Source organism: Geovibrio sp. ADMFC3, assembly GCF_054687035.1.
On record NZ_BAAFZG010000002.1, the window covers coordinates 2988887 to 3045361 of the forward strand.

Below are 56475 nucleotides of genomic sequence, written 5' to 3' on the forward strand. Positions count from 1 at the left end.
TTCCTTAGGTGTCGATTATGCCGTAAAACAGTGCGAATGCCTGTGGAAAAGTGGTGTAAGAGGTCTGCACTTCTATACTCTCAACCGCTCCGGAGCAACCGAAGAGGTGCTGAAAAGGTTGTTTTAATGCCTATGCCCCGCCACACAGAACCCCTTTACAGACCGCCCAGCGAGGCGGATTCGCTGATTTTCCAGATAACGGAAGGATGTTCATATAATAAGTGCGCCTTCTGCGGAATGTATATTGATAAACCTTTCCGTATCAAACCCTTAAACGATATTCTTGTCGAAATTAACGGCATTCCCGAACACTATGCCATACGTGTTCACCGTGTTTTTCTTGCAGACGGTGACGGTGTAATCTACCCCACTGATGATCTGGCTATTATTCTTGATGCTATCAGGTTCAAGTTTCCCGCTTTGCGGAGAATAAGCAGCTACGCCGGACCTCAGGCGCTTATGAAAAAAAGTGCTGGTGAATGGAGGCTTCTTCGTGAAAAAGGGTTGAAGCTCCTTTATTTCGGGCTGGAAAGCGGGAATAACGAAGTGCTGGCTCTGATGAACAAGGGTATGAAAGCGGACAAGATTCTCCCGAAAGTTCAGGAGATTAGGGCGCAAGGCATAGATTTTTCGGTCATGGTGATTCTTGGCGGAGGCGGAAGAAAACTCAGCCATGCACATATGCAGGACAGCACGGCGTGGCTGAACGCCACAAAGCCTAAGTATGTGTCGCTCCTGACTCTTTTCCTACGCCGGAAACGTGATTATTTTGACAGCATAGAAAAACCCTGCATAGGCGATCTGACAGACGAAATCAGAAGATTTCTGACCGGAATGAATGAGGGGAATATGATTTTCCGCTCCAACCATGTCTCAAATTTTGTGCCTCTTGAAGGAGTTTTGCCTAAAGATAAGGAAAAACTTCTGAAAAAGGTCAATGAAGCAGAGCAGATTCTCGCATCAAGGGGTATGCTTGAACAATACCCTGATTTTTATGAGGAGTTTTAATGCTGCTGCTCTTTCCGACTGTTAATGAACTCTATGGCTCACTGGGGAAAATGCCTTTATCTGAATGGAAATACGGAATCGTCTGCGGTGAGTGGAAGGGTATGAAAGCTTTTGTCACAGGTGTTACGAAGACAAATGCATCCTTTGCCTCTGCTTTAATATTTTCAGAACTCCGCCCCAAGCAGGCGCTTTTAGCAGGGATATGCGGTGCTTACAGGCAAAGCGGGCTTAAAACAGGCGATGTTGTGAGCATTGTTAAAGACTGGTTTGTTGATGAATCAGTCTTTGACGGCACTGAAATAAGGTTCTTGGGTGAAGAAGGTTTTCCTGTATGCGAAAATAATTTTACTTATTTTGAAAAAATCACCTCTCTGCCTGCTGCTGACTCCAATACTGTTTCGCTGCTCAGTTCCTGTGATATGCTTGCAAATATCTATTATAACAAAACAAATTCTTCTGTTGAGAATATGGAAGGCGCATCAGTGGGGCTTTCAGCACATCGTTCCGGTGTGAATGCAATGCAAGTGCGTAGTGTTTCAAATTATTGTGGTGAAAGAAAAAATCAGGAATGGGATATCAAGTCTGCATTCCGCTCTTTAAGCTCCTTTTTTCAAAGCTCATTCTAAAAGTATTGTCCGGTATCCAAACCCTCTTATTCAATAACTCCTGTGTTATTTTTTAAATCGTACAAATCATTTCCGATTATCATTATTTTCTTTTTTTCGGGTGTTAAAAAACCATAATAACAATTTAACTAATCTCTTTTCATAATATTGTTATGAATGTTTCTGTTCTATAAGTAACTAGTAAATAAGCAAAGAAAAAGTGTTCTGTTTTATTATAAATCATTATATTGCCAGTTGACACATATAATAAATTATGTTTTTATATTTGAGCCATATAAGAAAAAAATGGGGGACTTTATGAAAGAGAAGATCAAAAAGTTCCAGGAGCTGAACAGTATTGCAGAACTGGGAGGCGGTCTGGAGAGAATCAAGAAACAGCACGAGCAAGGCAAGCTCAGCGCCCGCGAAAGGATTGACAAACTTCTTGATAAAGGTACTTTCGTTGAGCTTGATAAGTTCGTAGTTCACAGATGTACCAACTTCGGTATGGAAAAGAATAAAGTTTTCGGCGACGGTGTTGTCACAGGCTACGGAAAAATCAACGGAAGAACTGTTTTCGTTTTTTCTCAGGACTTTACTGTTTTGGGTGGTTCTCTTTCCGAAATGTTCGCCAAGAAAATCTGCAAAATTATGGACAAGGCAATCGAACTCGGCTGCCCTGTTATAGGTCTTAATGACTCAGGCGGAGCAAGGATTCACGAAGGCGTTATGTCCCTTGCCGGATACGCCGATATTTTCCTCAGAAACACTCTCTCATCGGGTGTTGTTCCGCAGATAAGCGCTATAATGGGACCCTGCGCCGGAGGTGCGGTATATTCACCTGCACTTACCGACTTCACGTTCATGGTTAAAGACACCAGCTATATGTTTATCACCGGTCCTGAAGTTGTTAAAACCGTTACAAGCGAGGATGTTACAAAAGAGCAGCTTGGCGGGGCAATGACTCATAACTCCAAAAGCGGTGTTGCCCATTTCGCCACGGAAAACGATGAGGACTGCCTCCTTAAAATCAGAGAGCTTTTCAGCTTTATTCCGTCAAACAACATGGAGGAAGCTCCGGTTGTTGCCTCAAAGGATGACCCCAACAGGTCGGACACTTCAATACACGATATTATACCCGTTGACGCAAACAAACCTTACGATATGCACGATGTTATCACAAGGGTTGTGGATGACGGCAACTTCTTTGAAATACAGGAACATTTCGCAAAGAACATTATCATCGGTTTCTGCCGCCTGAACGGCAGAACAGTGGGTATTGTTGCAAACCAGCCGGCGATAATGGCAGGCGCACTTGATATTGACTCATCAGTAAAAGCTGCAAGGTTCGTACGCTTCTGCGATGCTTTCAATATCCCCCTTCTTACACTTGTGGATGTTCCCGGCTTCATGCCCGGCGTAGCGCAGGAATACGGCGGAATCATACGCCACGGAGCAAAGCTTCTTTATGCTTACTGCGAATCCACTGTGCCTAAGGTAACTGTAATTACCAGAAAGGCATACGGCGGTGCTTATGACGTTCTCAGCTCCAAGCATGTTAGAGGAGACATTAACTATGCCTTCCCCACTGCTGAAATTGCTGTTATGGGACCGGATGGAGCCGCTCAGATTCTCTATAAAAAAGAGATCACAAGTGCCAGCGATCCTGCTACCCTTCAGAAACAGAAAGTTGACGAATACAGGGAGACTTTTGCCAATCCTTACAGAGCGGCGGAACTTGGCTTCATTGATGAAATAATCCTGCCGGAATTAACCAGACCGAAAATAATTCAGGCTTTTGAGCTTCTTGCTAACAAAAGGCAGTCCAACCCGCCCAAGAAGCATGACAACCTGCCGCTTTAAGAGGAGGACAAAATGCCTGATATTATTAAAAAGATACTCGTCGCCAACAGAGGCGAAATAGCTATAAGGGTTTTCAGAACCTGCCGCAGACTGGGCATTAAAACAGTCGCTATCTACACCCATGCGGACAGAACGGCGCCCCATGTGAGATACGCTGATGAGGCTTACTGCATATCCGACACCGAAACGGATACAAGCTACCTGAAAGCCGATAAGATTATAGAAATAGCGAAAAAGACCGGAGCCGCCATTCATCCCGGATACGGCTTCTATTCAGAAAACCCCACATTTGTTCAACGTCTTGAGGAAGAGGGCATAATCTTCATCGGACCGTCCGCAGAGCATATCAAGCTCATGGGTTCTAAAACAGGGGCTAGAAACGCAATGGTTGAGGCGGGCGTTCCTGTTGTTCCTGGAACAAAAAACGCCATCCGTGACGTTGAAGATGCAAAGAAAACCGCAAGGGAAGTGGGGTATCCCATCATGCTCAAGGCTGTCCACGGCGGCGGCGGAAAGGGTATGAGGCTTGTTAACTCCGAAGAGGATTTCGACTCCGCTTTCCGTATGGCTTCTTCAGAGGCGGCTAACGCCTTCGGCAACGGAGACATGTATATCGAAAAATTCATTGTTGGTCCTCATCATGTTGAAATCCAGATTCTTGGTGACAAACACGGCAACGCTCTGCACCTGTTTGAGCGTGAATGTTCCATTCAGCGCCGCCATCAGAAAGTTATAGAAGAGGCTCCGTCTCCCTTTATCAATGATGAAACAAGGGCGAAGATGTATGAGGTCGCTGTTAAGGCTGTTAAGGCAATAGGCTACCACAGCGCCGGAACACTTGAGTTTATCGTTGGTTCGGATCAAAATTTCTATTTTCTTGAAATGAACACAAGGCTTCAGGTTGAGCATCCCATAACAGAGATGATCACCGGTGTGGATATAGTTACTGAAATGATCAGAGTTGCAGAAGGCAAAACCCTGACATATAAACAGGAAGAGATTTTCAGAAACGGATTCGCCATAGAGTGCAGAATATACGCAGAAGACCCCAGCAACAACTTTGCTCCTTCTCCCGGGCTGATCACTGTCTATGAAACTCCCGGCGGCCCGAACGTGAGGGTTGAAAGCGGAGCCTTTGCAGGTTATGAAGTTCCCCTTTACTATGACCCTATGATAGCAAAAGTATGCTCCTTCGGTAAAACCAGAGAGGGTGCTATCATTGCCATGAAAAGGATACTTACTGAGTACAAGGTATCAGGAATCAAAACATCCATACCGTTCCACCAGAGAGTGCTTAAAAACGAAACTTTCCTTGCCGGAAACTATGACACAAGCTTCATAGACACCAAATTCGACATGGAAGACCTTCAGCGCAAAGAGCAGAAAGATCCTTCCGTGGCTCTTATTGCCGCAGCGATCAAACAGCTCATAAGCGAGAAGATTTCGGCGCAGCGTTCCGTAACCAGAAGGGATGTGGGCGAAAGCAACTGGAAGCGTTTCGGCAGGCTGACAAGCCTCGGAAACAGGCTCGGATAAGGGGTGGATGATGATAACTAAAAGACAGTATTTTGCCACAGTTGATAAAGGTGAGCAGGAATATACTATTGATATAGTTGAAGAAACATCTAATGTTTTTACTGTAAGTATAGACGGAAAAACAAGCACTGTTGACTTTGCCCGCATGGGTGACAACCTGTACTCAATTATCATTGACGGACGTTCCTATGATATTGATATAACAGAAAAAGGCGATATTTTCTCAGTTCTCATGGGCGGAGACCATTTTGATGTGGAAGTTCTGGACGAGATGAAACGTCTGATGAAGCTCCGCACATCCGCCGGATTGGAAGGACGTCAGGTTATTGAGGCACAAATGCCCGGAATGATCTGGAAAGTTCTTGTTGAACCGGGACAGGAAGTCGAGGCCGGACAGCCGCTTATGATTCTTGTTGCCATGAAGATGGAAAACGAGATAAAGGCTCCCAAAGCGGGAGTTGTTCAGGAGCTTTTTGTTAAGCCTGATCAGACAGTGGGTGCCGGAGATAAACTCGCAGTTGTGGAATAATAATCAGGCTGTTATATTTTTAAATAAGTGTCCTCACCCCCGGTAACGGGGGTGTGCCGTTCATAGTGAAGCCTTGTTTATAACTGCGCTGATGATTTTGTCCGGATCTCAGGACGCAGATCCGGCGACAGCAAATCGGAGAATAATCATGTCAGGTTTTGAAAAGAAAACCATTCAGGATTGGGAAAAACTCGCCGCAAAAGAGATAAAGAAGGATGACACTTCGTCACTTATGTGGGAAACCCCTGAGGGAATACGGGTTAAACCCCTTTATACGCTTGAAGATCTTGAAAAGTTAGAAAATATAAATACCATACCGGGCTTTGCCCCGTTTATGAGAGGACCGAAGGCAACCATGTACGCCGGACGTCCTTGGACGGTTCGCCAGTACGCAGGTTTTTCCACAGCGGAAGAGTCCAACGCATTTTACCGCCGCAATCTCGCCGCAGGTCAGCAGGGGCTTTCTGTTGCGTTTGACCTTGCCACTCACAGAGGCTATGACTCAGACCACCCAAGAGTTGTGGGAGATGTGGGCAAGGCGGGAGTTGCCATAGACTCTATCCTTGATATGGAGATCCTTTTCAAGGATATTCCCCTTGGGGATGTTTCGGTGTCTATGACGATGAACGGCGCTGTTCTGCCGATTATGTCTCTTTACATAATAGCCGCTGAAGAGCAGGGCGTAAGTCAGGATAAGCTCTCCGGAACTATCCAGAACGATATTCTCAAAGAGTTCATGGTACGTAACACTTATATTTATCCGCCTGAACCCTCTATGAATATCATTTCTGATATCATAGAATACACCAGTAAATACATGCCGAAGTTTAACTCCATATCAATCAGCGGATACCACATTCAGGAAGCCGGAGCGAATAATGTTCAGGAGCTTGCCTTTACCCTTGCTGACGGTGTTGAATACGTTAAAGCGGCAATCGCCAAAGGGCTTGAGGTTGATCAGTTCGCCCCAAGGCTTTCCTTCTTCTTTGCCATAGGTATGAACTTCTTTATGGAGATTTCAAAGCTTCGTGCAGCAAGGTTTCTCTGGGCAGAGCTTATGAGTCAGTTTAACCCTCAGAAGCCTCTTTCATCCGCACTGCGTACTCACTGCCAGACATCCGGCTGGAGCCTCACAGAGCAGGATCCCTACAATAACGTTATCCGAACCACAATAGAGGCTATGGCGGCTGTTCTCGGCGGAACTCAGTCTCTCCATACAAATGCTCTGGATGAGGCGATAGCTCTTCCCACTGATCATTCTGCACGAATAGCCAGAAACACTCAGCTTGTTATTCAGGAAGAGACAGGCATTTGCAATGTTGTTGATCCTCTGGGCGGTTCGTACTATGTTGAGTCACTTACAGCCTCGCTCATAAACGAAGCCCGCAAGCTGATAAAAGAGATTGATTCTCTCGGCGGAATGACAAAAGCTATAGAATCAGGCATGCCCAAGCTGAAAATAGAGGAATCCGCCGCCAGAAAACAGGCTAAGATAGACATTGGCGAGGATGTCATTGTCGGTGTTAATAAATACAAACTGGCGAAGGAAAACCCTATTGAAGTTCTTGATATTGACAATACGGCGGTTCGTGAGGCACAGATAAAAAGGCTTCAGAAGCTCCGTGCCGAACGTAATGATGCTGAGTGCCGTGCGGCACTTGAAGAAATAACAAGAGTGGCTGAGACAGGGCAGGGCAACCTGCTTGAGGCTTGTGTGAATGCCGCCAGAAAGCGTGCTTCTGTCGGTGAAATGTCTGATGCTATGGAAAAAGTTTTTGGCAGGCATAAGGCTGAGATTAAGCTTGTATCCGGAGTTTACGGAAAAGTGTTTGAAGACAGCGAAGATTTCTCACAAATTAAAAAAGATATAGACGCATTCAGCGAGGAAGAGGGGCGCAGACCCAGAATCCTTGTTGCGAAAATGGGTCAGGACGGACATGACAGAGGAGCTAAGGTTGTTGCTACTGCCTTTGCCGATGCCGGATTCGATGTGGATGTGGGACCCCTGTTCCAAACCCCCGCTGAAACGGCAAAAATGGCTGTGGAGAACGATGTCCACGCCATAGGTGTGTCGAGCCTCGCCGCAGGTCACAAAACCCTTGTGCCGCAGCTTGCTGAAGAGCTTCGCAAGCTTGGTGCGGATGACATAATTATAGTCTGCGGCGGTGTAATTCCCCGTCAGGATTATGATGCCCTGTACACAGCAGGTGCTTCCTGTATCTTTGGACCCGGCACTCCGATAACAAAATCAGCCAGAGAAACTCTGGAAGCCATAAGGAAAAAGAAAGTCTCATAATGGATTTGGACTTACTCGTCAGTGACATTCTGAAAGGCGGGATCAGGGCTATGGGAAAAGGCATAACCCTGATCGAAAGCCGGAAGCCGGAGCACGGAGAACAGGCGGCGAAGCTTCTTGACAAGCTTCTGCCCCATACAGGAAACTCTCTCCGTATAGGTATTACAGGTGTCCCCGGAGTAGGGAAAAGCACATTTATCGAATCATTCGGCAGGCATCTCACCTCTTTGGGACACAAAGTTGCGGTGCTTGCCGTTGACCCTTCATCTCAAATCACAGGCGGCAGCATCCTCGGCGATAAAACACGCATGGAGGAGCTTTCCAGAGACCCTAACGCATTCATACGTCCGTCTCCGGCAGGTGACACCCTCGGCGGCGTTGCAAGGCGCACAAGAGAGACGATGCTTCTTTGCGAGGCTGCTGGGTATGACATAATTATAGTTGAGACAGTTGGCGTTGGGCAGTCGGAAACCACAGTTGCTTCTATGGTTGACTTCTTTATGCTTTTACAGCTTGCCACAGCGGGTGATGAGCTTCAGGGGATTAAAAAAGGGGTCATGGAGCTTGCTGATGCTGTCGTGATCAACAAGGCGGATATTGACCCTGTTAAGACAGATCTTGCCAAATCCCAATATATCAATGCTCTGCATATCCTCCGACCCAAAAGCCGCAACTGGTCTGTTCCGGTGCTTACGGTAAGTGCTTTGAAGAACGAAGGCATGGAAAGTGTGCGCTCTATGCTGACAGATTTTCGTGAGGCTATGGAAAAATCCGGCGAGTTTGAGGGAAAACGCCGCAGTCAGTCCGTTGACTGGATGTGGAGTCTGCTAATGGATGATCTTAAGGGGCTTTTTCTTAATAACAAAAATGTTAAAGGTATATTTCCGCAGGTTCAGGAGGCTGTCGCAAAGGGAATAACAACGCCTTCTGCCGCATCTAAGCGTCTTCTGGACGCCTTCAGGAAGTATTAGCCGCACCTCTTTAGTTTCCTTCCTATATCTTCTTTTGTTAAAATTCCTTAAATCTGCTATATTGCTGATTATTTTATCTATAAGAGGATTAAGACATGTCAGATTTACCTGTTACCCCTGCGATACGTGTGTTAAGGGCGGCAAAGGTTCCCTTTGAAGGGCATTTATATAAATATGTGGAGAAGGGCGGAACGGCGCAGTCGGCAAAAGAGCTCGGAGTCGATGAGCATATAGTTGTTAAAACAATCATAGTCGAGGATGAAAACAGAAAACCTGCTGTTGTTCTTATGCATGGGGATATGGAAATCTCCCTGAAAAATCTTGCGAGATTCATCGGTGTCAAAAACCTTGTTCCATGTGATCCGAATACTGCAAACAAGCACACCGGATACATGGTAGGCGGAACATCTCCGTTCGGCACAAAGAAACAGATGACAGTTTACGCTGAAGAAACTATCTTTGAACTCGATAAAATATTGATAAATGGGGGAAAAAGAGGGTTTCTTGTTATTCTTGATCCTAAGGATATGGAAAGAGTTCTGAAGCCTGTAAGGGTAAGCGTTGGGATTGAATAGGTAAGAATCAGACAATAACCCCGACTCTAAAAGCCGGGGTTTATATTATCTGAAACTTAACCCATTGCGTTAAGACGGACTGCGAGTCTGGAAACTCTTCTGGAAGCCTGATTTTTGTGAATCACGCCCTTAGTGGAGACTCTCCTGATGGTTACCTCTGCGTTTTTAAAAGCTGTTGCTGCCGCATCTTTGTCACCGCTTTCTACAGCTGTGAGGAATTTTTTAACGGCTGTTCTCATTTTTGATTTATTAGCTTTGTTTGCAAGAGCTTTCTTTTTGTCCTGTCTGATTCTTTTGTTAGCACAAAGTGTGTGGGCCACTTTTCACCTCTAGTATTTTTGTAAGAGGTGATGTATATCAAAAGAAACCTCTTTAGTCAAGGGGTTTAAACATGTTTTAGGGCTTAATTTTAAAATATTTTGATCACGGGGTGTCTTCTTATGAACAGAATCAGTTATCTTATTTGTGCATGTGTTTTTTTGGCGGCTTGCGGTGCCAAGGAGCCTAAGGTCGAAACGGGGCAGGCTATCCTTGCGGGTTTTTCCTCCGCCGGAGAAACTGAAAATTCAAAGCGTCTGGGAGAACTTGCCACAGACCTTAATGAAGTCAAACAGAACATAGAAATTATTAACCGCAGGAACGTGGCTATTGAAGATAAGTATAAGCAGATTATAGACCTTTTCGTTGCATACAGAGAAACTCTTACCGCTTTGAATTCTAAAGTAGATAATTTTACTCTGCAAAAAAATTTGGCTTATTCAAATAAAGGTGTATCATTGTATGGGAACCGAAACTTAACCGGCGAACCTGTGACGAACATTTCACAAAATTTTCTGGTTGAGGTTCTTGAAGGCGAAGCAGGAGTACAGGGCGTTGTGGCTGTTCGTTCGGCTGATGTTTTCGGATATGCCAACGGAACATCCTTTACCAAACTTGCTAAGTAGTTTCAATAGGTTGCATTTTTCTCCCGCTGAGAGGGAATGGAGGTGTTAATGAAAAGGTCAGCGTTTTACCTATTATGTGTTTTTCTGTTTGCATCCATCAGCGCATGGGCAGCAGCAGGGGGCGACACTGCGGAAAGGACTGCTAAAACGTGCGCAGGCTGTCACGGAACTTACGGCGCTTCACCGGGTGAATTTATACCTGTTATCGGCGGTCAGCACGCAGAATATCTTAAAAAAGTTCTTCTTGAGCTTAAAGGCAAAAAACGACCCCACAGCATCGAAATGACGCTGATGGCATCCGGTTATACTGATGAACAGCTTGAGGCTATCTCTGAGTGGTATGCCGATAAGAAATGGGCTGATTCAAAAGTTAAGGTCAATGAATACAATATGAGCGCCACTGTTTCTCTTATCGAAAATTACTCATGTTTCGGCTGCCATGTGGACAACGGCAAAGGGGAAGGTGAAACACCCGCAATAACCGGACAGGCGCCCGGATACCTTAAAAACGTGCTTATGAAATACAAGGCAGGACTTATCCCTTCAGACGAAATGGCTTTTCTTAAAGATGTCAGTGAGGTTGAGATTGATGCAATGGTATCTTATCTCACAGAGCTGGGGAGGAACAGATGAGCGGAATATCCAGAAGGAACTTTGTAAAAGCTTCAGCCGTTGTAGTTGCTGCGGCAGGAGTTTCAGGCTGTACCGGCAGTCTTGGTCTTAATCTGAATAAACAGCAGGATCAGGTTATTCTGCCGAAATCAGGTAAAAGAGTTGTCGTTCTCGGCGGAGGCTGGGGCGGAACCACGGCGGCTAAGTACGTTAAGCTTGGTGATCCATCCATAGAAGTAATTCTTGTGGAAAGACTCGATAATTTTGTTTCATGCCCCGCAAGCAACTGGGTCATAGCCGGGTTCAAGTCTTTGCAGGAAATAACATTTACTTATGATGCCCTCACAAAGAATTACGGTATTAAAATGTTAAAAACCGAAGCAACAGGGCTTGATCCTGCTGCTAAACAGCTTATTACTGCCGCAGGGCGTATAGAATATGATAAACTCATAGTTTCTCCCGGCGTTGAGTTTATGTATGACAAAATTGAAGGCTGGTCAAAGTCTGCTGAAGATATCTTTCCCCACGCATACAAAGCCGGCAGGCAGACAGCAATTCTCCGTGAGCAGCTGGTAAATCTTAAAAACGGTGAAAATGTTATTATGACTGTTCCCTCCGCTCCTTACAGATGCCCTCCCGGACCCTATGAAAGAGCGTGCCTTATAGCTTTTTACCTCAAAAATAATAAAAAAGGCTCAAAGCTTATCGTCCTTGATGCCAATGATGACATAGCTTCCAAGGGCAAACTTTTTCATGCTGCATGGGACGACTATTATAAGGACATAATAGAGTACGTGCCTGAAACTGTTGTGAAAGGCGTTGATGTTAAGAGCAGGGTAATTAAAACCGATAAAGGCGATTTTAAAGGCGGAGCGGCAAATATTATTCCGAATATGAAAGCAGGTTCGTTTGCTTATAAAGCCGGACTTCTGCCCGAAAGCGAGCGCTGGGTGCGTGTAAACTCGTTTACTCTTGAGTCTCAGGCGTTTAAAAATGTATTTGTCCTTGGTGATTCAACCCATGCCGGTACAGTTGGCCCTGTGCCGAAGTCCGGTTTTGTTGCCAACTCTATGGGCAAGGTTGCTGCTGCAGCTGTTGTGAATGAGCTTAATGGTAAAGAGCCCCTGAAACCGAACCTTGTCAACACTTGTTACAGCCTTGTGAATGACAAAGAAGCCATATTCATCTCCGGAGTTTATGATTATGATGAAAACACGAAGATGATAACCAGCAGGGGAGGCGGGCTCTCGCCTGAGCGTTCAGAGCTTTACGGCAAACACGCAGTGGACTGGACTCTCAGTATCTGGTCGGATATGCTTTCCTGAAGCTGTTTTCCAATGTTAAACTTTAAAAGCCGCTGTATTTTTGCAGCGGCTTTTTTTTGAACTTTGTTTTCATGAGAACCTTTATTCAAAAAACATAATATTTTGATTATTAGACTTTACTATCTATTGAATTAAATAGCAGTGATCATATTTTTTTCTGTGTTTTATTTCTGGATCATTGCTATGCTAAATGCTATTGTGACAAATAAGTTACGTAACCAAAAGGTGACATTTCGTCAAATAGATATTTTCAATTATATGGAAACAGATTATTTGACTATGATTTATAAGACGATGGAAAATGTATATTGTATACAAAAAACTCTTTACATTTTTTTATAGGCAGGTATAGTAGCTATATTCCAATCTTGGAATATGGTGAATAACAGATAGATAAAGTAGATTAATAAGCGCTCAGTCATGGAGTTTTTTTATTATGAGTTTAATGACGGGTCTCAAAACTGCCCTTGCCGAAAACAATTACGAAAGCGCAAAAAACGCGCTTGCTGATGCAACGCCTGATAGAGACGGATTAGTCAGTCTTTCAGCCGCTTTTATGTTTCTTTCACTTGTGTACAGGTATCCTGATAAACCTGTTTACGACACCCTTGAAAAATACATACCCGAATTTCAGTCATTTGTTGATGAGTACACAGCAGAACCTCTTTTGCTTACTGAAAGACGTGAAATGGAATATGACTATGTGCGCCTCTTTATTAATGCGCCCGGCGGAATGAAAGCCAATCCTTACGCTTCATGCTGGATGAGTGATGAAAAGCTTCTCTGGGGCGAACAGATGATACGCCTGAAAGAACTTATGGCTTCTGAAGGATTTGAGATGAGTTCTTCTGTAACAGAGCTTGAGGATCATATAGGTGTTGTTCTTGAGTTCTGCTCGGTACTTACGGAAAAACTTGCTTCGGATTCTCAGTCCTGCGGGGTTGGAAGTGTTTTCGCTCTGCTTGAGATAATGCGTGATTTCTTTCCTGTATTTGCCGGCAGCTTTGCTCCCAAAGTTATCGAAAATGCAGAGTTGGGATTCTATAAAACCGCAGGAATACTTGTTCAGGGGTTTCTTGCTGATGCTGAACATATTTTCGAGGAGCTGATCTTCGAAGGTCAATAAAAAATAAGGGGGCACATGCCCTGTTAATTTATGGAGGTTAACAATGAAAAGAAAAGCTGTTATGGCTCTCACCGTGGTTCTTATCCTCGCTTTTGCAGTTGCTACTGCATTTGCAGCAGGAAATGAAAGAAAAGGTAAAAGAACATGGAAAAAAAGCTGCCGCACTGCATGTCATGACGGAAGCCAGGCTTCCAACCTTTCACCCGTTTCAAAAACTCAGGCTCAGTGGAAAGCTCTTTTCGATGCTGAACACGCCAAAATCGATGCAGCTCACAAAGCTAAAAACGTTGCAATCGACGGTCTTCAGGCAAGCGACTGGGAAGATATGTTTGAATATCTGAAAGGTCACGCTCTTGACAGCGACCAGCCCGAAACCTGCGGTTAATAAATTTTTGTAAGGCAGATGCTCCCTTCGGCATCTGCCTTAAGTTTTTTAAATTCGGTATAAACGGCTGTTCCCTTCAACAGCCGCTTATATAAAAAGTTTCATTCTTTATGGGGGCAGTTTTATGAATAAACTTCTCGTTGCGCTTTTAACACTTCTCGTGTCTGCTTCCCTTGCCTTTGCGGCTGATCCTTCCCTTGAGGATCTCAAAAACCAGATAACCGCACTGCAGGGAGAAATAGACTCCATCAGCAAGCGTGTTGACGTCAATGAACGTCACACTGCGCTTGACAAAACAACTCTCGGCGTTGAGCTGAGAACAAGACTCGACTCAATCAGTTATGACGATGTAAGGGCACTTCCCGCATACGCCAATGACATGATGAGCCTCTGGCTTCAGGGAACACTGGTTTCCGGAGCAGGCGGTTCAGCATGGGACACTGACGGAGATATGTGGAACGATGCTTTTATGCAGAACTATGGTCAGGATTTTGGCGTCCTCTATAATGACCTTATGGGAACATCTGCGGTTGCGCAGGAATTTCAGATGAATTTCGGCGCTCTTGTAGGCATGGACGGCATGGGAGGGTTTGTTAACACTGAATGGCTTGACGGTATGATCGACTATGCCGGAATGACCGGAGTTGTTGCTGACGGCAACATGAACGGCGTCACTGATTATCAGGACGTGGTGATTACCGTGGCAACTTCAAACGGGCTTGACCTTAACGACCCGACTCAGGCTGCACAGGCTCAGATGATGGCAAACATGATGGCGTTTGCTTATCTTATGAATGATGGCACCCTTTCTTCAGCTGAAGCTGCTGTGGTTAAATCTATGTTCAAAGGTGTTAAACCCAGAAAATACAGCACAGAAAACAGCTCAATGTTCACCAACAAGCTTCGCCTTCGCCTTAACAGTAAGGTGAACAGCAACCTCAGCTTTGCCGGCAGGCTTGTTATGTATAAATCATGGGGCGATTCCAACAACATCAGGTTCTTCGACGGAACATTCAAGAGCATGTATCTTGACGGCAACTCCGCCGCTGTTCCCACAGATGACTCAATACATGTTGAAAGAGCTTATTTTGTTTACAAAAACAACATAGGCGATATGGGATACCACTTCTCATTCGGACGCCGTCCCTCAACCTATGGTCCCGGTTATGAAAACCATGAGAACTCTGTTCTTGGCGGTTCTCCCGTGGCTTCCATTATTCAGTGGAACTTTGACGGTGCTTCTCTCCAGTTTGACTTTGACGCATGGGTTCCCGGCTCCTTCATTAAATTCTGCTACGGTAAGGGTTTTGAAGGTCAGTGGGGTACTTCCAACGCTCTTTCCGCAAACAACGGGCTTGTTTCCAACCCCAATGTTGACGATGTTGAATTCGGCGGAATCATCCTTAAGTTCTATGACGATGAACAGTATAAAGTTTGGTACAACTACGCCAGAGGATTCGGTGTAACTGACGGCTTTACCGGTATGGTGGCTATGCCCTTCTATATAAGCGGCAAAGACTACAATATGGACGGTGAGTATGATGAATACTCATTTAATCCCAACTATGGCGGTTATGCTTCAAGGTTTGAACCCACAGCGGAAATCGGCGACATTGAAATGCACGCTTTCCTTGTTCAAGGTGAGAACTACGGCTTTAACTGGTTCGCTTCATACAACCTCAGCAAAACTCATCCGGACGGAAGATCCAACAACCCTATGTTTCAGTTCATGGATCAGGACAAGCTTCTCGGCTCTGACAGCAGCAAAAACGGTAATATGATATGGGTGGGCGTAACAACTCCCGAACTTCCTTTTACCGGCGGTAAGCTTGGCTTTGAATACAATCAGGGAAGCAAAAACTGGATAAACTTCACCGCAGCAGAAGATGATATCGTAGGCAGCAAGCTTGCGGTAAGAGGTAAGGTTTATGAAGTTTACTACCATCAGCCCATCGTAGGCAACAGGCTGTTCGCCACCCTCGGTTATCAGTACTTTGACTATGAATATACAGGCAGCGGCAACCCCATGGGTGCGCCCACTAAAATTGATGACGTAAACGGTCTTCATGCAATGATGCCAGTGGTTGATAAGGTAGAAAAATTCTACGGTTCTTTCACCTACAGTTTCTAAAAACTTTATGCGGGGGTTCGCACAGAACCCCTGCCTTTTTACAGGCTTAATATGACCTTTTGCGATTGTAAATACTACACATTTCCCGCACGCACAGATAAATCAGGTCATGAACTCAGAAACTTTTTTCCCAGTAAACAGATAGTAATTATAATACGATGTTATAAGGATAAATATTTATACTTGCATATATTATGAAAGATGGATATATATATAAATGTATATTGTATACAATATGCAGTCTTTTAGTAAACGAACATTGTCGGAAGAATTAGTGATATAACAGGAGGTCCATTCATATGAAGCTCAGTCGCAGGAAGTTTCTTGCAGCTTCCGGAGGGGCATTTGCAGCAGCGGTAGCGGCAGCAAATCTCACATCCCTTAAGGCAGTTGCAGAAAGCGGACACGGTGATGCACAGACAGGCGAAAAAGGCGAAAAACACATCGCCTCATCCTGTGAAATGTGTGTTAATAAATGCGGTTTTTATGCCCATGTAGTTAACGGACGCATCAAAAAGCTTAACCCGAACCCCCGCTTTTTTAAGAGCCGCGCTATGCTTTGCGCAAGAGGCAACGCAGGTGCGGAAGAACCCTATAACCCCGAAAGGCTTAAAACTCCCCTCGTAAGAGACGGCGAGAGAGGCAGCAATAAATGGAGAAAAATTTCCTATGAGGAAGCTTTTCAGATAGTTGCTCAGAAGCTCGCAGAAGCCAAAACAAAATATGAAAACCGCTCTTCAGTAGCCTTTTTCTCATCAGAAGGTCTTCAGGAAGGCAGCTTCCAGATGCTCGCTCAGACTTACGGATCTTTGAATACAGTGCGCCACCCTTCGCTCTGTCTTTCATCCACAATACAGGGCTGGTCATCTGTTTACGGAGTATATCCCGATGCAGATCTGGCTAACGCTATGTTTGTGGTTATGCCCGGCGCCAACAGGGCAGAAGCTCTGGTAACTCCCGATTCAATGGATTTTCTGCGTTACAGACCCAAGGGTCAGCAGCTTGTGGTTCTTGACCCCAGATTCACAAACACGGCAGCAAAAGCCGACAAGTGGTATCCTGTGAAGCCTGCAACCGACATGGCATTTATGCTTGCCATGATCAACGTGATAATAAACGAAGAACTCTATAACAAAGATTTCGTTGCGAACATGACAGAAGGTTTTGATGAGCTTAAGGCTCATGTTCAGCAGTACACTCCTGAATGGGCTGAAAAAGAGTGCGAAATCCCTGCTGATGAAATCAGATGGTGTGCCCGTGAGTTCGCAAAATACGCTCCCCGTTCCGTTATTTATCCGGGCAGAAGGACATCATGGTACGTGGATGATGTTGCCTTCCGCAGGGCGTGTGCGATTATACCCGCTCTTTGCGGATGCTGGGATGTTCCCGGCGGTATAGTTCCCAAGTCCGGCGTTCCGCTGAAAAACCCTGACATTATGTATCCTTTCTACGACATGGTTGAAGAGAGGCTTGATGTTGAATCATTCGGAGAGTTTGATAACAACCTTCCTGATGATGCAAGGAAAGAGGCGGGGCTTCCCACTGATTCTGTTGCATATCTCGGTGAAAAAGACGGAAGCTGGATAAGGTTCAGAGAAGCTGTGTTAAGAGGCGAACCTTACCCTGTCAAAATGATGATGATTTACAAGCAGAACTTTGTGGAAGCTGCGCCCAACAGGGCAAAGACTCTGAAAATGATGGAGATGATGGATTTCATCTGCATGATAGATATCCAGATGTCAGACACTGCTTTTTATGCGGACCTCGTAATACCTGAATCCACCTATCTTGAAAGATGGGATGTGGTTCACAGTCTTGCGGGAATTTGGCCCATAGCCACTTTCCGTCAGGCATGTATAGAGCCTGTTTATCAGACTAAGTCAATGTTTGAAATAACAGGAGGCATAGTTGATGAAATGCTTAAGATTCCCGAACTCTGGGATGACACAGACGAAGAGGAGCTTGAATACTTCAAGGAAGACTTTGTTGAGGCTATTCTCCATGCTCCCATACAGGACTACATAAAATATCAGGTAAGCGGATTTGAAAACGGCTACGAAAACCTGCTCAGAGACGGCGTGATCTATAAGACAGATCAGGGTGTTTACGGACAGAGCGCAAAACCCGGCTACCGTTTTAAAACCAGAAGCGGCAAGATTGAGCTTACTAACGTGAAATATCCTGATAAGGGGCTGGATGCTCTCCCCGTTTACAGAAGAGCAAGACAGCCGAAAGACGGTCAGTTCCGTTTTATCCTCGGCAGACACGGGTGGAACACTCATACAGGAACACAGAACAACGAATTCCTCTGGGAAATACAGAAGGAAAACACTCTCTGGATCAACTCCAAAGAGGCTCTTAAGCTCGGTATCAAAAACGGCGACAGGGTTGTTGTTAAAAGCTCCGTGGGCGAGCAGACTGTAAAAGCGGAAGTTACAGAGAAGATACGCCCCGACTGCGTGTTCTACGCACACGGTTTCGGACGTGTTTCCAAGGGAATGAGCCTTGTTTATCAGAAAGGTGCTTCTCAGGCGGCAATACTTGAAGACTACATAGAGCCCATCTCCGGCAACGCCGCTATGCACGAAACCTTTGTAACAGTAAGCAAGGCTTAATGGAGGTAATGGTATAATGGCTACTAAAAAATTCGGCATCGTCCTTGATGCTAAAAAATGCCTCAACTGCAAGGCATGTACCGTTGCCTGCAAGTTTGAGAACACGATACACCCCGGCGAAGACGACTACAGAATATGGGTTACTGAACTTGAACTTAAGGGTACGTATCCAAATATTTCGCAGGAATATCAGCCCTCACAGTGTCAGCACTGCGAAAACACACCCTGCGCCAGTGTATGCCCCACAAAGGCAACGTATAAGTCTCCCGAAGGTGTGGTTCTTATAGACTATGACAAGTGCATTCTCTGCAAGGCATGTATGACAGCATGCCCCTATGACGCCAGATACGAAAATGTTCATCTGCACGCCATAGATAAATGCACATTCTGCTACCAGCGCCAGCCGGAAGGCAGAGAACCCGCATGCGTTGAAACATGCCCCACAAGGGTCAGGGTTTTCGGTGATCTCAACGATCCCGAAAGTGAAGCAAGCAAACTCCTTGCTCGTAACCATACTTATCAGCTTAAGCCGGAAAGAAACACCAGACCCCGGCTTCACTACATAAAATAAGGGGGATATTCTGATGGCAGCACATACGGAAAACCACGGAAAATCTTTTTTGAAGTCCCTTATCGTTAATAATAAGGACATTCCCGCAATGCCTTTTATCATCCTCGGCCTTATTTTATGTGCCGTGGGCGGCTTTGCGGTTATCAGCGTGTTCGTGAAAGGGCACCATGAAGCATACGGCGTTACAAGACAGGTTCCATGGGGGCTTCTGATCTCCTCATACGCATATTTCGTGATTATATCCACGGGTATAGCGTTCATAGGCGGTCTGGGACATGCCTTCGGCTATGAAAAATATGCAAAAATCAGCAAGAGGATTGTGGTTCTCGCTACAATAGTTCTCCTTGCCGGATTCACGCAGATTCTTATGGAGATAGGCAACCCTCTCAGAATGGTTTACATGATGATAAGCCCCAATTTTAAGGCGCCTATTTTCTGGATGGGTATGTTCTACGGTATAGAGCTTGTTATACTTGCCTTTGAACTCTACCTTATCTTCAAACCCAATCAGACAGAGGCAGACCATAAACTTGCCGCTGTTGCCGGTTTCCTTGCTCTGCTTGTGGGTGTTCTTGCCACAAGTAACCTCGGTTATGTTTTTGGTTCGCTGAATGCAAGAGAATGGTATCACGGAATATACTTCTCCACTTTCCTTGTTGTTTCAGGCGTAACAGCCGGAGCAGCACTGCTTATACTGGTTCATACAATAGTTTATAAAGGCTCGCTTCCTGCAGAGCTGAAACCTTCAATGGTTTCCCTCGGCAAGCTTATGGGCGGCGGTATAGGCGTTATGATGTTCCTTTATCTCTGGAAAATGCTTTCATCAATTTTTACAGAGCCGGGCGATGCTTATATGTCTGTTATGTCACTGATAAACGGACCCTTAAGCTTTAACTTCTGGATAGGTGAAATGCTTCTGGCGGTTATTCTGCCCCTTGCGCTCATAGTGACTGCTAAGGGAAGCATAAAAAAACTCAGTATGGCAGGGTTCATTTTCCTCATAGGTCTGTTTTTCACAAGGTTTGACTTTGTGGTCGCAGGTCAGCTTCCTCCCATGAGAAAAGGGCTCGCCGGATCCGGTGTTATTACAGATGCAGCAGGATTTGCATTTTACAGTCCTTCTATGCTTGAGTGGCTTGTTTATATGTTTGGTTTCGGAGTTTTCTTCCTGCTGTATTTTTCAGCAGAAAAGTTTCTGAACCTTGAAACAGAGAGCCATCATTAATGAAACTTTCTTCCTGACATAAATATCTTTTCCGGCAGTCTTTTTATTGAGGCTGCCGGAGGGTATTTTTACAGTGAAGATGCGATATCGTTTTATTTATATATACTGGCTAATCGATAAGTTCTTGTCAGTATTATAGAAAATAACGATACATAAAATCATAGTTAATTACTTGGTAATTTGCTTTTTTAATATTTAATAGTTAGGAAGATAATAAGTATTCTGTATTTATTATTGAATTTTAAAATTGTAAATTTCGTAAAAAAATGTATAATAGAATAGTTGTTTGTTGATAATTTATTAAGTTAATTTTTGCGAAAATACATAGCAAAAACGAGGATAACGAATGCATCTTTCCCTCTGGAGAGTTCATAGCGGAAAGACAGCAGAGTTATAAATTTTAATTAACCCCGATGGAGGTATATTTAATGCGTATGGTAAACAGAATTCTTATGGCTGCCGTGTTCAGCATGGCTCTTTTTGTTGCAGGCTGCGGAACGGCGAAGAAGGAGGTTGCCACCCCCGCCGAGGCTGCGAAGGCTAAATCTGTTGCAGAGCAGATAGTCGAATCCGGTTTTGAAATGGTAAAATTTGACGAAGTTAAAAAAGTTGTCGGCAACGGCATGTTTAATGCGTCAAATGGCGTGATGGTCGACGCCAGACCCGAACGTGTTTTCGATCAGGGTCACATACCCGGTTCTGTAAACATCCCCGACAATAAATTCGAGGAGTTTTATCCTGTTCTTACTGAAAAGAAAGTAACAAAAGACACTTATATAATCACTTACTGCGGCGGCGTTGACTGCATTAAGAGTCTTCATAACGCAAAGTTCCTCAAAGATAAAGGCTACACTAATATAAAAATCTACCTTGACGGTATGCCCGACTGGACAAAACAGGGACAGGCTGTTGAGATAGGCTTCAACACTGCCCAGAAGCTTCATGCCGAAGGCAAAACTCTTTTTGTTGACGCACGCCCCGAAAGAGTATTTGCAAAAAGCACAATCCCCGGTTCTGTAAACGTTCCCGACAATAAGTTTGAGCAGTTCAAACAGTTCCTTCCTGCTGATAAAAGCGAAACCTTCGTTGTTTACTGCGGCGGCTATGAGTGCGTGAAATCTCATGTTGTTGCTGAACTTGCAATGAAACTTGGCTATAAAAAGCCCCTTATATATGCAGGCGGACTTCCCGAATGGCAGAAAATGGGCGGAACAATGGAAGCTGCTGCACCTAAGGCTGCTTCTGCCTCCGCTGCACCCGCAAGCGGAATCAAACAGGGCGGGGAACCCGGTTCTGTTGATAAGGACTACTTCAAAACACTTATAGCCTCAAGACCTGCAAATATTGTTATCGTTGATGTCAGAACTCCCGCTGAGTTCCAGAACGGTCATATTGAAGGCGCTATAAACATAGACGTTGATAAAATCTACAAAGAAGGATGCGAGGCTGTTACTGCTCTTCTTCCTAAAGAAGGCGATGTTATATTCCATTGCGCTTCCGGCGGCAGAGCAGGAGAAATGTATTTCGGACTCGTTGAAGACTGCAACTTTCAGCCGAAAGAAAGACTTCACTTCCTTGATGCACATGTGAAATTCAGCGATGCTCAGTGCATAGTTGAATAACAGAAGCAATTACACTTTTTCATAATCTTCTTATCAAAAAGGCAGTCCGGGGTTTTGCTCCGGACTGTTTTTTTTATGCGGTCGAAGACAGAACACCACGCTTTTAAGCGTGGATGAATGAGCCTTTCGACGGTATACTTTTCTATGGAAATCATTAAGACCTCTCACAGTGCTTATTACTTGAAATATCATGTAGTTTGGGTTTGTAAATACCGTCGAAAGATCCTGAAGCCTGGTGTCTGTTCTTATATTCGTAAAACGTTGCCCAGTTTATTGAGAAGTATGCCTGGCGTTGAAATAGAAGCCATTGGCTTTGACTTAGATCATTTGCATATGGTTATAATTATTCCTCCCAAATATAGTATTTCAGATGTTATGGGTAGATTAAAAAGCCAATTGGCTTCCCGTATGCGAAAATTTTTTGATTGGTTAGAAAAAGTATACTGGAATGAAAATATAGTGTGGTCGCCAGGCTACTTCGTTAGCAGTATTGGTTTGAATGAAGACGTAATTAAAAATTACGTCGAAATGCAAGGGCAACAGGATTCAGGACAGCTCAAGATTGAGCTGTAAAAAACATGCGATAGCATGGCGAAAGCATAGAACCCCGGGTTTACCCGGGGGTATCTATTCCTTAAGCGCCTTGTGGCAAAGTTCGCCCAGCCTTTTTAAATACATTTCCGTTTCATCATTCCAGACCACAGCGCAGTTTATGCGCATGCAGTTGTTGTATTTATCCTGCGATGAAAATACTGTACCGGGCGCAAAGCCTATTCCCTCGTGTGATGCACGCTGGTAGATTGCCAGTGTGTCCGCTGTTTCGGGGAGTTCCAGCCAGAGGATGAAGCCGCCTTTAGGGCGGGTGATTCTTGTGCCTTCCGGGAAATATTTTGATATTGCGTTAGTAAAAGACGCAACCAGAGAGGCGCATGTGCCTCTGAATTTTTTCAGGTGACGTGTGTATTTACCTGAAGCGAGAAACTCCGCCAGAGCAAGCTGTGTGGGGCGCACGGTGTCTACTGTTGTTGATGTCTTGTATTTAAAAATAGGAGTCAGGTACTTTTCAGAACACATCCATGCAACTCTGTATCCGGGAGCAATAGTTTTGGAAAACGAGGACACGTATATAACAGTTTCTCTGTCATACTGATACAGTGTGGAGGGGCGTTCCCCTTCGTGAGGCAGGTCGCCGTAGATGTCATCTTCTATAATGACAGCCCCGCTCTTGCGGAACATTTCTGTTATCTCTTTTCTGTCTTCATCAGGTATTACACATCCCAGAGGGTTATTAAAGTTGGGCTGAATGATTGCAGCTTTCACATCATCGCGCATAAGCGCACGACGCAGAGCCTCTTTATCTATCCCTGTTACAGGGTGTGTGGGGAGTTCAAGGGCGTATATGCCAAGAGCATGGAGTATATTCGTATAGCCGAAATAGCATGGTGATTCCACAATCACACTGTCTCCCGGTTTTGTAAGAATTTTCAGGGACAGATAAATTGCCTCTGAACCGCCGGAAGTTATTATCATTTTATCAGTGGGCATAGTGATACCGCTTGAAAGCATATGGTAGGCGATCTGGTTTTTCAGCTCCGGCAGTCCGCCTATTGTTTCATAGGATGAATGGTTAGGAGTCTGCGCCATTGCTTTCTTCATCATCTTAGCAAGTTCATCAGTGGGTAGAAGTTTTGAGGACGGTTCAGCAACTGCGAATGATATTTTACTGGTTTTGCCCATTGTATAATAAAGCTGCATAACAAGATCGAACTTGCTGACAGGGTTAGGGATAGGGGAGGGGGTTGTTGCTTCAGGCTGCGGGAGTCTCCTCATCTGCGTGTTTACAAGAAAATAACCTGATTTCGGGCGTGATTCAATGAAGCCTTTGCGTTCAAGCTCCATATATGCTTTCATAACCGTGGTTACACTTGTTTTCAGCTTTTGGGATGTCTCACGGAGAGAAGGTATCTTTCCTCCGGGTTGGAGCTTCCCTGTTTTAACCATTTCAAGGATCAGCTCCTGTATCTCTTCATAAAGGAATTTTCCGCTTTCCGCTGTCATTTATCACCTATCTGTTATACCTGATATTTCTGTTATCTGCATCTGTTATTGTTTATGGAAATTAGTATTATAATAAGCATAAAGAGTCAATGATTTTCGGAGGACTGACATGACAGGTAATTACAAAGTACGCAACGAACATAATGAAGTAAGGCTCGGTATATTCGCTTTCAGCCTCACAGTGCTTGGAATACTCTGCCTTATGAGTCTTTTCCAGTAGAGATAAACTGATGGAGCTGTTACACCCAAAACGGGTGTAACAGATACGGGCTATTTTATGCCAAATTCATTTATTTTGCTGTGAAGAGTTCTGCGGGATATTCCCAATACTTCTGCGGCTTTTGTCTTGTTGCCGCCTGTTTTCTCAAGTGCCTTTATTATCAGGTCTTTTTCGTTATCTTTCATATCCAGTGAACCGCAGCCGTTTTTGATATCCAGAGGTGGAAGTGTATCGGGCATAAGCCTATCTGTTTTTGCGAGAATTACGCTCCTCTCCACAATATTTTCAAGCTCTCTTATATTACCCGGAAACGGGTATTTCTTTAGTTTGTCAATGTAGTTTTTCTCGGCTCCTTTAATCAACTTTCCAAACCTTTCGGCATATTTTGATATAAAATAATTAACAAGAGGCTCAATCTCCTGCGTTCTTTCACGCAAGGGTGGCAGGCTTACGGGGAAAACAGAAAGTCTGAAATACAGATCTTCTCTGAATTCTCCTTTTTCCGAAAGTGTTTTCAGGTCTTTATTGGTGGCAGTAACAATTCGGGCGTCTGTTGTCAGGGTTCTCACGCCTCCGACACGCTCATAAGTTCTGTCCTGAAGCACCCGCAGCAGCTTTGCCTGAACCTGATGAGGGAGTTCGCCTATTTCGTCCAGAAAAATAGTTCCGCCTTCCGCAAGTTCAAAACGCCCCTCTTTATTGGCTGAAGCTCCTGTGAAAGAACCCTTCATATGACCGAAAAGTTCGCTTTCTATAAGGTTTTCATTCAGTGCGGCGCAGTTCACTGCTATAAACGGCTTGTTCTTACGAGGAGAATTTGCATGTATGGATCGTGCGATAAGCTCCTTGCCTGTTCCTGATTCCCCAAGGATAAGAACAGTTGCGTTGAGCGGAGCGACCATCTTAAGCTGTTCTATAATTTTCCCCAGTCCGTCAGCGGAATAAACTCCTTCAAAGCTGTATTCCTCAGCATATTCGAGAGGAGGTATAACAGTTTTTTCAACAAGTGTCTTTGCCACAGTTTCAAGCATGTGTTCTATGTCAACCGGCTTGGTGAGATAGTCTGCCGCTCCGAGCTTCATCGCCTCAACTGCTGTCTTAACGCTTGAAAAAGCTGTTATAACTATAACAGGTACACTGATTCCTCTTCTGCTTATATGACCAAGAAAAGTGAGTCCGTCCATTATATCCATCTTCATATCAAGAAGAATTATATCCGGTTCAAAATCATCAAGTTTTATAAGAGCTTCTGCCCCGTTAGACGCTTCCTCCGTCCTGTATCCGTTATCTTCAAGATGAAGCTTCATCATGAGTCTGTGGTTAGATTCATCATCAACAATAAGTATTCTGCCAGCCATTTTCTGTTACCTGCCGAATTTTATTTCTATAATAAATGGATTAATATTTTTTATTTCTGCCTGAAAGCCGTGCAGGGCGCATATCCTTTTCACCACTGCCAGTCCGAGTCCGGAACCTTTTGATTTTGTGGTATAGAAGGGTTTAAAAAGTTTATTTTTTTCAGGTACTTCTCCGGCAACATCGTTTTTGACTGTTATTCCTTTTTCGCTGTAGCTTATCTCGACCCTGCCGTGTTCCGGTGATGCCTGCAAAGCATTCAGCAGAAGGTTAAAGAGTACCTGAAGCATTTTATCCGCATCTGCGTTTATAAGCACATCATCACCGGTTATTACAGGTGTGATCGACTTGCTTTTGAAATCTGCGGAGAGAAGGTTAGCAGTTTTGTCCACCAAAGCACCTATGGAGATTCTTTGCAGATCTGCTTTCAACTCCTTTCCGAAAGTGAGGAAGTCGTTAACTATAGTGTTCAGCCTGTTTATTTCATCTGTAGTGTGAGATAAAATATCTTTTATATCAGGACTCTGTTCTTTTTTTGCGGCGAAGCTTATAAGTCCCGAAATTGAACTTAACGGGTTTCTTATCTCGTGTGCGAGGATATGGGACATTTTGCCCATTTCAGCTTCCTGCTCTGCTTTTTTAAGTTTTTCTATCTGAAGAAGATGCAGTCTTATAAATCTGATTACCAGAATATAAGCAACGATCAGAAATATCAGTATGACCCCTATCTGTATAAGTCCTGTGTACATCTGTCTTTTTGCAAGTGCAACAGCAGATGAGTCCATTACAAGTGCAACTGTTATATCCTGAAGGTTTTCCGGCGGTATCATTTCATTGAATTGTCTCTGCCCGGACTGACGCCCCATCATATGATTGTGATTATTGAATGTTTTGAGAGATGTGTATATTGTGATTGTTTCTTTTCCCTCAACAGTGGAATACCCGTTCACTTCCCCCATGTAAGCCGGAGTGTGTTCAGGGGATGGGTTGACGAGGATTTTACCGTTCTCATCAAAAACAACCATATTAAGAACGGAATTCTGGGTGCTGAGTTCCTCCACAAATCTTTTCAGTCTGTCGGAACCTGCAAATCTGTTTACCATGAAAGCCCGCCGTCCGCCCTCAAGTGATTTCAGCGAGTTCATCCCCATGTCTACAATATGATGTCTGTATATCTCTATGTTGCGTGTATATGATTTAATGTGGATTACCGCATGGATGAGATTCAGAAGAATCACGGCAATAAGCACAAGTTTAAGCTTTTCGGCGAATCCGTTTTTATTTTGTTCCATTTACCACCATTAATGTTAAATAATGTTAATATATCAGTTGCCTTGTTTAAAGAGAAGTGGTATCTCTTTTCGATGCTTTTGAATGTAGCTCTTCTTGCGGGAGGGCAGAGCAGAAGGTTCGGCTCCGACAAGGCTCTGGCTAATTTCCGCGGAAAACCTCTTATTGAGTATATCTCTGAAAAGTTTATCCGTGAAGGGTTCAATGTTTCTGTTATATCAAAGGATGTGACAAAATATCTTAACGTTCTCAGCGGCTCAGTGGAGCATGTTGAAGATATTTTTGAGCAGCAGTGTCCTCTTGCGGGCATAATAACCGCACTCCGCCATTTCCGTTCTCCTGTTTTTGTTATTTCAACAGATGCGCCTGCTGTTCCTTCTGAGGCAGTAAAAGCTGTGCTGAATGCGCTGGATGGCTATGATGCTGCCGTTCCTGATGCTGACGGAAAAATCCATCCCCTTATTGCTGCTTATGCTCCAAGCTGTCTGGATATCTTCATGAAGCAGTTTGAATCAGGTAACTTCCGTCTGAGAGACGCTCTGGCGTCACTCAACACCATCTATCTGGATGACTCTTTTTTTTCTTCATTAGGTTTTGACTCTTCAATATTTTCCAATATCAACCGCCGTGAGGACATGGAGCTGTTCAGGAAAAACATTTCTCTTTAAAGTTTTCATTTTTTTGAATTTTTACCTTGCAAAACATGTAAAAATTTATTAAATATATCTTCCTTGCTGCGCCCGTAGCTCAATTGGATAGAGTGGCAGACTACGAATCTGTAGGTTAGGGGTTCGACTCCCTTCGGGCGCATTAAAAAAAGGCTTCCCTTACGGAAGCCTTTTTTTGTTATATACACTGCGGTCTGTTTTATTAATTTCGGGTCTACTTCAGTTCTCTGTCTTTCAGAATGAAACTGTTCATACGTATTTCCGCTGCGTCTGCAAGGGTGAGATGAAATTCTTTTAAAAGAGGCATGGCTTCGTCCAGCTCATATCGTTCAAGCATTGCTGTCAGCTTTAAGAGTCTGCCGAGCTTATTGTCTGCACCCAGCACGGCTTCCTTTATGTCACCGCTTACATTAAACTGATCTATAAAGGCTTCAAACGGAGCTTCCAGAATTACATCCAGAAGAGACAGCAGCCCCGTGAGAAAAGCCTGCTCCTTCAGTTCCCTGCATGATTTTTCGGCGATTTTTTCCATCGTGGACGCTCTTTCGTGAGCTGTCTGCATCAATGGATTTTCGCAAGGATCCATGCTCCCCTTGGAAGCGTAAAGCAGCAGCGTGAGCCATTTGGAAAGATTGTTTCTGCCCAGAAGAGCTGCTGCATGTTTGATTGATGTTATGTCCGACTTAAGAAAGAATGCTGATGAATTTATAAATTTCAGGAGATTGAGGTTGATTGCCGGATAGTTTTTCATTTCTCTTGCTATAAACTCCATGGTGCTGTCTTCATCACGCAGAATATTTATAAGGTTTATAACCCCTGCCATTGAGGGGTCTATGCTTTTTTTTGCGGAAACAACAAGAGGCTTGGCGAAGTAATACCCTTGAAAATATTCAAACCCCAGTTTTTTGCAGAATTCAAATTCTTCTCTGTTTTCAACCTTTTCAGCAAGAAGGCGCACATTCATTGCCTTAAGGGAATCCATGTTCCGCACAATCTGCATTTTTGATGTGGCACGTATGTCAACCTTGATGAATCTGACATCTTCAAACAGAGGGCGGAAGTTTTTGGCATGGCTTTCTGTAAAAATAAAGTCATCAAGGGCAAAAGAATAGTTCTGCTTGCCGTAGTCTTTTACTTTTTCCACCAGAATATCTGTGACTCTTGTGGTTTCGAGTATTTCCAGAACAGTTTTTTCCGCAGGGAGGAGGGCTATTATATCCTCATCGATCACAGATTCATCAATGTTTATAAAGCCTTTTTTAGATCCGAGAAGGGTCTCTATGCCGAAGTTCTGCAAAAGATGCAGGAGTACCGATGAGGTGGCGGAAAGGTTATCATCAATTTTTGCCGCATTGGTTTCAGTATTGCGGAATAATATCTCATAGGCGAAAATATTTCCGTTTATATCCAGTATCGGCTGTCTTCCCACAAAGATTCTGTCGCTCATAATCCCCTTTTCCGTTTTCATACATAACTTAGCAACTATCTTAACGGATAATAAATATCAAGTGAAAAATACCGATGTAAGTGGTTATTAAATAATATATCATACAAAGTAACTATATTCAGTCTAAAGATATACCCGGTTGACGAATAAACAGGAAATGTTCATAATCAAAGAAAGACGCAGACGGTTGTGCATGGCTTAAAAGAGCAAAATTGAAAACAGTTTGCGTATATTCTCCATGATTCTCTTGAGGATTGACAAAGAGGCTCTTCTCTGACATAATTTTGATATGGAATTACTTGAGAAACTGAATATTTTAAGCAGTAAGATAGAACGTCTCATAGATGACAGAGAGAACCTGAAGAACGAGAACGAAGCTCTTAAAGCACGGGCTTCGGAACTGGAAGCGGAAATATCCGCTCTGATTGAGGAAAGAAAAACAGTCAGGGAAAAAGTGGAGAACCTTCTGTCCAGAATAGGGTAAAAGGCTTATGAGTCCTGATAGTAAGGAAGTTCAGATCACCGTTGCAGGTGTTCACTATTCCCTCAGAACAGAAAACGGAGAAGTGCTGGAAAAAGCGGCAGGGCTTCTTGAGGAGAAAGTTCAGGAATCGAACGACTCCTCCAAGATTGTCAATACTCACCGCGCTGTTGTTATGGCGGGTTTAAAAGTTGCTGTTGAAAGGGTCGAGCTTGCGGAAGCGGCTAAGATAGCCGAAGCCGAAGTTGACAGACTAAATGAACGGCTTAATGAGATAGATATATAAGATCCCCTGCGGCGTTCGTAAGATGGAAGAAAACTGCAGCCAACAATTTTAACCTGGGTGTTGATACTGGACGCAGTGTGCATGCCTGTTCGCAGGAAGCCTGAAGCGTTCGTGATACTCCCGCCCTTATTGTAAGGGCTACTAGGTTTCTTCCACAAACGGCGCATGCGGGGGTTGGTTTTATGAGGATACTGGAAGCACTCCGCCCGAAAGGGTTTGAAGATATAGCAGGGCAGGATCACCTTTTTAAAGAGGATGCGCTCTTTTTGAAGCTGGTGAAGTCAGGAAATTTTGACTCGCTGATCCTGATAGGTCCGCCGGGTTGCGGTAAAACCACTGCCGCAGAGCTGGTGGGAGAACATCTTGCCATACCTTTTTTCAGGCTGCACGCCTCAACTTCCGGTTCCTCGGACATAAAAAACATAATCGAATCCACGAAGCATTACGGCAGAGAAGCTATTGTCTTCATCGATGAACTTCACAGGTTTAACAAAACCCAGCAGGATCTGCTGCTGAAGGTCATAGATGGAAGACATGCGAAGCTTATAGGAGCCTCCACGGAGAATCCTTACTTCAATCTTACTCAGCCTCTCCGCTCAAGGAGTTTTGTGTTTGAGTTTCATTCCCTTGGTGATGAAGCTCTGGACCAGCTTTATGAAAAAGCTGTTTCCTACATAAAAGAAAGCTACGGGGTTGATGAGGTTATAGCCGACGAAGAGGGGATGACACGCCTTAAGCGTGTGAGCCTCGGTGACGGCAGACTTTTTCTGAATATGCTTGAATTGTCTGTTGTAAAAGGCACTTTCAGCGGACAGAGCGTTACTCTCGGTCTTCAGGGCATAGAAGACTATGTAACCGGCGGCAGTTATGACACTGATGAGCATTATGACCTGCTCTCCGCCATGATAAAAAGCATCCGGGGAAGCGACCCCGATGCGGCTCTCCTTTGGGGCATGAAGCTCATGGAAAGCGGTGTTGCACCTGAAACTGTTTTCAGAAGACTGCTTATTTCGGCCAGTGAGGACATAGGCAACGCCTATCCTGATGCCCTTGAGTTTGCAAACGCTGCTTATCAGGCGTTTACCAACGTGGGCAGACCCGAAGGGGACATTATCTTCGCTCAGGTGGTGACATATCTTGCCTCCTGCCCGAAGAGCAACAGGAGCTATATGGCTCTGCACAAAGTAAAAAATTACCTTCAGTCACACAACCCCAAGGTGCCTGAACATTTGAGAAGCGGGGGAAGCGGATATGTTTATCCGTTTGACCACGGAAGCTTTGTAAAACAGGACTACACAGAAGAACCACTTAGTTTTTACAACCCTTCCGAACAAGGTTTTGAGGCAAAATTTGCCGAACGCCTGAAAAGGCTTTGGAACGGCGTGAAAAAGTATGAATAAAGCCGTTTTGAGGAAGCAGATGAAAGAAAGGAGGGACAGTCTGTCCGATGCCTTTGTGGATGAAGCTTCAGCGGAAATATGCCTGAAATTCCTCGCCGAATATAATTCGGCAAAACGGGTACTCTTGTACTCAGATATAAATAATGAGGTGAAAACGGAGAATCTTGCGCTACAATTAATGAATAGCGGAACGGAAGTCTATCTGCCGAAAATAGAAAACGGCAGACTGGTGACCGGACCATATATCGGAGGATTACAGACGGGGTCTTACGGAGTTAAGGAACCGGTTGTGATAGATAACAGAACAGACTTTGACGTGGTTGCCGTGCCGGGACTGGCTTTTGACAGCGGGTTATACAGACTGGGCTACGGAGGCGGCTACTACGACAGACTACTGCCCGGACTGAAGCTTTCGGTCAAAGCCGGTCTGGGTTACGGATTTCAGATTGTCAGTACGGTTTACAGGGAAGAACATGATTTCCCATTGGATGCGCTGATAACTGAAAATTACATATACAGGAGGAGCAGATGACCAGTCTGCATGCGTTACTTGTTCTCGCCAGCCTTTTAGTAGGCGTATTTGCGGGACTTTTATATCAGAAAAGAAAAAACGATAATGAGAATATCAAAAACAGCAAAACAGCAGAAGACATAATAAGCAGAGCAAGAAAAGAAGCCGATGAGATAATCAAAGAAGGCAAACTTGAAGCGAAAGATTATGTTTACAAAGGTAAGCAGGAAGTTGAAAGAGATTCCAGAGAAAAGAAGAAAGAGATAGCTGCTCTTGAGAAAAGGCTTATCACCAAAGAGGAATCTATAGACAACAAGCTTGATCAGCTTACTAAAAAAGAAGACGCTCTTCTTAAAAAGTATGAGGAAGCGGAAGAAAAACAGAAAGACCTCGACAAACTCCGTGAGGAAGCTGAGGACATACGCAACAGGATGTTAGCTGAAATCGAAAAAATAGCTGCCATGACAAGGGAAGAAGCAAAACAGATGCTCATAGCCGAACTTGTTGAGGACGCCAAGATTGACGCCGCCCGTGAACTCAGGGAAATCGAAGAGCAGACAAAAACAGACGCCGAGAAAAAGGCGCAGAGCATTATTGCTACTGCTATCCAGAGATGTGCGCCTGAATATGTGGGTGAGATTTCTGTATCCGTTGTCAGTCTTCCCAGTGATGAAATGAAGGGAAGAATCATCGGACGTGAAGGAAGAAACATCCGTACGTTTGAAAGCGTTACCGGAGTTGACATTATAGTTGATGATACCCCCGAAGCGGTTATCCTCTCCTCTTATGACCCGTTCAGAAGAGAAATAGCGAAAATGACCCTTGAGCGCCTTGTGACCGACGGGCGTATACATCCGGCAAGAATTGAAGAACTTCACGACAAATGCCGTGAAGAGCTTGAAAAACATGTTCTCGAAGTGGGCGAGCAGACTCTTTTTGATCTTGGAGTCCACGGTGTTCACAAGGATATATCAAGGCTTATCGGCAGACTTAAATACAGAACAAGCTACGGTCAGAACGTGCTTGGACACTCTATAGAAGTTGCTAAGATATGCGGAACAATGGCTGCGGAACTTGGGCTTAACGAAAAAATCGCAAAACGTGCCGGTCTTCTCCATGACATCGGAAAAGCGATTGACTACGAAAGTGAAGGCTCACATACCGAAATCGGTGTGGAAGTTGCCAAAAAATACAAGGAAGACTGGCGTGTTCTCAACGCCATAGCCTCTCACCACGGAGAGGAGGAGTTCAAATGCGTTGAATCTGTTCTTGTGCAGGCTGCGGACGCAATGAGCGCATCCAGACCCGGAGCAAGAAGAGAGGTTCTTGAATCATACCTTAAAAGGCTCGAAAACCTTGAGACTATCGCTTCCTCGTTTGAAGGCGTCAGCAAATGCTACGCTATTCAGGCGGGAAGAGAAGTCCGCATAGTTGTTGAGCCCGACAAGGTAACTGATGAAAGGCTTGTAACACTGTCGAAAGACATCTCCAAGAAGATAGAGGAAGAACTCACATACCCCGGACAGATCAGAGTTACCGTAATCAGGGAAGCCCGCTCTGTGGGATATGCGAAATAAAGAGTAAATGAAGATACTTCATATAGGCGATATTATGGGCAAAGCAGGCAGAAGCCTGCTTCGCTCCGCCGTACCTCAGCTCCGTGAAGAGCTTGGGCTTGACATTGTGATAGCAAACGTTGAGAACTCTGCAAACGGCTTCGGGATAACCGAAGCCCTCTATAAGGACATTCTGTCCTATGGTGTGGATCTCATGAGTTCAGGCAACCATGTTTTTGACGTTAAAGAATCCGAAAAATTCATCAATCATCTGGACAAGCTTGTCCGCCCCGCAAACTATCCTGACGGCACACCCGGAAAAGGTTATATAACCATAGAAAAAAACGGCAGTAAGTTTACGCTGATGAACCTTATGGGCAGAGTTTTCATGCCTCTTTCCGACTGCCCTTTCAGGAAATTTGACACAATCTATCCTGAAATAAGCGACAGCTTCATCCTTGTTGACTTCCATGCGGAAGCAACCAGCGAAAAAAATGCCTTCGGTCTTTATGTTGACGGCAGGGCGGGAGCAGTTCTCGGAACTCACACTCACGTACAGACAAATGATGACAGACTGCTCCCTAACGGAACACTGTATCTGACAGATGTCGGAATGTGCGGAGGGCTTGACTCTGTAATCGGAATGAGTGCAGATGCGCCGATAGAGCGCTTTCTGGGCGGTGTTCCGAGGAAATATGAGGTTGAAAAAGCAGGTAAAATGGTGTTTAATGCCCTGTTTTTCGAGTATGATGATCTCGGAAAAATCGTCCGTTATTCAAAAATATCACAAACATCGGGGGAGTAAATGGACTACCGTAAAGAAATTAAACGTCTTGCCGCAGAGATGGACGCAGTTATCCTTGCTCACAACTACCAGCCTGATGAAATTCAGGAAATTGCAGATATTACCGGCGATTCGCTCGGTTTAAGCATACAGGCGGCAGAAACAGATAAAAGCACAATAGTTTTCTGCGGAGTTCATTTCATGGCGGAGACAGCTTACATGCTTTCGCCCCATAAAACTGTTCTCCTGCCCGAAATAAACGCCGGATGTCCCATGGCGGACATGATTACGGCGGATAAGCTCCGTGAGTTCAAAAAACAGCACCCTAACGCCGCAGTTGTCTGTTATGTGAATACCACCGCCGAGGTCAAAGCGGAGAGCGACATATGCTGCACATCTGCTAATGCTGTAAATGTCATAAAACATGTTGACGCTGATGAGATAATTTTCGTGCCTGACCGCAACCTCGGTCATTATGTATCACGCTTTACTGATAAAAAGATGATTCTCTGGCAGGGCTGGTGTCCCATTCATAACAGGACCACAGAGCTTGAAGTCAGAAAGCTTAAAGAAAAATATCCTGACGCACTTGTGGTGGCGCATCCTGAAAACCCGCCTTCTGTGGTTGATCTTGCTGACCATGTATGCTCCACTTCAGGCATATATACCTACTGCCGTGAAAGCAGTAATAAGCGCTTTATAATCGCCACTGAAGAAGGCGTACGTTATCTCCTTGAAAAGCAGAACCCTGACAAGGAGTTTATCTTTGCTTATGACGGGTTCATTTGCAAAAACATGAAGAAGACCACCCTTAAAAGTCTTTATGAGGCGCTGCTTTATAAACAGCATGTTATAACAGTGCCGGAGGATATAAGGGAGAAGGGCGTCCGCTGTATTCAGAAGATGCTTGATATACCCAGAAACTATTAGTGTACAGTAAATAATTCCGGATATTTTTAAGAAATATTCCGAAAAATGTTGAATTTTAGAACATAAGTGCTAGTATAGCGAACCTTTGTTCGGGAGATAATATGTGCAGCCGTATTTCAGTCTTTAAGAAAATCGCAATAGCCAGTGACCACGGCGGGTTTGAACTTAAGGAACAGTTAAAAAATTACATATTAAAATACGGGGTAGATGTTTTAGATTTGGGAACAGATAACGAAAGCTCCGTGGATTACCCTGATTTCGGCGCTGCGGCCGGTATAGCCGTTGCTGACGGTGAAGCTGACGGAGCCATAGTAATATGCGGTTCCGGCATAGGTATTTCCATTTCTGCAAATAAAATCCCCGGCATCAGAGCTGCCCTCTGCTGGGATACATATACCGCTAAAATGTCCAGAATGCACAATGATTCAAATGTTCTCGCCCTCGGCGGCAGAGTTATCACATTTGACCGTGCAGTGGATATGGTTGATTTGTGGCTTACAACACCCTTTGACGGCGGAAGACACCAGAAACGTATCGACAAGCTGGACAGACTTGCCGCAGAAAGATGGCGGAAATATTTATCTGAGGAAAAGTAACATGCTCAAGAATACTGGGAAATTCTCATTTCACGGGTTTTTCCTTTATGCGGGGGTACTGTATTGAGACCAAGCTGGGATCAGTACTTTATTGAAATAACTAATATCGCAAAACAGCGCTCCACCTGTTTAAGAAGGCAGGTCGGAGCATTGCTTGTTAAAGACAATCATATACTCGCCACAGGCTATAACGGTGTGCCTGCCGGGGTGACTCACTGCGAAGTCACCGGATGCCTGCGGCAGAAACTTAACGTCCCCTCAGGACAGAGGCATGAGCTTTGCAGAGGGCTTCACGCCGAACAGAATGCTATACTTCAGGCTGCTTATCACGGCGTACCGATCAAGGGCGCCACTCTCTACTGCAACACCAAACCCTGCTCCATCTGCACCAAAATGATCATTAATGCCGGAATCGTACGCATAGTTTACGAACTCTACTACGAGGACGCCCTTGCTGACGAAATTCTGGCGGAAACTAATATAATAGTTGAACAATTTAATAAAGGGTAGGCTCATGCCGTTTTTTGGATTCAGAGGAGGCGTTCACCCTGACTACAATAAGGGTGCGACGTCGGGCAAGCCAATTGAGGTTATGCCCGTTAAAGAGGGTGCGCTGTACGGGGTTCCGCTCGCACAGCACATAGGGGCTCCGGCGAAACCGCTGGTGGCAAAAAATCAGGAAGTAAAAGCAGGGGAACTGATAGGGCAGGCAGCAGGCTTCATCAGCGCTAATATACATGCTCCTGTTTCCGGCAGAGTGGTTGCTTTACAGAGCCTGCCTCATCCCGTTTCGGGTAAAACTGCTGGAATAATAATTGAAGCATCCGGTGAGCAGGACGAAATTCTCCCTGTAAATGTATCTGAAAAGTTTCAGGAAACAGTTCTGAACGCAGGAATAGTCGGTCTCGGCGGGGCGACTTTTCCTTCAAATGTTAAACTCAGCCCGCCTAAAAAGGTCGATACTCTCCTGCTTAACGGAGCAGAATGCGAACCCTATCTCACCTGTGACCACAGGCTTATGCTTGAGAAAACAGAAGAGATAATCAAGGGCGCTGATCTGATCCGCAGGGCTCTCAACATCGAAAATCTAATAATAGGAATAGAGGAAAACAAACCTGATGCTCTGGAAGCATTCGGAAAGTTTGCTTCATCATATAAGTTTGAACTTGTCCCCCTTGAGGTCAAGTACCCGCAGGGCGGTGAAAAGCAGCTTATTAAGGCGTGTCTCAACAGGACAGTTCCCGAAGGCATGCTCCCCCTTGAGGTGGGCGTGATAGTGCATAATGTGGGAACATGTCTCGCTGTTTATGACGCTGTGGAAAATAAAAAACCGCTCATAGAAAGAGTAGTTACAGTTACCGGAGCAGTTAAGGAGCCGAAAAACCTTCTGGTGCGTATAGGTACTCCGGTTCAGGATATCATAGATTACTGCGGAGGCTTCCTCGGTGAGCCCCGTAAGGTTGTTATGGGCGGACCTATGATGGGTTTTGCTCTGTCAAACCTTGATGTCCCCATGATGAAGGGCACAAGCGGGATTCTGGTTTTCAGGGAAGAAGACCTGCCCGATCTCAAACAGTGCAACTGTATACGCTGCGGGCGCTGTGTTGATGTCTGTCCTATGGGGCTTATCCCCTCTGTAATGGACAGGTTCGTAGTCAGAGAGATGTATGAATCACTTGCCGACTGGCATGTGATGAATTGTATAGAATGCGGATGCTGTTCCTATGACTGTCCGTCACGACGCAACCTCGCAGGCGGTTTCAAAACATCCAAACGTGAGGTTATGAAGGTTCTTAAAGCTAGGGAGGCGGAGAAAAATGGCTGATAATAAATTTCTGGTTTCCTTTTCTCCCCACACAAGAGACCCTCTTACCACTGATAAAGTGATGATGCTTGTGGTGCTGGCACTTGTGCCTAGCATTCTGGTTTCTGTGTATGTGTACGGCTTTTATGCAGTAAAAACTTATGCCCTTGCGGTTATATTCTGTCTTGGGCTTGAGGCTTTGTTTCTTAAAATACGCAAACTCCCTGTGACGGTGAGGGACAACAGCGCACTTGTTACCGCTGTTCTTCTCGCCATGAACATGCCTCCTTCACCGCCATGGTGGCTGATTCTTGCGGGCAGCTTTGTGGCTGTTATAATATCAAAACAGGTTTTCGGCGGTCTGGGGCAGAACCCGTTTAATCCAGCTCTGGTTGGCAGAGTGTTTCTGCTTATCGCATGGCCTGCGGAAATGACATCATGGATAGAACCTTCTACTCTGAAAAGCGGTTTCATGTTTGATGCAGTAAGTACAGCAACACCTTTGGGGCAGATAAAGTCTGAGATAATCAGCAGCGGACACATTGTCTCCACCGGAATGGCAGATATAAGCGACCTGTTCATCGGAACAGTGAGCGGATGCCTTGGCGGGGATTCCGCTGTAGCCGTGTTGGTAGGCGGTCTCTTTCTTATATGGAAGCGTATAATAAAATGGCACATCCCTTTTACATACCTTGCCACTGTCTTTGTTCTCACAGGGCTTTACTGGCTTATATCCCCTGAAAAAACTCTCAACCCCCTCCAGCATGTTTTTGCAGGCGGGCTTATGCTTGGTGCATTCTTCATGGCGACTGATTACGTAACCTGTCCCATGACAATCAGGGGACAGATACTCTTCGGCTTCGGCTGCGGACTTCTTACGGTTGTAATCAGGCTCTTCGGCGGATATCCCGAAGGAGTGGCATTCTCCATTCTTATCATGAACGCCGTTACTCCTCTCATTGACAATTACATGCGCCCCGCAAGCTTCGGTGAGGTGAAATCATGAACAGAAACTCTGTGATGATGGTTGTGGTACTCACTGTGATAGCGGGCATAGCCTCGCTTATCCTCGCATTTGTGTATGACTTTACTAAAGACCGCATAGCGGAGGAATACAGAAAGGATTTCCTCAAAGGCCTTAACGTGGTTCTGCCTGAGTTCGACAACGAACCGGACAAGGAAGCCGTTGAGGTGGAAGGCAGAATGCTTTATCCCGCCAAGAAGGAAGGAAAGCTGCTGGCTTATGCTGTTCAGAGTGTATCACCCAAGGGATACAGCGGTGACATAGTGGTGCTGATGGGAGTTGACCTCGAAGGAAAAGTTACGGGGATTGAGATTCTTAAGCATGCGGAAACACCCGGACTGGGTAATAAAATAGAAACACCGCACTTCAGGGACAGCTTCAAAGGGCTGACAAAGGAAGATAATATAGCTGTTAAAAAAGACGGCGGTAACATAGAGCAGTTCAGTGGGGCGACTATTTCTCCCCGTGCTGTCTGCGAAGCGGTAACTTCAGGGCTCGCCTTTATGGATAAAGCCCTGGCGGAGGTGGAGAAATGAAACTCGCAAGCCTTACTGACGGTATATTTAAAAATAATGCCGTGCTTAAGCAGGTTCTGGGGCTCTGTCCCGCTCTGGCTGTGACAACCTCCGCAGTAAACGGCATAGCCATGGGGCTTGCCACTACTGCGGTTCTCATCGGCTCAAACTCTGTTGTATCGCTTATAAAGAGCATTATTCCTGCGAAGGTGCGTATTCCCGCCTTCATCGTCATCATCGCCAGTTTCGTTACTGTTGTGGATTTGATGATGAACGCATTTGTCCATGATCTCCATAAGGTTCTGGGGCTTTTCATACCTCTTATAGTCGTGAACTGTGTTGTTCTCGGCAGGGCGGAAAGCTTCGCCTCCAAGAACGGTGTGGGTGATTCGTTCCTTGATGCTGTAGGCACAGGGCTCGGTTTTACCTTCGCCCTGTTTCTCCTTGGGGGAATAAGGGAAATCCTGGGAAACGGTTCATTCTTCGGCTTGAGTCTCTTTCCCGAAGGATTCAGCCCTGCTATACTTATGATTCTCCCTCCGGGTGCATTCATTGTTCTCGGTTTCATACTGGCTGCGAATAACTGGATAGAGGAAAGAAAGCGTGCGAAAGCGGGCAGGGTGGTGACACATGGCTGAACTTGCGCTGATATTTGTGGGAGCGGTACTGGTAAATAACTTTGTACTAAGCCGCTTTCTGGGTATATGCCCGTTCTTCGGTGTTTCCAGACAGGTTGACACAGCCATAGGCATGAGCCTTGCAGTAACATTCGTCATGGCTGTTGCAGGTGTAATAACATGGATAATCCAGTACACAGTGCTTAATAAATTCGGTATCGGATATCTCCAGACAATAGTTTTCATACTCGTAATCGCTTCCCTTGTTCAGTTTGTTGAAATGGTTATTGAGAAGACATCGCCGGATCTTTATAAGAGTCTTGGTATCTTCCTCCCGCTGATCACCACAAACTGCGCCATACTCGGTGCGGCGATAATCAACATACAGTCAGGATTCGGATTTGTCACAATGCTTGTTTTCACCATAGGTTCTGCTCTGGGCTTCGGGCTTGCCCTTGTGCTTTTTGCGGGACTGAGGGAGAGAACAGAACTTTCTGACATTCCGTACCTTTTCAGAGGTGTTCCCATAGCTTTCATAACCGCAGGAATCCTTGCTCTGGCTTTCATGGGCTTCAGCGGACTGGTTAAGTAGGTGAAAATATGACAGCAGCGATACTTACAATGCTTTCAACCGGATTTGTAGCCGGTTTAGGGCTGATGATAGCTTCAAAGAAGTTCCATGTGGAGAAAGATCCCCGCATAGAGCAAGTCGGCAATCTCCTGCCTGCTGCCAACTGCGGCGGATGCGGGTTTCCCGGATGTGCTGCCCTTGCGGAATCCATTGTTAATGGCAAATCCGCTCCGAACGCATGTCCTGTTTTGGGAGCCGAAAGCGCAAAAGAGATAGCAGCTCTTCTGGGGCTTGAGCTTGGCTCAAACGTAAAAAAAGTTGCCAGAGTCCGCTGTAAGGGCGGAAGGGCGGAAGCTCCTGAAAAATATGACTATTACGGACCGAAGGACTGCCACAGTGTAAATATGCTAGCTGGCGGAAACAAGCTCTGCTCATATGGCTGTCTGGGTGAGGGAAGCTGTGTTAAGGCATGCGGGTTTGATGCCATGTATATGGATGAAAACAGGCTTCCGGTTATTATAGAAGAAAAATGCACATCATGCGGTATGTGTGTTAAGGCATGCCCCAGAAGCATTATCACTATAATAGAGCAGGATAAACCATTTGTTGTCGCCTGTATGTCTAAAGACAAGGGCGGGGATGTGAAGAAAGCATGTTCAGTTGGCTGCATAGGCTGTAAGCTTTGTGCTAAAAACTGTCCGGTCACGGCAATTCAGGTGGATAACTTCCTTGCGGTCATTGATCCTGACATCTGCATAAATTGCGGAAAGTGTGAGGAAGTCTGCCCCACAAAGGCTATAAAGAAGTTTTAACAGCATTTTAAGCCGCCTTCGGGCGGCTTTTTTAATTTTTAGCTCAAGTATCGGCTGATTTTTTCGATGATCTGTAAGGAGATTCCCGGAGGCGAGCGATCGGCTATGACTGAGTTTTTTGATCAGGATCTTATACTGGAAAACAAAATTGCACTGTTAAACAGACTAAGCAATTTTTATAAAGTCAGCAGTCTGTTTTTCAGCCTGAAGACTGATCTTATAATCACTGCAAATGATCAATACGCAGAGGAAACTACCGCAGAAATAGGCGGAACAATGGGCAGAATCCTCGCTGAAAGGATTAAGCGCATAATAGAAAATACTAACCTTCTTGAAAACTCCACAGGTGACAGCCCCGAAAGCTTCCGGAAAAAGAATGAGTTAAAAAAGAAGCTTATTCGTCTTACACAGGAAACTGATTAAAAAGTACCTTGACGTAACCCTTTTCACTGACCTATCATAGATCGTTTTATCTGTCGCCGAATGGAGCATCTGTTTGCCATTCCGGCAGTAAAACCGACTCAGACTAATTCTTAAGCGGGTGATTGTGTGAAACCGGAAATTATTGTTGCGCTGGATTACAGCGATATTAAACCAGTAAAAGACATAGTAACTAAAATCGGCAATTCGGTAAGCTGGTACAAGGTCGGGCTTGAACTGTTTGTATCCTGCGGGCAGGAGGCTCTGGAATTCCTGAAGTCGGAAAACAAAAATATTTTTCTTGATCTCAAGTTTCATGATATTCCAAATACTGTGGCAGGGGCTCTGCACTCATCACTGAAATACGGCGTGGATATGGTTAATGTTCACGCCCAGGGCGGTGTGGAAATGATGAAAACCGCCGCTGATTCCATGAGAGAGGAATGTACAAAGCGCAATGTTAAAGCTCCTCTTATGATAGCGGTTACTCTTCTCACCAGTCTGGATGAAAAATACCTTCAGAAATATAATATAGGTTTCAACACCACGGCGGACTATGTTCTGCATCTTGCAAAAACAGTGCAGGAAGCAGGGCTGGACGGAGTAGTCTCCTCCGCCAAGGAAACCGGAATAATAAAATCAGCCCTCGGAACGGATTTCATAACCGTTACTCCGGGCATCAGACCTCTTGATTCTTCTGTGGACGATCAGAAACGGGTTGTAACTCCGGCTGACGCAAAAAGACTCGGTACAGATTATATTGTGGTCGGCAGACCAATAACCAAGGCGGAAGATCCGTATCTTGCCGCATGCAGAATAAGTGAGGAAATGGGAAAATGACAAACGAACAGATTCTGGAAGTATTCAACAAACACAACGCACTCCTTGAGGGGCATTTTTTGCTCTCGTCCGGTCTCCACAGTGACAAGTATCTTCAGTGTGCGCTGATTATGCAGTATCCGGCTATTGCGGAAAGGCTGATCAACGACCTTGTTCTTCAGACTTACCATCTGGATTTCACAACAGTAGTGAGCCCTGCCGTGGGCGGCATACGTTTCGGTTATGAGTTTGCCAGACAGCTCAGAAAGCGTTCTCTCTTTACTGAAAGAGTTGACAATGTTGTTCAGTTCCGCAGAGGCTTTATTGTAAAACCTAATGAAAAGATCGTAATCGCAGAGGACGTTGTTACCACAGGTAAATCAACAAAAGAGTGTATGCAGGCTGTGCGTGATGCCGGCGGAGATATTCAGGCTGTTGTCAGCCTTGTGGACAGAAGCAGCGGAGAGGCGCAGTTTGATGTTCCTTTTATCTCTCTTCTTCAGATAGATGTTCATACCTATGATCCTTCGGACTGTCCCCTCTGTAAACAGGGTCTTCCCGCTATAAAACCCGGCAGCAGAAATTTCAAGGCTTAGATTTTTTTCATACAGACCGATATGTTAAGGAGGAGAAGGCTTCTCCTTAACATTTTTAATTTACAAATAAATCATATAGATTAATATAAATCATACCGGTTTTGTTTTAAATTGACGGTGACGCATCAGTGGAAAAATACACAAACGTTGACAAATTTCTGATAATAAATCAGAAAATTATTCTTGATGTAAAGTTTGGTGAATATCCGGGAGTTTTTGACTCCCGCATTGAGGATATCACCCCTAAAACTATACGCATAACCATGCCCAGTGAGAAAGGATTTCCCGTTCCTCTGGCTTTGGGGATCAGTATTAATGTCTCATATGTGGGCGACGGAGGACGTTTCAGCTTCCAGTCCAAGGTTCTCTCCCGCCTGAAAGAGCAGATACCCATGCTTGAGATAGAAAAGCCATCAGTAGTTTTCAGAAAGGAACTGCGAGAATTTTTCAGAATCAATACAAGGGCAAGGGTAAAAATCCTTGCTTCTTATGAGGACGAAAAGGGGAGTCCTGTTGATGATGTCTTTGAAGCGTATGTTCAGGATATTTCCGGCGGCGGTATGAGAGTCACCGGCGGATACAGGCTTGAACACGGACAGGAAGTTGATATATACTTCGGAGACATGGTTCCTGAACTCAAGTCGACACGAGCCGTTGTTATGCGGAGTGTCGCCCATGAGGACCAGCGTTATGAGGCGGGGCTCAAATTCCTCGGCATGAACACTGTTGACAGGGACAAAGTAATTAAATATGTTTTTAAAAGACAGCTCGAACTGAGAAAACTCATAGGCTAGGTGCTACGAATGGCGTTCAGCAGAGAAGTAAAGGACTTTAAAGGAAAAACTGTGGAAGTGCTTTATCCGCTTCATGAAATAGACTCTTACAACGGCGAGGAGATGAAAACCTTCATCATTGAGCATGATTTCTATGACGCAGTTATAGTCAACTTCTCAAGAGTAAACTACCTCAACAGTTCGGGTCTCCGTGAGCTTATTCAGATTCTGAAGTTTCTGAAAGAAAGGGGAAAAATGCTTTTCCTCACCAACCTTAACGAAGAGATTAACAAAATTTTCGACAGTACAAACCTGCACAGACTTTTCAGCATCCATCCCACGGACGAAACAGCAGGTAATATTCTGGAAGGCTGATGCCGCAAATCAATACTGACTTAATAATGCTGGACTCCATGTCCAAAGAGCAGATGCGTGAATATTTCACGCAGATCGGCTTTGAAAAATTCCGTGCTGATCAGATTTTCGACTGGATACACAATAAACGTGTACTGGATTTCGATCAGATGACAAACCTCTCAAAGAAGCTGCGTGAAAAGCTTACGGCTGAGTGCGGGTTTACCCCTTTTGAGGTTATAAAGCAGCAGCGCTCCATGCAGGACGACTCCATGAAGCTCCTTTTCCGTCTCGGTGACGGAAACATGATTGAAGCTGTCACTCTGAGAGACTTTGACCGTGCCACAGGCTGTATATCCACTCAGGTCGGATGCCGTATGGGCTGCGCTTTCTGTTCCACAGCGAAGATGGGCTTTGTCCGTAACCTAACTGTGGGTGAGATACTGCTTCAGGTGCGCACAATGGACAACATGCTCCGTGCGGAGGGACGCAGACTCACTAACCTTGTTTTTATGGGTATGGGTGAACCTCTGGACAACCTTGAGAACCTTCTTCCCGCTATCACTGTTCTGCTTGATGACAACGGCTACGGCTTCTCGTACAGAAGAATTACCGTTTCCACATCGGGGCTTACAGACAAGCTCCCCAAGCTTTTTGAACTTGATAAGCCTGTTAACCTCGCTGTTTCAATCAATGCTCCCACGCAGGAAAAGAGAGAGAAAATAATGCCCATATCCAGAAAGTATCCTCTGGATGAGCTTATCCGCACCGTGAAAGCACTTCCTGTCAGCAAGCATAAAATGATTATGATTGAGTATGTTCTCCTGAAAGGCTTCAACGATACCGAAGAAGATGCCAAGGCATTTGCAAAGCTGTTCAAGGGAATGCCTGTAAAGGTGAATCTCATTGCTTATAACAACTCTGTTGACGGGCAGTTCAGAAACGCAGGGGAAAAAGAAACTTTAAAATTTCAGAATTATCTGATACAAGAGAGGATTGGTACATTTATCAGAAAGAGCCTCGGAAGCGACATTGACGGCGCCTGCGGGCAGCTTTACGCCAAAACGGCAAAGGAAAAAGGTGATTGATAATGGCTGAACTCAAAACGGGTGATCCTGCCCCGTGTTTCTCTTTGGAAGGGGATGACGGCGAAACTCATTCTCTTCACGATTTCAGCGGAAAAAAGCTGATTCTTTACTTCTATCCCAAAGACAATACCCCCGGATGCACAACTGAAGCTATTGAGTTTAATAAACTTGCGAAGGAATATGCAGGTGAAGGCTGTGTTATCGTCGGTGTCAGCCCGGACAGCGCTGAAAGTCATAGAAAATTTAAACAGAAACATAACCTTGACATTCTTCTTCTCGCAGATCCTGATAAGATTTGTGCTGCCGTCTACGGCGCATACGGAGAAAAGAAGAATTACGGCAAAACATACATGGGTATCATCCGCTCCACATTTATCATTGATGTTGACGGAACTGTACTGAAAGCGTTTAAAAACGTGAAAGCAAAAGGGCACGCTGAAAAAGTGCTGTGTGAGTTGAGATGAAAGAGACTGGTGCTTTTGAAACCAAGCTGAAAAGGCTTGAGGAAATAGTGGAAAAACTGGAAAACTCTGAGCTTGATATAGAAACGACCCTCGCTCTTTTTCAGGAAGGGATGCAGCTTGGCAGAGAATCACGCAAAATGCTTGATGAAATAGAAATAAAAGTTAACAAGGTTCTCAGCGCTGACAGCGAAGGGAACATACATACGGAGTCTGCTGATGAATGATTTTAATCTGAAAGGTTACGTTGAGTTCTGGGCGGACAGGGTAAATAAATTTTTTGAAAATCATATAGTTCCGGCTGATATTCATGCCGCAGGGCTTGTAAAGGCTATGAACTACAGCCTCAATGCAGGCGGAAAGCGCATGCGCCCTGCTGTTATCTTCTCATCATTCGGCATATTCGACAGCTACTTTGACAAGGTTACCCCTTATGCGGCTGCGGTTGAGATACTTCACACTTATTCCCTTGTTCATGACGATCTTCCTGCTATGGATAATGACGACTACCGCAGGGGTAAACCCACAAACCATAAGGTATTCGGCGAAGCGACAGCTATTCTCGCCGGAGATGCACTTTTAACCAAGGCATTTGAAATTATGCTCAACAAGGAAATCAATCCTGATATAGAAGCACCCCTCATGGCGGAAGCGGCTTTCAAGCTTGCTGCTGCGGCAGGGGATAAAGGCATGGTGGGCGGTCAGTTTGCTGATATGCAGGCAGAGAAGTCTGAACCGGAAGAGGTAACTGTGGACTACATTCACATGCACAAAACAGCCAGCCTCATATCATACAGCGCCGAGCTTGGAGCAATACTTGGCTACGGTGAGGATATTGACAAAGCAAACATGAAGTCCTACGGTAAAAAGATAGGGCTGGCATTTCAGGTTGTGGATGATGTCCTCGATGTTACCTCCACAGCAGAGGAACTGGGCAAAAGCATAGGCAAGGATGCAGCAGAGGGTAAAGCCACTTATGCGGCTCTCTATGGTGTTGAGAAGTCCATGAAGATTGCATCTGAACTCACTGCGGAGGCTATTGCCATAGTTGAACCATACGGCAAAGCGGCGAGACCATGTATTGAGATTGCCAAATACGTACTGGAGCGTAAAAACTAGATGGGAACAATCGATAAACTGAAGCTTCCCGACGATATAAAAAAGCTTGATTATCAGCAGACAGATGTTCTTGCCGCTGAAACAAGAGGAATTATAATCGACACTGTTTCCAAAAACGGCGGACATCTTGCTCCCAGTCTCGGTGTAGTGGAGCTTACCATAAGTCTGCTGAGAAACTTCTCACCTCTTTATGACCGCATAGTGTGGGATGTGGGGCATCAGTCATATGCTTACAAAATCCTGACAGACAGGAAGGACAGATTCCACACATTACGGACGTATAAAGGCATATCAGGCTTTATAAAACCATCGGAAAGCTCTTTTGACGCTTTCGGTGTGGGGCATACAAGCACATCCATATCCGCAGGTCTTGGTATGGCTGCTGCTGATTCCATACTGGAGCGTGACAGAAAAGTCGTTGCTGTGATAGGTGACGGCGCAATGACCGCCGGAATGGCTTTTGAGGCTCTCAACAACCTCGGACATCTGGACAAGCGCATGATTGTTGTGCTGAATGACAATGAAATGTCGATCAGCAGCAACGTGGGCGCCTTTTCACACTACCTTTCAAACCTTATGACAGGTAAAATGTATACCCGTTTCAGGAAAGATGTTCAGAACCTCCTGGAAAAACGTCCCCTCGGTCCGAGGCTTCTTAAAATAGCTAAAAAAGTTGAAGAAGGTATAGTCGGGCTTTTTACTCCTGGCATCCTTTTTGAAGAACTTGGGCTAAGATATATCGGGCCTGTGAACGGTCATAAGATATCCGATCTTGATAAGGCTTTCCAGAATGCCATGCTTCAGGACGGACCTGTAATCATACATGTTTCCACCAAAAAGGGGCACGGTTACGAATTTGCGGAGAATGATCCTTCCCGCTTCCACGGCGTTTCATCATTTAATATAAGCACAGGCTGTTCCGCAAAGTTGGGCAGTGCAGAATCATATACAGACGTTTTCGGTAAGGTTATTGCCGAAATGGGCGCTCAGAATAAAGAAATAGCCGCCATAAGCGCCGCCATGAAGGATGGTACAGGACTTTGCGAGTTTGAGCAGAAGTTTCCTGAACGCTTTTTTGATGTAGGCATAGCTGAACAGCATGCGGTTACATTCGCCGCAGGTCTTGCCATAAGCGGCATACGCCCTTATGTCGCCATTTACTCCACATTTTTTCAGCGTGCGTTTGACCAGATTATACATGATGTTGCAATCCAGAACCTTCCAGTTGTCTTCTGTATAGACAGAGGCGGGCTCGTGGGGGCAGACGGACCCACTCACCACGGTGTTTTCGATATTTCTTATTTCCGTATGATACCGAACATCTCCATAATGCTTCCGAAAGATGCCTATGAGCTTGAAACCATGCTTAAAATGACCATGGCGCTCAAAGGACCGTCCGCTGTGAGGTACGCAAGGGGCGAGGCACACCACTATACCGAACTGCCTGTTTCCTCTGTGGAGTACGGCAAGCCGGAAGTTATTGAAGCCGAAGGCAGCATAGCTGTGGTTTCTGTGGGACATATTTTTGAGGAGTCATACAAGCTCTGGAAGATGCTTAAAGAGGAATACGGCAGTGTTTCTCTTATAAATCTTCGTTTCCTTAAACCCCTTGATCAGGATTATCTCTGTAATGTCATAGGTTCCAAAAAACTTGTTGTTACAGTGGAAGAGGGATCGGTTAAAGGCGGTGCCGGAGAAGAGGTTCAGTCTATACTTATGGACGGCGGCAGCAGTGCAAAGGTTGTGCGCTGCGGAATACCCGATAAATTTATAGAGCATGGCTCAGTTAAGGAACTCAGACAGATTTGCGGGCTCACCGCAGAGCAGATGTTTGAAAGAGTAAAATCCGTTTACGGCGGATTATGAAAAAAGAACGCCTTGATCTGCTTTTAGTGGAATACGGGCTGGCAGAGTCTCAGGAGCATGCTAAACGCCTGATAATGGCGGGGCTGGCTGTTGCGGATGATCACCGGGTGGACAAACCCGGTCAGCTCATAAGCCGTGAGGCTGTTCTGAGGCTAAAGGAAACACTGCCGTATGTAAGCCGGGGCGGACTGAAGCTTGAAAAAGCTGTCAGTGCTTTTGGTCTGGACTTCACAGGCAAAACAGTTCTCGATATAGGCTCATCAACCGGCGGATTTACTGACCTTGCTCTTCAGAAAGGTGCGCTGAAGGTCTTTGCCGTTGATGTGGGCACAAACCAGCTTCATGAAAAGCTGAAAAAAGACAGCCGTGTCATCAGCCTTGAACAAACCAACTTCCGTACTATCTCTTTTGAGACTATCGGTGAGAAGATTGATATAATTGTCTCCGATGTTTCGTTCATTTCACTTTCCATGATTATCCCCTCATGTGTTCAGTTCTGTAAGGACGGAACGGAAGCTGTGTTTCTTATAAAACCGCAGTTTGAAGCAGCAAGGGGCGAGATCGGCAAAAACGGTATAGTTACCGATACCTCTGTACATGAGCGGGTGATACAATATATCGCCGGGTGTGCCGGGGAATCATCCTTCTTTTTCCACGGTCTGACCCAGTCGCCGATACGCGGTGCAAAAGGAAATCTTGAATATCCTGCGTATTTTGTATACAATCAGCCGTCAGACTCCGGTGATTCAGCGGAGATAATCAGACGGGTTGTGAATGAAAACTATATCTATAGTAGCAAAACCTCACGGAGAACAAGTCAGGCAGACACTTGAAAAGGTGTGCTATTTTCTCTCCGGAAAAGATGTGGACATCCTCTTTGAGGAAAAAGCGGCAAATGTTATGGGTGTCGCTCCTGCCGACCATGAAGAAATCAGAGAAAAATCAGATCTTGTTATTGTACTTGGCGGTGACGGAACCATGATTTCCGCTGCACGTCTCCTCGGCAGCAAAGAAACGCCGGTTCTCGGTGTGAACCTCGGCAGGCTCGGTTTTCTTACCGAAACGAGAGTCGATGAGGTTATCAACTCCCTTGATGATTTTCTTAATGATGACTATAAGCTTGAAAAACGAATGAAGCTTCATTGTCATATTGAGGAAGAAGGACTGAAGACTCTTGAAATTGAAGTTCTTAACGATGTTGTTATCAATAAATCCGACCTTGCGAGAATCATCGAGATGGATGTCTATATCGACGGTGATTTTGTAAACCGCTACAGGGCGGACGGGCTCATAATTTCCACCCCCACAGGTTCAACCGCATATAATCTCGCAGCAGGAGGACCCATAGTCCATCCTGAGACGGAAACAATAATCATCTCGCCCATATGCCCTCATGCTCTCACAAACAGACCAATTGTTGTCAATGACAGCAGCCATATTGAAATAAAGCTCAGGAGCAGGGATGAAAATGTTTCGATAACCTATGACGGTCAGGTATGGAGGTCCATTGACCCCGCAATGACCATATCGGTTAAAAAGGCAAAGTCGCCCACTGTGCTTGTTGTGCCTAAAAATAAAAACTATTACTCCCTTCTCAGGGAAAAACTCGGCTGGGGCGATTCCTGATGCTTAATATGCTTCGTGTTGAAAATCTTTCTGTTATTGAGTCCGCAACTGTCGAATTCGGTGAAGGTCTGAATATAATCACCGGAGAAACCGGAGCGGGTAAGTCCGTATTCATAGGAGCGCTCAAGCTTTTGCTTGGTGAACGCTTTACCAGAACACTTCTTCGTGATGAGGAGAAAAAGCTTGTGGTGGAAGGGCTTTTCAGCGGAGATTTCTCCCACCTTTCAGATGAAACCAAAGAACAGTTCGGGATAGAGGATGAAGTTATAATCCGCAGAGAGATAGACAACGCAGGGAAAAACCGTGTTTATCTCAATAACAAGCTTGCAACAGTAGTTCAGCTTAAGGAAGTTGCTGATGGATTTGCCGATATACATGGTCAGCATGAGCATCAGCGCCTGCTTAATCCCGCCTGCCATATCGAATTTCTGGATGCAGCAGTGGAGCAGCGCTTCAAGTCGGACTATACGGAGAGCTACGGCAGGTATCAGGAAAAGAAAAAGAAGTTTGAAAACATTCAGTCAGATATATCAAGAACACTCAAAGAGAAAGACATTCTGGAATTTCAGCTTAACGAAATTGAATCAATGAACATAGACCCGGCCGGAGATGAAGGGCTTGAGGAAAAGATAAAGATGCTGTCCCACATGGAGAAAATCCGTGAGGCGGCTGCAACCTCTCTTAATTACCTCAAGGACGGCGAGGTGAATGCCTCTGAGCTTATCGGGAGCGCATCATCCCTTATGTCATCCGTTGCGGATTACGGAGCGGAGCTTGCTTCTGCTGCGGACAGTCTGGCGGAGGTCGGTTACAAAATTGCCGATGTCACAGCATTTCTGGAAAAGATGCTGGACATGCAGGAGCTCGATCCGGAAGAGCTTAACAGGCTGATGGACAGGAAGTTCCGCCTTGCTAATCTAATGAAGAAATACGGCGGAACCCTTGAGGATGTTATCCGCCACGGGCAGGAGATCAAGGAGCGTCTGGATAACCTTTTTCTGGATGAAGATGCCCTCACCAAGATGGAAAAAGAGGTTGCATCGTTTCACAGCGATGCTGTTAAAAAAGCCGATGCCTTAAACTCTGCCAGAAGAAAAGCAGCGGACACACTTTCTTCAGAAATTATTAAGAATTTAAGTGAACTGGAGCTTAAGAATTCTGTCTTTAAACTTGAGTTTTTTCAGCAGGATGAACTTGACGAACTGGGCGGCGTACGCACAGAGTTTTATATATCCACCAACCCGGGTTTTCCGCCTGCTCCTCTGGCACGAGTTGCTTCCGGCGGGGAAATTTCAAGGGTTATGCTTTCGCTTAAAGATGTTTTTGCCGAGTCTGATCGTGTGGACACTCTTGTGTTTGACGAGATAGATACAGGCATAAGCGGAAAAACTGCAAAGCAGGTGGCAAAAAAACTGAGCAGCATCGCACGGGGTAAGCAGGTTATTGTTATCACCCACCTTCCTGTTGTTGCCGCTGAAGGAAGCAAGCACTTTCACATTCTAAAAGGTACCGCCGGAGATAAGGCGAAAACCGATGTGAAAGAACTGAATCCTGATGAAAGGGAAGAAGTTATCGCCTTTATGATAGCGGGAGAGAAGACTCCCTCGTCAATTGAGCAGGCACGAGAACTTTTAACAGGCAGGGGGGATAATGCTTAGTGCATTTGTTAATCTAGTTCTGGACGCCGTTCACGGTATGGGTTATGCGGGGATAGTTCTCCTCATGGCTCTGGAAAGCTCATTTGTTCCTTTTCCCAGCGAAGTGATTGTTCCGCCGGCGGGATACCTTGCGGCGCAGGGGAAGATGAATATATACCTCGTTGTTCTTTCCGGTATAGCCGGTAGTTTAATTGGGGCACTGGTAAACTACTTTATTGCTGTTTATATGGGCAGAGGGCTTCTTAAAAAGTACAGCAGATACTTCTTTCTCAATGAGGAAAAATTCGGAAAGGTTGAAAAATTTTTCCTTAAACACGGAGAAGTTACCACATTTACCGGGCGTCTTATCCCTGTGATAAGGCAGTATATTTCATTTCCGGCGGGTTTAGCAGGAATGAATATTCCCAAGTTCTGCTTCTATACAGGGCTCGGAGCCGGTATATGGGTTGTTGTGCTTGCATGGGTAGGTTTTTTCATCGGAAACAATCCGGAGCTAATGCACAGTAAATTAAAGACGATAAGTATTTTACTGCTTGTTTTTGTAGCCGTTATCCTTGTAGGCTACTTTTATTATCAAAAAAAGAAAAAGAAGGCTGTGTGATGTTAAAAAAACTTTTCTATTCCTTACTTACTGCCGTGCTTATTTTTACGGCCTCAGTTTCCCATGCCTCTCCATACATGGAAAGGACTGTCAAATTCGGTGAAACTCTCTATTCTATTCTCGGTGACATCTTCGATTCAGCTCAGATACTTGAGATCGCAAAGGAGATCAAAAGCCAGATTCCCGATTTTACCCTGAAAGCGGGCGCAACTCTGCTTACAGATGATAACTCCGTACTTTTCAAGCTCAGTCTTGATAAGGAGCTTCTTATTGAGAAAAACGGCGACAGTTTCAGGGTTGAAGCGGTGGAATACCCCGTGGAAACAGTTACAACCTATGTTACAGGCAACATAGAACACAGCCTTTATGAAGCAATAACATCTGTCGGCGAAGATTTTTCCCTGGCTATGAAGCTGGCGGACATATTTGAATGGGAAATAGACTTTTTTAAAGATATACGCACGGGTGACAGCTTTACCCTTCTTGTTGATAAGCGCTTCATTAAGGGTGAATTTGCTGGTTACGGTAAGGTACATGCTGCTGATTTTTTCAACAACGGCAGGCATATCCGTGCCTTGTACTATGAAAACGGTAAGACAAGAGGCTATTTTACCCCCGAAGGAAATTCTCTTAAGAAGGGTTTTCTTAAGGCGCCTCTGAAATTCAGCAGAATTTCATCTAAATTCAGCTATAAAAGGCTCCACCCTGTTCTTAACAAAGTAAGACCTCATCTCGGTGTAGACTATGCTGCTCCTGTCGGAACGCCTATCTATGCAACCGCTGACGGTTATATAAGCAAGAAGGGATACGGCAAATACAATGGAAACTACATAGGCATTCGCCACACTAATGACTACCATACACTTTTCCTTCATATGTCCAGGTTCGCAAAAGGTGTAGGCGTGGGTAAATTTGTAAGGCAGGGTGAGGTGATAGGATATGTGGGCAGCACAGGTATCTCCACCGGTCCGCATGTTGACTACCGCATAAGAAAAGGGAACACGTATATAAACCCGCTCACTTTCAAAGCTCCGGCGCCGAAGCTTCCTTCCGCCGAAGTTGCCGAGTTCCGTGTTAAAACAGCCTACTATTCCACAAAGCTGGATGACGCACTTGTGCGGATGGCATACGCTTCAAAAACTGTTCCGGTAATGTAAATAGCAAACCCTCCGAAAGGAGGGTTTTTTTATGCGGTCGAAGACAGAACACCACGCTTTTAAGCGTGGATGAATGAGCCTTTCGACGGTATACTTTTCTATGGAAATCATTAAGACCTCTCACAGTGCTTATTACTTGAAATATCATGTAGTTTGGGTTTGTAAATACCGTCGAAAGATCCTGAAGCCTGGTGTCTGTTCTTATATTCGTAAAACGTTGCCCAGTTTATTGAGAAGTATGCCTGGCGTTGAAATAGAAGCCATTGGCTTTGACTTAGATCATTTGCATATGGTTATAATTATTCCTCCCAAATATAGTATTTCAGATGTTATGGGTAGATTAAAAAGCCAATTGGCTTCCCGTATGCGAAAATTTTTTGATTGGTTAGAAAAAGTATACTGGAATGAAAATATAGTGTGGTCGCCAGGCTACTTCGTTAGCAGTATTGGTTTGAATGAAGACGTAATTAAAAATTACGTCGAAATGCAAGGGCAACAGGATTCAGGACAGCTCAAGATTGAGCTGTAAAAAACATGCGATAGCATGGCGAAAGCATAGAACCCCGGGTTTACCCGGGGGTATCTATCTAAATTTTCAGCTTGAACTTTCTTCCGAAAAGGCTAGCAGATATTGAATTGGAATACATGGAAAGTCTTCTCTTAAGCCATGATGTCGGTTTGTTCCCTTTTACCCTGATTCTTTTTATCATTCGAACATCTGTGTGCTTTGCATTTGCACCTCTGTCAAATGTGAATGCTCCTTTGTATCCGGATTCCTCCAGAATACTCACTGAAAGCCTGTCATACTGACCGCACGGCCAGCTCAAGAATCCGCAGGGGCGGGCGAGAATGTACTCAAGCTCTTTTTTGCTCTCTTCAAGCTCATAGCGGCAAAGTTTGGCACGCTCGTCCATTCCTCTTAATACGGGCTTGCCGTCTTTTATGGTGTACCCGTTGTAAGCAAGTGCCGAACCTACGTCATAAACTTTATCACCTTCCTGTATAACGTTGCATACGCTTTTGAAACACCAGTGCTTCTTATTTGGGTATGTTCCGGTGGCAGATGACGAGCGGAATATCATCGGGTAGGTCACAGATGCGCTGTATACTTCGTGTCCGAATTCATGGACAGTTTCATAAATTTCCTGCCTGCTCATAAAACCGGAGAAGTCTCCGCCGCAGAGGGCTTTCTCAAAGTTCTGCTCTCTTGTTAAACATTCAATTGCTGATCTTTTTGACCTTTTCGGAGTATCATGCAGAAAACCGGTTACACAGAAAAAAACTGCTTTGAAGCCGAATTCATCAAGGGTTGGTATAACATTAATCCAGTTGTCGAAAAAACATGCGTCAAAGGTGATTACCAGCGGTTTCTCAGGGATTACGCTGCTGTCTCCGCACATGAAGTCATGCAGGGTAACGGCGGTCACTGGTGTGTAGCCTTCCTGCGCAATCAACCTCATATGGTTTCTGAAGTCTTCCTTAGTTATGTCGCTTTTATCTGATATGCTTGTATAACTTATTACAGGTACTGATTTAAAGGTGGAGAACATTATTTATAAACCTCTTCAAAGCGGGCTTAACATCGTCCGCAGTCAGATCTTCCATGCAGGGTATATCCCCGCTGATTGAGCATACTGATTTTCCGCAGGGCTGACACTCCATCCCTTTGGTAATAAAGGTATGCTCAGGCGAATTGAATACCCAGTTAGTGTGAGATGAACCGATTATTATGAAAGTGGGTATCCTGAATGACGTAGCTATGTGATGAGGGGCTGAATCATTTCCGATATGAAGCTTTGCCCTTTTTATAAGAGACGTAAACTCGGACAGTGAGAGCTGCGGCATCAGAAAAACATTTTCAGGCATAACCGGTACGTTGCTTACTATATACTCCTTTTCACCCGGACCATAGGTAAGAATCACCTTTGCACCATATTCCTCAGTCATGAAGCGTGTTATCTCCATGAAGTGTTTAAGCTTCCATCTTCTTGTGTCCCGCTTATGAGTGGGTGAAACCGTTACTAAAAAGTCGTCATCTTTTATTCCGAAGCTTTTCAGAACTTCAGCCGCTTTATTGTCTGCAGCCTCTGATGTGAACAGTTCCGGTCTTGTATTATGGTTTTCAAGCTTAAAGCCTTTTATGAAAGGGACAGCCAGGGAGAGCTTTGTTTCCCCCGGGCTTCCTTCAATTCTGTCTGCGAGGGTGTTGTAAAAAATTTTCCTGCGGCTTGTGGCGTAGCCAACTGTTTGTTTTGCACCGCTGAAAAAGCATATAAGCGCCGTCCGGGGGTTATTCATAAAGTCCAGCACAGCGTCATACTTATTTTTACGCACTTCATATACGGTCTTAAGAAAGCCTTTGAAGCCGTCTTTCCTGTTAATAGTGAGTATATTCCGCAGATACGGGCTATTTTCCAGAACAGGTTTGTTTGCAGGAAAAGTGAGAAAATCTATCTCTGCATCAGGATAAATCTTTTTTATTTCTCTGGGGATATGTGTGGTGAGAACAACATCTCCGGTCTGATATAACTGTATTAGAAGAAATTTCATTTTGCACCGTATCTTAAAGATTTTGAAAGATAACAGACTAACAAGTTCCGGTCAATTTTTTAATAATCACAATTAACTATGACTATGTGCAGTTTTTGCGCAGGTGTGCAGGAAGTTAGCTTGCTTCTGAATCATGCTAAGTATGTTAGTCTTTGATATTGAAACAAAAATAATATTGGCACAAAAGGAACGGACTTTGCTTAATAATTTGTAAAGCTCATCTAAGGAGGCATGAAATGAGAAAAACAGTTATAGCTGCAGCAATGATACTTACAGTTGCAATGGCAGGTTCTGCATACGCACGCATGGGCGGCGGAATGTATGGCGGTATGGGATACGCTCAGTGTGCCCTGAATGGCGGTCAGTATTATCAGGGTGCAAATTTCCAACGCGGTCAGTTTAATGGCAGAAACATGATGGCTCAGGCGAATGTACAGAGGGGACCAAGAACTATTACCCAGTACACCGAAGCTGAAGCTGAAAAAATGATAAAAGACTATGCCACTGCCAACCTGAAAGGTT

Annotated in this window: 60 protein-coding genes, 1 tRNA gene and 1 other RNA gene (2 of these 62 only partly in view); 55 read left to right on the plus strand and 7 right to left on the minus strand. The window is 44.9% G+C overall.

Translation table 11 applies throughout. From position 1 onward, the window contains the following. From metF to ybaK, 9 genes are all read left to right on the plus strand, one after another. A protein-coding gene (gene metF / locus ACYRYY_RS14555; protein ID WP_460216317.1) for a methylenetetrahydrofolate reductase [NAD(P)H] crosses the window boundary here: on the plus strand, positions 1-127 show its 3' portion. The gene continues 722 nt to the left of window position 1, outside the view; the window shows 127 of its 849 coding nt (coding positions 723-849); its start codon lies off the left edge, out of view; its stop codon occupies positions 125-127. Continuing rightward, entirely contained in the window at positions 127-1008 is an 882-nt protein-coding gene (locus ACYRYY_RS14560; RefSeq protein ID WP_460216318.1) for a radical SAM protein, read from the plus strand. Before metF ends, ACYRYY_RS14560 begins: the two co-directional genes overlap by 1 nt. Continuing rightward, the gene (locus ACYRYY_RS14565; protein ID WP_460216319.1) at positions 1008-1634 is read left to right on the plus strand and encodes a phosphorylase family protein; all 627 of its coding nucleotides are present in this window, start codon (positions 1008-1010) and stop codon (positions 1632-1634) included. Before ACYRYY_RS14560 ends, ACYRYY_RS14565 begins: the two co-directional genes overlap by 1 nt. Before the next feature lie 297 nt (positions 1635-1931). After that, a complete protein-coding gene (locus ACYRYY_RS14570; RefSeq protein WP_460216320.1) occupies positions 1932-3476 on the plus strand; it encodes an acyl-CoA carboxylase subunit beta in 1545 nt (514 codons plus the stop codon). 21 nt (positions 3477-3497) lie between these two features. Further along, positions 3498-5012, plus strand: a complete 1515-nt coding sequence (gene accC, locus ACYRYY_RS14575) for an acetyl-CoA carboxylase biotin carboxylase subunit (RefSeq protein WP_460216509.1) — start codon at positions 3498-3500, stop codon at positions 5010-5012. Between the two features lie 7 nt (positions 5013-5019). Continuing rightward, positions 5020-5541 carry an acyl-CoA carboxylase biotin carboxyl carrier protein subunit gene (locus tag ACYRYY_RS14580; protein WP_460216321.1) on the plus strand — a complete coding sequence of 174 codons (522 nt, stop codon included), beginning with the start codon at positions 5020-5022 and terminating at the stop codon, positions 5539-5541. A 148-nt stretch (positions 5542-5689) separates the two neighbouring features. Further along, positions 5690-7837, plus strand: a complete 2148-nt coding sequence (scpA, locus tag ACYRYY_RS14585) for a methylmalonyl-CoA mutase (RefSeq protein WP_460216322.1) — start codon at positions 5690-5692, stop codon at positions 7835-7837. Continuing rightward, positions 7837-8808, plus strand: coding sequence for a methylmalonyl Co-A mutase-associated GTPase MeaB (gene meaB, locus ACYRYY_RS14590; RefSeq protein ID WP_460216323.1), 972 nt, complete (start codon positions 7837-7839; stop codon positions 8806-8808). The genes scpA and meaB overlap by 1 nt, the downstream gene beginning before the upstream one ends. A 95-nt stretch (positions 8809-8903) precedes the next feature. After that, complete coding sequence (gene ybaK / locus ACYRYY_RS14595; protein ID WP_460216324.1) at positions 8904-9383, plus strand: Cys-tRNA(Pro) deacylase; 480 nt, start codon at positions 8904-8906, stop codon at positions 9381-9383. A gap of 56 nt (positions 9384-9439) precedes the next feature. On the opposite strand, the gene rpsT is transcribed toward ybaK, so the two are convergent. Beyond that, positions 9440-9703, minus strand: a complete 264-nt coding sequence (rpsT, locus tag ACYRYY_RS14600; RefSeq protein WP_460216325.1) for a 30S ribosomal protein S20 — start codon at positions 9701-9703, stop codon at positions 9440-9442. 120 nt (positions 9704-9823) lie between these two features. Here rpsT and ACYRYY_RS14605 point away from each other — a divergent pair, with 120 nt between their 5' ends. From ACYRYY_RS14605 to tnpA (ACYRYY_RS14655), 11 genes are all read left to right on the plus strand, one after another. Next, on the plus strand, positions 9824-10327 hold the full coding sequence (locus ACYRYY_RS14605) for a hypothetical protein (protein WP_460216326.1): 504 nt from the start codon (positions 9824-9826) through the stop codon (positions 10325-10327). 48 nt (positions 10328-10375) lie between these two features. Beyond that, the gene (locus ACYRYY_RS14610; RefSeq protein WP_460216327.1) at positions 10376-10960 is read left to right on the plus strand and encodes a c-type cytochrome; all 585 of its coding nucleotides are present in this window, start codon (positions 10376-10378) and stop codon (positions 10958-10960) included. Further along, positions 10957-12264 (plus strand): FCSD flavin-binding domain-containing protein, encoded by a 1308-nt coding sequence (locus ACYRYY_RS14615; RefSeq protein WP_460216328.1) that lies wholly within the window; start codon positions 10957-10959, stop codon positions 12262-12264. The genes ACYRYY_RS14610 and ACYRYY_RS14615 overlap by 4 nt, the downstream gene beginning before the upstream one ends. A 436-nt stretch (positions 12265-12700) precedes the next feature. After that, the gene (locus ACYRYY_RS14620; RefSeq protein ID WP_460216329.1) at positions 12701-13390 is read left to right on the plus strand and encodes a TorD/DmsD family molecular chaperone; all 690 of its coding nucleotides are present in this window, start codon (positions 12701-12703) and stop codon (positions 13388-13390) included. Positions 13391-13433: 43 nt separating this feature from the next. Further along, positions 13434-13775, plus strand: coding sequence for a cytochrome c (locus tag ACYRYY_RS14625; RefSeq protein ID WP_460216330.1), 342 nt, complete (start codon positions 13434-13436; stop codon positions 13773-13775). Between the two features lie 124 nt (positions 13776-13899). Next, the gene (locus ACYRYY_RS14630) at positions 13900-15906 is read left to right on the plus strand and encodes a DUF3373 domain-containing protein (RefSeq protein ID WP_460216331.1); all 2007 of its coding nucleotides are present in this window, start codon (positions 13900-13902) and stop codon (positions 15904-15906) included. A gap of 299 nt (positions 15907-16205) precedes the next feature. Continuing rightward, the gene (locus tag ACYRYY_RS14635) at positions 16206-18521 is read left to right on the plus strand and encodes a molybdopterin-containing oxidoreductase family protein (protein ID WP_460216332.1); all 2316 of its coding nucleotides are present in this window, start codon (positions 16206-16208) and stop codon (positions 18519-18521) included. A 16-nt stretch (positions 18522-18537) separates the two neighbouring features. Beyond that, positions 18538-19092: a 4Fe-4S dicluster domain-containing protein gene (locus tag ACYRYY_RS14640; RefSeq protein ID WP_460216333.1), complete on the plus strand. Its 555-nt coding sequence runs from the start codon at positions 18538-18540 to the stop codon at positions 19090-19092. A gap of 13 nt (positions 19093-19105) precedes the next feature. After that, complete coding sequence (nrfD, locus tag ACYRYY_RS14645; protein ID WP_460216334.1) at positions 19106-20317, plus strand: NrfD/PsrC family molybdoenzyme membrane anchor subunit; 1212 nt, start codon at positions 19106-19108, stop codon at positions 20315-20317. 428 nt (positions 20318-20745) lie between these two features. After that, the gene (locus ACYRYY_RS14650; RefSeq protein ID WP_460216335.1) at positions 20746-21939 is read left to right on the plus strand and encodes a rhodanese-like domain-containing protein; all 1194 of its coding nucleotides are present in this window, start codon (positions 20746-20748) and stop codon (positions 21937-21939) included. Positions 21940-22083: 144 nt separating this feature from the next. Beyond that, positions 22084-22512 (plus strand): IS200/IS605 family transposase, encoded by a 429-nt coding sequence (gene tnpA / locus ACYRYY_RS14655; protein WP_460213496.1) that lies wholly within the window; start codon positions 22084-22086, stop codon positions 22510-22512. Between the two features lie 54 nt (positions 22513-22566). Here the strand turns inward: tnpA (ACYRYY_RS14655) and ACYRYY_RS14660 are convergent, their stop codons facing one another. From ACYRYY_RS14660 to ACYRYY_RS14670, 3 genes are all read right to left on the minus strand, one after another. Next, a complete protein-coding gene (locus ACYRYY_RS14660; RefSeq protein ID WP_460216336.1) occupies positions 22567-23997 on the minus strand; it encodes an aminotransferase-like domain-containing protein in 1431 nt (476 codons plus the stop codon). Positions 23998-24267: 270 nt separating this feature from the next. Then, on the minus strand, positions 24268-25575 hold the full coding sequence (locus ACYRYY_RS14665) for a sigma-54-dependent transcriptional regulator (RefSeq protein WP_460216337.1): 1308 nt from the start codon (positions 25573-25575) through the stop codon (positions 24268-24270). Positions 25576-25581: 6 nt separating this feature from the next. Continuing rightward, positions 25582-26865 carry an ATP-binding protein gene (locus ACYRYY_RS14670; protein ID WP_460216338.1) on the minus strand — a complete coding sequence of 428 codons (1284 nt, stop codon included), beginning with the start codon at positions 26863-26865 and terminating at the stop codon, positions 25582-25584. 72 nt (positions 26866-26937) lie between these two features. Here ACYRYY_RS14670 and mobA point away from each other — a divergent pair, with 72 nt between their 5' ends. Then, a complete protein-coding gene (gene mobA, locus ACYRYY_RS14675; protein WP_460216339.1) occupies positions 26938-27531 on the plus strand; it encodes a molybdenum cofactor guanylyltransferase in 594 nt (197 codons plus the stop codon). Between the two features lie 68 nt (positions 27532-27599). Further along, a tRNA-Arg gene (locus ACYRYY_RS14680) sits at positions 27600-27673 on the plus strand. 72 nt (positions 27674-27745) lie between these two features. Here the strand turns inward: ACYRYY_RS14680 and ACYRYY_RS14685 are convergent. Beyond that, the gene (locus ACYRYY_RS14685) at positions 27746-28978 is read right to left on the minus strand and encodes an EAL and HDOD domain-containing protein (RefSeq protein ID WP_460216340.1); all 1233 of its coding nucleotides are present in this window, start codon (positions 28976-28978) and stop codon (positions 27746-27748) included. A 289-nt stretch (positions 28979-29267) separates the two neighbouring features. Between ACYRYY_RS14685 and zapB the strand changes: the two genes are divergently transcribed. The 32 genes from zapB (at position 29268) to tnpA (ACYRYY_RS14845) (ending at position 53932) form a co-directional block, all read left to right on the plus strand. Further along, complete coding sequence (gene zapB, locus ACYRYY_RS14690) at positions 29268-29462, plus strand: cell division protein ZapB (protein WP_460216341.1); 195 nt, start codon at positions 29268-29270, stop codon at positions 29460-29462. 7 nt (positions 29463-29469) lie between these two features. After that, positions 29470-29745 carry a cell division protein ZapA gene (locus ACYRYY_RS14695; protein WP_460216342.1) on the plus strand — a complete coding sequence of 92 codons (276 nt, stop codon included), beginning with the start codon at positions 29470-29472 and terminating at the stop codon, positions 29743-29745. Then, a non-coding RNA gene (gene ssrS / locus ACYRYY_RS14700) (6S RNA) lies at positions 29746-29923 on the plus strand. Positions 29924-29927: 4 nt separating this feature from the next. Continuing rightward, the gene (locus ACYRYY_RS14705; RefSeq protein WP_460216343.1) at positions 29928-31145 is read left to right on the plus strand and encodes an AAA family ATPase; all 1218 of its coding nucleotides are present in this window, start codon (positions 29928-29930) and stop codon (positions 31143-31145) included. Beyond that, positions 31138-31677, plus strand: a complete 540-nt coding sequence (locus ACYRYY_RS14710) for a 5-formyltetrahydrofolate cyclo-ligase (protein ID WP_460216344.1) — start codon at positions 31138-31140, stop codon at positions 31675-31677. The genes ACYRYY_RS14705 and ACYRYY_RS14710 overlap by 8 nt, the downstream gene beginning before the upstream one ends. After that, positions 31674-33233 (plus strand): ribonuclease Y, encoded by a 1560-nt coding sequence (gene rny, locus ACYRYY_RS14715; protein WP_460216345.1) that lies wholly within the window; start codon positions 31674-31676, stop codon positions 33231-33233. The genes ACYRYY_RS14710 and rny overlap by 4 nt, the downstream gene beginning before the upstream one ends. Before the next feature lie 7 nt (positions 33234-33240). Beyond that, entirely contained in the window at positions 33241-34017 is a 777-nt protein-coding gene (locus ACYRYY_RS14720) for a TIGR00282 family metallophosphoesterase (protein WP_460216346.1), read from the plus strand. Then, positions 34018-34926, plus strand: a complete 909-nt coding sequence (gene nadA / locus ACYRYY_RS14725; protein ID WP_460216347.1) for a quinolinate synthase NadA — start codon at positions 34018-34020, stop codon at positions 34924-34926. A 101-nt stretch (positions 34927-35027) separates the two neighbouring features. Further along, a complete protein-coding gene (rpiB, locus tag ACYRYY_RS14730; RefSeq protein WP_460216348.1) occupies positions 35028-35522 on the plus strand; it encodes a ribose 5-phosphate isomerase B in 495 nt (164 codons plus the stop codon). Positions 35523-35585: 63 nt separating this feature from the next. Further along, positions 35586-36032 carry a deoxycytidylate deaminase gene (locus tag ACYRYY_RS14735; RefSeq protein ID WP_460216349.1) on the plus strand — a complete coding sequence of 149 codons (447 nt, stop codon included), beginning with the start codon at positions 35586-35588 and terminating at the stop codon, positions 36030-36032. Positions 36033-36036: 4 nt separating this feature from the next. Further along, on the plus strand, positions 36037-37347 hold the full coding sequence (gene rsxC, locus ACYRYY_RS14740) for an electron transport complex subunit RsxC (RefSeq protein ID WP_460216350.1): 1311 nt from the start codon (positions 36037-36039) through the stop codon (positions 37345-37347). Continuing rightward, positions 37340-38332 carry an RnfABCDGE type electron transport complex subunit D gene (locus ACYRYY_RS14745; RefSeq protein ID WP_460216351.1) on the plus strand — a complete coding sequence of 331 codons (993 nt, stop codon included), beginning with the start codon at positions 37340-37342 and terminating at the stop codon, positions 38330-38332. Before rsxC ends, ACYRYY_RS14745 begins: the two co-directional genes overlap by 8 nt. Further along, positions 38329-38886 (plus strand): RnfABCDGE type electron transport complex subunit G, encoded by a 558-nt coding sequence (locus ACYRYY_RS14750; protein WP_460216352.1) that lies wholly within the window; start codon positions 38329-38331, stop codon positions 38884-38886. The genes ACYRYY_RS14745 and ACYRYY_RS14750 overlap by 4 nt, the downstream gene beginning before the upstream one ends. Further along, complete coding sequence (gene rsxE, locus ACYRYY_RS14755) at positions 38883-39503, plus strand: electron transport complex subunit RsxE (RefSeq protein WP_460216353.1); 621 nt, start codon at positions 38883-38885, stop codon at positions 39501-39503. Before ACYRYY_RS14750 ends, rsxE begins: the two co-directional genes overlap by 4 nt. Further along, the gene (gene rsxA / locus ACYRYY_RS14760) at positions 39496-40074 is read left to right on the plus strand and encodes an electron transport complex subunit RsxA (RefSeq protein ID WP_460216354.1); all 579 of its coding nucleotides are present in this window, start codon (positions 39496-39498) and stop codon (positions 40072-40074) included. The genes rsxE and rsxA overlap by 8 nt, the downstream gene beginning before the upstream one ends. 8 nt (positions 40075-40082) lie before the next feature. Beyond that, entirely contained in the window at positions 40083-40865 is a 783-nt protein-coding gene (locus ACYRYY_RS14765; RefSeq protein ID WP_460216355.1) for an RnfABCDGE type electron transport complex subunit B, read from the plus strand. 105 nt (positions 40866-40970) lie between these two features. Further along, positions 40971-41288, plus strand: a complete 318-nt coding sequence (locus ACYRYY_RS14770; RefSeq protein ID WP_460216356.1) for a hypothetical protein — start codon at positions 40971-40973, stop codon at positions 41286-41288. A gap of 126 nt (positions 41289-41414) precedes the next feature. Further along, positions 41415-42125 carry an orotidine-5'-phosphate decarboxylase gene (gene pyrF / locus ACYRYY_RS14775; protein WP_460216357.1) on the plus strand — a complete coding sequence of 237 codons (711 nt, stop codon included), beginning with the start codon at positions 41415-41417 and terminating at the stop codon, positions 42123-42125. Further along, the gene (gene pyrE, locus ACYRYY_RS14780) at positions 42122-42700 is read left to right on the plus strand and encodes an orotate phosphoribosyltransferase (RefSeq protein ID WP_460216358.1); all 579 of its coding nucleotides are present in this window, start codon (positions 42122-42124) and stop codon (positions 42698-42700) included. The genes pyrF and pyrE overlap by 4 nt, the downstream gene beginning before the upstream one ends. A gap of 128 nt (positions 42701-42828) precedes the next feature. Beyond that, a complete protein-coding gene (locus ACYRYY_RS14785; RefSeq protein WP_460216359.1) occupies positions 42829-43494 on the plus strand; it encodes a flagellar brake protein in 666 nt (221 codons plus the stop codon). A 9-nt stretch (positions 43495-43503) separates the two neighbouring features. Continuing rightward, positions 43504-43848, plus strand: coding sequence for an STAS domain-containing protein (locus ACYRYY_RS14790; RefSeq protein WP_460216360.1), 345 nt, complete (start codon positions 43504-43506; stop codon positions 43846-43848). Next, positions 43848-44915 (plus strand): dual-specificity RNA methyltransferase RlmN, encoded by a 1068-nt coding sequence (gene rlmN / locus ACYRYY_RS14795; protein ID WP_460216361.1) that lies wholly within the window; start codon positions 43848-43850, stop codon positions 44913-44915. The genes ACYRYY_RS14790 and rlmN overlap by 1 nt, the downstream gene beginning before the upstream one ends. Positions 44916-44917: 2 nt before the next feature. Next, on the plus strand, positions 44918-45379 hold the full coding sequence (gene bcp, locus ACYRYY_RS14800; protein WP_460216362.1) for a thioredoxin-dependent thiol peroxidase: 462 nt from the start codon (positions 44918-44920) through the stop codon (positions 45377-45379). Next, positions 45376-45603 carry an exodeoxyribonuclease VII small subunit gene (gene xseB, locus ACYRYY_RS14805; protein WP_460216363.1) on the plus strand — a complete coding sequence of 76 codons (228 nt, stop codon included), beginning with the start codon at positions 45376-45378 and terminating at the stop codon, positions 45601-45603. The genes bcp and xseB overlap by 4 nt, the downstream gene beginning before the upstream one ends. Continuing rightward, positions 45596-46495: a polyprenyl synthetase family protein gene (locus tag ACYRYY_RS14810; RefSeq protein ID WP_460216364.1), complete on the plus strand. Its 900-nt coding sequence runs from the start codon at positions 45596-45598 to the stop codon at positions 46493-46495. Before xseB ends, ACYRYY_RS14810 begins: the two co-directional genes overlap by 8 nt. After that, positions 46496-48361 carry a 1-deoxy-D-xylulose-5-phosphate synthase gene (gene dxs, locus ACYRYY_RS14815; RefSeq protein WP_460216365.1) on the plus strand — a complete coding sequence of 622 codons (1866 nt, stop codon included), beginning with the start codon at positions 46496-46498 and terminating at the stop codon, positions 48359-48361. Continuing rightward, the gene (locus ACYRYY_RS14820) at positions 48358-49194 is read left to right on the plus strand and encodes a TlyA family RNA methyltransferase (protein WP_460216366.1); all 837 of its coding nucleotides are present in this window, start codon (positions 48358-48360) and stop codon (positions 49192-49194) included. The genes dxs and ACYRYY_RS14820 overlap by 4 nt, the downstream gene beginning before the upstream one ends. Further along, positions 49136-49987: an NAD(+)/NADH kinase gene (locus tag ACYRYY_RS14825; RefSeq protein ID WP_460216367.1), complete on the plus strand. Its 852-nt coding sequence runs from the start codon at positions 49136-49138 to the stop codon at positions 49985-49987. Before ACYRYY_RS14820 ends, ACYRYY_RS14825 begins: the two co-directional genes overlap by 59 nt. Continuing rightward, positions 49987-51645 carry a DNA repair protein RecN gene (gene recN, locus ACYRYY_RS14830; protein WP_460216368.1) on the plus strand — a complete coding sequence of 553 codons (1659 nt, stop codon included), beginning with the start codon at positions 49987-49989 and terminating at the stop codon, positions 51643-51645. Before ACYRYY_RS14825 ends, recN begins: the two co-directional genes overlap by 1 nt. Beyond that, positions 51638-52246 (plus strand): DedA family protein, encoded by a 609-nt coding sequence (locus tag ACYRYY_RS14835; RefSeq protein ID WP_460216369.1) that lies wholly within the window; start codon positions 51638-51640, stop codon positions 52244-52246. The genes recN and ACYRYY_RS14835 overlap by 8 nt, the downstream gene beginning before the upstream one ends. Next, positions 52246-53403, plus strand: a complete 1158-nt coding sequence (locus ACYRYY_RS14840) for a M23 family metallopeptidase (RefSeq protein WP_460216370.1) — start codon at positions 52246-52248, stop codon at positions 53401-53403. Before ACYRYY_RS14835 ends, ACYRYY_RS14840 begins: the two co-directional genes overlap by 1 nt. A gap of 100 nt (positions 53404-53503) precedes the next feature. Next, positions 53504-53932 (plus strand): IS200/IS605 family transposase, encoded by a 429-nt coding sequence (gene tnpA / locus ACYRYY_RS14845; RefSeq protein ID WP_460213496.1) that lies wholly within the window; start codon positions 53504-53506, stop codon positions 53930-53932. 58 nt (positions 53933-53990) lie between these two features. Here the strand turns inward: tnpA (ACYRYY_RS14845) and ACYRYY_RS14850 are convergent, their stop codons facing one another. Together ACYRYY_RS14850 and ACYRYY_RS14855 are read right to left on the minus strand one after the other, a co-directional pair. Further along, positions 53991-54863 carry a polysaccharide deacetylase family protein gene (locus tag ACYRYY_RS14850; RefSeq protein WP_460216371.1) on the minus strand — a complete coding sequence of 291 codons (873 nt, stop codon included), beginning with the start codon at positions 54861-54863 and terminating at the stop codon, positions 53991-53993. A 73-nt stretch (positions 54864-54936) separates the two neighbouring features. Next, a complete protein-coding gene (locus ACYRYY_RS14855; protein WP_460216372.1) occupies positions 54937-55953 on the minus strand; it encodes a glycosyltransferase family 9 protein in 1017 nt (338 codons plus the stop codon). 236 nt (positions 55954-56189) lie between these two features. Here ACYRYY_RS14855 and ACYRYY_RS14860 point away from each other — a divergent pair, with 236 nt between their 5' ends. Then, positions 56190-56475, plus strand: the 5' portion of a protein-coding gene (locus ACYRYY_RS14860) for a hypothetical protein (protein ID WP_460216373.1). Its footprint extends 176 nt past the window's final position; the window shows 286 of its 462 coding nt (coding positions 1-286); its start codon is at positions 56190-56192; the stop codon falls past the right edge of the window.

Excerpts from the sequence above, each read along its gene's own strand:
- ACYRYY_RS14560 (WP_460216318.1), top strand. The coding sequence starts at position 127 with ATGCCTATGCCCCGCCACACAGAACCCCTTTACAGACCGCCCAGCGAG.
- ACYRYY_RS14565 (WP_460216319.1), top strand. The coding sequence starts at position 1,008 with ATGCTGCTGCTCTTTCCGACTGTTAATGAACTCTATGGCTCACTGGGG.
- ACYRYY_RS14570 (WP_460216320.1), top strand. The coding sequence starts at position 1,932 with ATGAAAGAGAAGATCAAAAAGTTCCAGGAGCTGAACAGTATTGCAGAA.
- ACYRYY_RS14580 (WP_460216321.1), top strand. The coding sequence starts at position 5,020 with ATGATGATAACTAAAAGACAGTATTTTGCCACAGTTGATAAAGGTGAG.
- scpA (WP_460216322.1), top strand. The coding sequence starts at position 5,690 with ATGTCAGGTTTTGAAAAGAAAACCATTCAGGATTGGGAAAAACTCGCC.
- meaB (WP_460216323.1), top strand. The coding sequence starts at position 7,837 with ATGGATTTGGACTTACTCGTCAGTGACATTCTGAAAGGCGGGATCAGG.
- ybaK (WP_460216324.1), top strand. The coding sequence starts at position 8,904 with ATGTCAGATTTACCTGTTACCCCTGCGATACGTGTGTTAAGGGCGGCA.
- ACYRYY_RS14605 (WP_460216326.1), top strand. The coding sequence starts at position 9,824 with ATGAACAGAATCAGTTATCTTATTTGTGCATGTGTTTTTTTGGCGGCT.
- ACYRYY_RS14610 (WP_460216327.1), top strand. The coding sequence starts at position 10,376 with ATGAAAAGGTCAGCGTTTTACCTATTATGTGTTTTTCTGTTTGCATCC.
- ACYRYY_RS14615 (WP_460216328.1), top strand. The coding sequence starts at position 10,957 with ATGAGCGGAATATCCAGAAGGAACTTTGTAAAAGCTTCAGCCGTTGTA.
- ACYRYY_RS14620 (WP_460216329.1), top strand. The coding sequence starts at position 12,701 with ATGAGTTTAATGACGGGTCTCAAAACTGCCCTTGCCGAAAACAATTAC.
- ACYRYY_RS14625 (WP_460216330.1), top strand. The coding sequence starts at position 13,434 with ATGAAAAGAAAAGCTGTTATGGCTCTCACCGTGGTTCTTATCCTCGCT.
- ACYRYY_RS14630 (WP_460216331.1), top strand. The coding sequence starts at position 13,900 with ATGAATAAACTTCTCGTTGCGCTTTTAACACTTCTCGTGTCTGCTTCC.
- ACYRYY_RS14635 (WP_460216332.1), top strand. The coding sequence starts at position 16,206 with ATGAAGCTCAGTCGCAGGAAGTTTCTTGCAGCTTCCGGAGGGGCATTT.
- ACYRYY_RS14640 (WP_460216333.1), top strand. The coding sequence starts at position 18,538 with ATGGCTACTAAAAAATTCGGCATCGTCCTTGATGCTAAAAAATGCCTC.
- nrfD (WP_460216334.1), top strand. The coding sequence starts at position 19,106 with ATGGCAGCACATACGGAAAACCACGGAAAATCTTTTTTGAAGTCCCTT.
- ACYRYY_RS14650 (WP_460216335.1), top strand. The coding sequence starts at position 20,746 with ATGCGTATGGTAAACAGAATTCTTATGGCTGCCGTGTTCAGCATGGCT.
- tnpA (WP_460213496.1), top strand. The coding sequence starts at position 22,084 with ATGGAAATCATTAAGACCTCTCACAGTGCTTATTACTTGAAATATCAT.
- ACYRYY_RS14660 (WP_460216336.1), bottom strand. The coding sequence starts at position 23,997 with ATGACAGCGGAAAGCGGAAAATTCCTTTATGAAGAGATACAGGAGCTG.
- ACYRYY_RS14665 (WP_460216337.1), bottom strand. The coding sequence starts at position 25,575 with ATGGCTGGCAGAATACTTATTGTTGATGATGAATCTAACCACAGACTC.
- ACYRYY_RS14670 (WP_460216338.1), bottom strand. The coding sequence starts at position 26,865 with ATGGAACAAAATAAAAACGGATTCGCCGAAAAGCTTAAACTTGTGCTT.
- mobA (WP_460216339.1), top strand. The coding sequence starts at position 26,938 with ATGCTTTTGAATGTAGCTCTTCTTGCGGGAGGGCAGAGCAGAAGGTTC.
- ACYRYY_RS14685 (WP_460216340.1), bottom strand. The coding sequence starts at position 28,978 with ATGAGCGACAGAATCTTTGTGGGAAGACAGCCGATACTGGATATAAAC.
- zapB (WP_460216341.1), top strand. The coding sequence starts at position 29,268 with ATGGAATTACTTGAGAAACTGAATATTTTAAGCAGTAAGATAGAACGT.
- ACYRYY_RS14695 (WP_460216342.1), top strand. The coding sequence starts at position 29,470 with ATGAGTCCTGATAGTAAGGAAGTTCAGATCACCGTTGCAGGTGTTCAC.
- ACYRYY_RS14705 (WP_460216343.1), top strand. The coding sequence starts at position 29,928 with ATGAGGATACTGGAAGCACTCCGCCCGAAAGGGTTTGAAGATATAGCA.
- ACYRYY_RS14710 (WP_460216344.1), top strand. The coding sequence starts at position 31,138 with ATGAATAAAGCCGTTTTGAGGAAGCAGATGAAAGAAAGGAGGGACAGT.
- rny (WP_460216345.1), top strand. The coding sequence starts at position 31,674 with ATGACCAGTCTGCATGCGTTACTTGTTCTCGCCAGCCTTTTAGTAGGC.
- ACYRYY_RS14720 (WP_460216346.1), top strand. The coding sequence starts at position 33,241 with ATGAAGATACTTCATATAGGCGATATTATGGGCAAAGCAGGCAGAAGC.
- nadA (WP_460216347.1), top strand. The coding sequence starts at position 34,018 with ATGGACTACCGTAAAGAAATTAAACGTCTTGCCGCAGAGATGGACGCA.
- rpiB (WP_460216348.1), top strand. The coding sequence starts at position 35,028 with ATGTGCAGCCGTATTTCAGTCTTTAAGAAAATCGCAATAGCCAGTGAC.
- rsxC (WP_460216350.1), top strand. The coding sequence starts at position 36,037 with ATGCCGTTTTTTGGATTCAGAGGAGGCGTTCACCCTGACTACAATAAG.
- ACYRYY_RS14745 (WP_460216351.1), top strand. The coding sequence starts at position 37,340 with ATGGCTGATAATAAATTTCTGGTTTCCTTTTCTCCCCACACAAGAGAC.
- ACYRYY_RS14750 (WP_460216352.1), top strand. The coding sequence starts at position 38,329 with ATGAACAGAAACTCTGTGATGATGGTTGTGGTACTCACTGTGATAGCG.
- rsxE (WP_460216353.1), top strand. The coding sequence starts at position 38,883 with ATGAAACTCGCAAGCCTTACTGACGGTATATTTAAAAATAATGCCGTG.
- rsxA (WP_460216354.1), top strand. The coding sequence starts at position 39,496 with ATGGCTGAACTTGCGCTGATATTTGTGGGAGCGGTACTGGTAAATAAC.
- ACYRYY_RS14765 (WP_460216355.1), top strand. The coding sequence starts at position 40,083 with ATGACAGCAGCGATACTTACAATGCTTTCAACCGGATTTGTAGCCGGT.
- ACYRYY_RS14770 (WP_460216356.1), top strand. The coding sequence starts at position 40,971 with ATGACTGAGTTTTTTGATCAGGATCTTATACTGGAAAACAAAATTGCA.
- pyrE (WP_460216358.1), top strand. The coding sequence starts at position 42,122 with ATGACAAACGAACAGATTCTGGAAGTATTCAACAAACACAACGCACTC.
- ACYRYY_RS14790 (WP_460216360.1), top strand. The coding sequence starts at position 43,504 with ATGGCGTTCAGCAGAGAAGTAAAGGACTTTAAAGGAAAAACTGTGGAA.
- rlmN (WP_460216361.1), top strand. The coding sequence starts at position 43,848 with ATGCCGCAAATCAATACTGACTTAATAATGCTGGACTCCATGTCCAAA.
- bcp (WP_460216362.1), top strand. The coding sequence starts at position 44,918 with ATGGCTGAACTCAAAACGGGTGATCCTGCCCCGTGTTTCTCTTTGGAA.
- xseB (WP_460216363.1), top strand. The coding sequence starts at position 45,376 with ATGAAAGAGACTGGTGCTTTTGAAACCAAGCTGAAAAGGCTTGAGGAA.
- ACYRYY_RS14810 (WP_460216364.1), top strand. The coding sequence starts at position 45,596 with ATGAATGATTTTAATCTGAAAGGTTACGTTGAGTTCTGGGCGGACAGG.
- dxs (WP_460216365.1), top strand. The coding sequence starts at position 46,496 with ATGGGAACAATCGATAAACTGAAGCTTCCCGACGATATAAAAAAGCTT.
- ACYRYY_RS14820 (WP_460216366.1), top strand. The coding sequence starts at position 48,358 with ATGAAAAAAGAACGCCTTGATCTGCTTTTAGTGGAATACGGGCTGGCA.
- ACYRYY_RS14825 (WP_460216367.1), top strand. The coding sequence starts at position 49,136 with ATGAAAACTATATCTATAGTAGCAAAACCTCACGGAGAACAAGTCAGG.
- recN (WP_460216368.1), top strand. The coding sequence starts at position 49,987 with ATGCTTAATATGCTTCGTGTTGAAAATCTTTCTGTTATTGAGTCCGCA.
- ACYRYY_RS14835 (WP_460216369.1), top strand. The coding sequence starts at position 51,638 with ATGCTTAGTGCATTTGTTAATCTAGTTCTGGACGCCGTTCACGGTATG.
- ACYRYY_RS14840 (WP_460216370.1), top strand. The coding sequence starts at position 52,246 with ATGTTAAAAAAACTTTTCTATTCCTTACTTACTGCCGTGCTTATTTTT.
- tnpA (WP_460213496.1), top strand. The coding sequence starts at position 53,504 with ATGGAAATCATTAAGACCTCTCACAGTGCTTATTACTTGAAATATCAT.
- ACYRYY_RS14850 (WP_460216371.1), bottom strand. The coding sequence starts at position 54,863 with ATGAGGTTGATTGCGCAGGAAGGCTACACACCAGTGACCGCCGTTACC.
- ACYRYY_RS14855 (WP_460216372.1), bottom strand. The coding sequence starts at position 55,953 with ATGAAATTTCTTCTAATACAGTTATATCAGACCGGAGATGTTGTTCTC.